Source organism: Chitinimonas arctica, from assembly GCF_007431345.1.
GTDB lineage: Bacteria > Pseudomonadota > Gammaproteobacteria > Burkholderiales > Chitinimonadaceae > Chitinimonas > Chitinimonas arctica.
The window spans coordinates 1,942,163-1,996,992 of record NZ_CP041730.1; the positions used below are offsets into that span (position 1 = coordinate 1,942,163).

The following is a 54,830-nucleotide window of genomic DNA, read 5'->3' on the forward strand; positions in this document are numbered from 1 at the left end:
TTTGTCTCGGGCAACCTTGCGCAGAAAGCCCAGTTGCCGCGAGAAGTCGCTGCAGTAGTGGCAAACAAGCAGATGCCACCGCAGGCCCAGGCGTTCGCGCCAGTTCAGCGGACGATCCATACCGGCGGAGACGAGATGCGTTGCCTCTTTACACTTCATTTGTCGCACTCTGTGGAAGCATTATCGGCCAAACCAGTTCTTTTCCAGGCATACGCGCAAGCTCATGCGGGCGCGATATAGCAGGACTGAGCAGTTGGTCGCGGTGATATCGAGGTTCTGACAGATTTCGTCGATTTCATAGGACATGGATTCGCGCATGGCGAAAACCAGCGCGGTACGCTTAGGCATGCGGGCGGCGCATTCCTCATAGACCCGCCAGAAATCGCGTTGCTCCAAGGCGGCATCCGGATGAGTCCAGGTGCGCGGTCCGTCGCTGCCCCAGTGGCCGGTCTTATCGAAAAGGCCGTCGAAATCGGCCAATTCACCCTCGTCCCCCAGACGCTCGTCCAGTTGAAAGGGGTCGCGGCACAGCTTGCGCTGCGCATCGATCAACTTGTGCTTGAGTATGCCGGTGAGCCAGGTCTTGACACTGGATTGGGCGGCGAAGCCCTGTTTGGCCTGCAGGGCGGCCAGCAGCGTATCTTGCACGGCTTCCTCGGCAACGGCTTCATCGCGTAGGCGAAAAAGCGCATAACGAAGCAGGTAGTCGCGATACTCGGCCAATTGCGAGTCGGTGATGGTCAAGGGTTGTCGGCTTCGATACGGTTACGTCCACTGACCCAGGCACGGCCCAAGGCCTTGTCGGCAGCGCCCAGCAGACTGGAAAAATCGACATGGCTGTCGTGTAGCTCGGCCGCGCCAATACTGACGGTAAACGTGACCAAGACCCCATTTTCCAGGGTTAGCGGCGCATTTTCAACCGCTTCGCGAATGCGTTCGGCCGCTTCGAGCGCACGGGCGCGGGGCGTTTCCAGCAAAAGGGCGGCGAACTCGGCTTCCTCCAGCCGCGCCGGCAGATCGCCCAGCCGCAGCGTGATGTCCAGCAAGCGGGCAAGACGCAGCAGTACCGCGTCACCTACCTCGTGTCCCAGCTGTTCCCGCAATAGCCGGGAATCGTCGAGGCCGATCTTCAACACGGACAGCGGCCGTTTGTGCCGCCTGGCCAATTCAAACGCCTCGTGCCCGCGTGCCAGGCAATGCGCCTTATCCGCCAGGCCGGTCAGCAAATCGCTGCCATGGCCAGGCGGGGCATCGCGGATCGCACCGGCGGAACGGGGCAGGGAAAGATCGTCATGATGCAGGGCAAGCCGATGCCTGTACTCGAACAGTGCGCGCGACTGCCGGTGGTTTTGCCACAACAGGAACAGCAGTCCAATAGCGAAGGGCAGCAGCAGATAGTCAGACATGGGAAACGTGGTAGTGGATTCGGTCCGGCAGACACTTGTATCGTAGTGCGCCTTGGAGCGGATCACTAGGAAGCGCTGAACAAGTTAGCCGAAGCCAAGGACGCGGCCGCCTGTCGGTTTAGCCGCATTGCCTTGCTTGAGTGGACATGCCGTCTAAAGGTTCCCCCAAGCCGTGCTTATTCACGCCTCAGCCCGTCAACCAGCCAGCCGCTTCGGTGCGCGCTTGATGGCACGTCAAAATGCGTTGGAAAACAGCCGGGTCCTTGCGCCAAGTCAGCTCCCCCGCTTGCGGCTTGTGCCAATCCCACAGGCGCGACACCCAGAACCGCAGCGCGGCGGCGCGCAGCATCAACGACCAGGCTTGCCGCTCGGCGGCATTCAATGCGCGTACCGATTGGTAACCGGCGCACAAGGCAGCGGCGCGTTCATCATCGATCTCGCCGTCGTCGCGGGCACACCAGTCGTTCAAGGTAACGGCCAGGTCGTAGATCAATACATCGTTGCAGGCGTAGTAGAAGTCGATGAAGCCGCCTATGCGTTCGCCTTGCATCAGGACGTTGTCGCGGAATAGATCGGCATGCACCACCCCGCTGGGCAGCTGGGTAAAGCGGTGGCGGGCCTGCTGTGCCACTTCCGCCCGCAGTTGCCGGCCATCCGCTTCGGGCATGAAAGCATAGAGCTCGGCGGCCGTTGCGCTCCACCAGGCCGGACCGCGAGGATTGGCCATATGGCCGGCATAACTGGCGCCGGCGCCATGCAAGCGGGCCAGCATCGCGCCCATGGCACGGCATTGGGCCGGGTTGGGCGACTCCACCGGCTCGCCCTGCAGCCAGCTCACCAGCACCGTGGGTTTGCCGGCCAGGCGGTCGATATAGGCGTCGCGCAGATTGGCGATCGGCGCGGCGCAGGCAATGCCATGATGGGCCAGATGCGCCATCAAGTTGACATAATAAGGTAGCTCATGTGCCTGCAAGGTTTCGAACAGGGTCAGTACGTATTTCCCCTGCGTGGTCGTCAGCGCGTAGTTGGTATTGGTGATGCCGGCGGCGATACCCTTGAGCTCGACCAGCTCGCCAATCGAGTAGCCTTTTAGCCAGACGGCCAGCTCGGCCGGTGTAACGGTGGTAAAAACGGACATGGATTTAACAGCCAGACACGAGACGTGGCGCACCGTAAGGGCGTGCCACCGGTTGAAGGTTGGCGAGCGCGGACGCCGACGACGGCTCCGCGCCGGCACTGACTAGAAGCGCTTGATCACCCACATGGGCGGGCGCAGCACCGGCTGGCCGTCGCGGCGCACCATCTTGCCGGTGCCGTCATCATCGCTCAGATAATATTCCGGCCCCACCCGTGGCGTGACCTTGATCATATACAGCCGCCCGCCGACCCGGTACTCGGTCACCGTTGCGTCGTCTTTTTGCACGATGGTGACCTCCGGTTCCATACCGGGGTCGTCGGCGGTGGCAGCCGGCAGGGGGGCGGCGGCGGTGGATTGGCCGGCTTGGGGTCTGCCGCCATGGCCGGCAGGGCAATGGCCAGGCTGATCAGGAACATCCATTTACGCATAGTGATTCTCCACGCCCGGCAACCGGCTGGGCGACAGCGATTAGAGGCTGAGCTGCATTTCCCGTTCGGCAGGGCTCAGGCCGAAGCCGCGGGTTTCATAGAAGGCAAAGATAGCATCCACCACCGCGCGCGGATCGTCGATGACCTGGATCAGATTCATATCGTCGGGATTGATCATGCGCTCGGACAACAGCGTGCCGCGGAACCAGTCCAGCAACCCGCTCCAAAATGCGCTGCCGACCAGGATAATCGGGATCTTGCGGCTTTTGCCGGTCTGGATCAGGGTCAGCGCCTCGCTTACTTCGTCCAGGGTGCCGAAACCGCCAGGCATCACCACATAGGCGGTGGCGTTCTTGACGAACATCACCTTGCGGGCGAAGAAATGCCGAAAGCTCTGGCTGACATCCTGGTAGGGATTGCCGTGCTGCTCGTGTTCCAGTTGGATATTGAGGCCGACCGAAGGCGATTTGCCGTGGAAAGCGCCTTTGTTGGCGGCTTCCATGATGCCGGGTCCGCCGCCGGAGATCACGCTGAAGCCGGCATCGCTAAGCAAGCGGCCGATTTCTTCGGTTAGCTGATAATAGGGATGGTCGCGCGAGGTCCGGGCCGAACCGAAAATCGACACGGCGGGTTGAATCGCTTGCAGCCGTTCGGTCGCTTCGACGAATTCGGACATAATCTCGAACACTCGCCACGCTTCCCGCGAACGGTAGGCCTGAGTGGCCGCAATGGTGGCGGGGTCGGAGTCGCTCGGCAATTTACTGTGGGCACTCATGTTTATCTCTTTATTTTTGACAGGGAGCACGCGCTCCCCAAGATGGATGGCACATGGCCGAGACTATAAAAACGCTGCTGCTGATCGACGGTTCTTCGTATCTGTATAGAGCGTTCCACGCCCTGCCGGACCTTCGCAGCCCAACCGGCGCGCCCACCGGCGCGCTGTACGGCATTATCTCCATGCTGAAACGACTGGTGAAGGAAGTGCCGGCCGATTATATCGGCTGTGTCTTCGACGCCAAGGGCAAGACCTTCCGAGACGACCTTTACCCGGACTACAAAGCTACCCGTCCCTCCATGCCGGATGACCTGCGTGTGCAGATCGAACCCATCCATGCTGCCATCAAGGCGATGGGTTTGCCTATCCTGATGGTGGACGGCGTGGAAGCGGATGACGTGATCGGCACACTTTGCAAGGCCGCCGAAGCCGCTTGCATCCATAGCGTGGTGTCCACCGGCGATAAGGACATGGCGCAACTGGTAAGCGGCATGGTGCGGCTGGTCAATACCATGAGCAACGAAACGCTGGATCCGGACGGTGTGCGGGCCAAGTTCGGCGTACCGCCCGAGCGTATTGTCGACTATCTCGCCCTGATGGGCGATACGGTGGACAATGTACCCGGCGTGCCCAAGTGCGGCCCCAAGACCGCGGTGAAATGGCTGACCGAATACGATAGCCTGGACGCCGTAATGGCCAATGCCGACAAGATCGGCGGCGTGGTCGGCCAGAACCTGCGCGACACGCTGGCCTGGCTGCCGCTGGGCCGCGAGCTGGTCACCATCAAATGCGACGTCGATCTGCACGCCGAGCTGCCCAGGGGACTGGAAACCCTCACGCCGATCGATGCCGACAAGGCCAAACTGGCCGAGCTGTTCGAAACCGCCGGCTTCAAGAGCTGGCTGCGCGAGCTGCGTGGCGATGCCGAAGTGGGCGACAAGATCGCCGCCTCGGGCAACCAGCAGGCGCTGCGCCCGTTTGCGCCGACCGAGGCCGGTGAACTGGCGGAACTGCCGCGCGACTACGCAACCATCGTCGATATGGCCCTGTTGGAATCCTGGCTGGCCAAACTGGACGCAACCGAACTGGTTGCTTTCGACACAGAGACCGACAGCCTGGACCCGCTGACTGCCCGGATTGTCGGCCTCAGCTTTGCCGTGGCAGAAGGCCAGGCCGCCTATCTGCCCCTGGCTCACCAGTATCCCGGCGTCCCGGACCAATTGGACCTCGCCACGGTGCTGGCCTTGCTCAAGCCCTGGCTGGAGAACGCCAGTCGCAAGAAGCTGGGGCAGAACCTCAAGTACGATCAACACGTGCTGGCCAATTACGGCATTGCTTTGGCAGGCGTGGCGGAAGACACCCTGTTGCAATCCTATGTGCTCGACTCCACCGAGCGCCATGGCATGGATGAGCTGGCCGCCAAGCATCTTGGCCTGAAAGCCATCGCCTACGAGGAAATCTGTGGCAAGGGCGCCAAGCAGATCGGTTTTGCCGCCGTCGATATCGATACCGCTACACGCTACTCCGGCGAAGACGCCGATATCACGCTGCGCCTGCATCACGCCTTCGCACCGAAACTCGGCGCGGAGAAGCGGCTCGACTATGTCTATCGCGAAATCGAACTGCCCAGCCGGGAAGTACTGTTCAAGATGGAGCGGCAAGGCGTGCTGCTCGACAGCAACTTGCTCAAGGGTCAAAGCCATGAACTGGGCCAGACCATGCTGCGCCTGGAGCAGGAGGCGTACGAGCTGGCAGGCCAACCCTTCAACCTGGGCTCGCCCAAGCAGATCGGCGAAATCCTGTTCGACAAGCTGCAGTTGCCGGTACGCAAGAAAACGCCCAAGGGCGCCCCCTCCACCGACGAGGACGTCCTGCAGGAACTGGCGCGCGACTATCCGCTGCCAGCCAAGCTGCTGCAACACCGTAGCCTGGCCAAGCTCAAGTCCACCTATACCGACAAGTTGCCCTTGATGATCAATCCGGCGACCGGCCGGGTACATACCAACTATTCGCAGGCCACCGCGGTGACGGGGCGCCTATCGTCCAATGACCCCAATCTGCAGAACATCCCCGTCCGCACGCACGAAGGCCGCCGCATCCGCGAGGCGTTTATCGCCCCACCGGGGCAGATGATCGTCAGCGCCGACTATTCGCAGATCGAATTGCGCATCATGGCGCACTTGAGCAGCGACCCCGGCATGCTGGCCGCCTTCGCCGCCGGTATCGATATTCACCGCGCCACCGCCGCCGAGGTTTTCGGGGCCACGCCCGAGACGGTCAGCAGCGAACAGCGCCGCTACGCCAAGGCGATCAATTTCGGCCTGATCTACGGCATGAGCACCTTTGGACTGGCCGCCCAGCTCGATATCGAGCGCTCCGCCGCGCAGAACTATATCGACCGCTACTTCGCCCGCTATACCGGCGTGGCCGCCTATATGCAGACCACGCGCGAGACGGCCCGCGAACACGGCTTCGTGGAAACCTGGTTTGGCCGCCGACTATGGCTGCCGGAAATCCGTTCTTCCAACCAGGGCCGGCGCCAGGGGGCCGAACGCGCCGCCATCAATGCGCCCATGCAGGGCACCGCCGCCGATCTGATCAAGCTTGCCATGGTGGCCGTGCAGGATTGGATCGAGCGGGAAGGCCTGCAGTCGCGGCTGATCATGCAGGTACACGATGAACTGGTCATGCAAGTCCCGGAGGCCGAACTGGAACTGATCAAGGTCAAGCTGCCCGAACTGATGGCCGGCGTGGCGGCACTGCAGGTGCCCTTGTTGGCGGAAGTCGGGGTGGGGGCGAACTGGGAGGCGGCGCATTGAAAGGGGGGCGGATCGGGCAGGCATTGCTCGATCCGTCACACAGCGGGATGGCAAAGTCTTGCTTGGACGAGGGCGAGTAGCGTGAAATCACTTTTAGCGGTGGCGATAGGAGGGGCGCTGGGCAGTGTCCTCCGCTACTTGCTGGCCAATGGCTTCAACTTGATATTCCCGGCCATTCCGCCCGGCACGCTGGCAGCCAATCTCATTGGCGCCTACCTGGTCGGTATTGCCCTCGCCTACTTCGGTGCTCACCAGGAACTCCCTCCGGAGTGGCGGCTGTTGGTCATCACCGGTTTTCTCGGCGGGCTGACCACCTTTTCCAGTTTCTCCGGCGAGGTGGTCCAGCTACTGAGGCAAGACCGGCTTGCCATGGCCTGCGCTTCGATCAGCCTGCACCTGGGTGGTTCCCTATTGCTGACCTTCGCGGGGATGGCAACGACATCTTTGCTGAAAAGTCGCTAAACACCCGGCCATATAGACCGGGCCTGCGCATTCGCCTACTGCCCGCTGGTGACCAGCTCCTCGGGTTCCAGCAATCGATTGGTGGGGAAGCGGATGCAGAAACAGCTCCCCTTGCCGGGTTCGCTGCTGATGTCCAGCCGGGCCTGGTGGCGCTGGGCAATATGCTTGACGATAGCCAGACCCAGCCCGGTTCCGCCGGTCGAGCGCGAACGGCCGCGATCCACCCGATAGAAGCGCTCGGTCAGGCGGGGGATATGCTGCGCTTCGATGCCCAGGCCGCTATCTTCCACCGAGAAGGCACCGCAACCGTCCTCCACCCGCCATTTCAAGCGGATTTCACCGCCATCCGGGGTATAGCGCACGGCATTGCTGACCAGATTACCGAAGGCGCTATGCAATTCGTCGTAATTGCCGCGCACCCCGCCCGCTCCTTCCTGCAACTCGATGCGCAGCGTGTGGCGGCCTTTGGATAAACCTCCCGCTTCCGTTGCCAGGACCTGCGCCAGGCTCCGCACATCCACCCGGTCCTCGCGTATTTCGATGCCATTCTCCAATCGCGACAGGGCAAGCAGGTCTTCCACCAGCCGCTGCATACGGCCGGTCTGCTCGAACATCAGCTTGAGCTGCGACTCACGGCTGGCCGGATCCATATCCGGCAAGTCCAGCAGCGTTTCCAGAAAGCCGCCCACCACGGTAAGCGGTGTGCGCAGCTCGTGCGAAACATTGGCGACGAAATCGCGGTGTACCGTCTGCACCCGCTCCAGTTGGGTGATATCGCGGGTAAGGAGCAATTTGCGGGTACTGTCGAAAGGTACCAATTGGACGCTGAGAACCGAGTCTCCCCCCGCCAGGTTGCGCAGGATGGCGGGCTGGCTATAGTCCTGCGCGGTCAGGTACTGCTGAAAGGCGGGCAGCCGCACCAGATAGGCGATGTGCTGACCCAGGTCCTTCTTGCGATCCAGTCCCAGATGCTGCATGGACTTGGGATTGCACCACTCGATCCGATCCTGGCTGTCGAGTACCACCACGCCCTCCGGCATGGCCTCGCCCGCCGCCACGAAACGATCCAGCGCGGCAGACAGCATGCGCTGGCTCTTGCCCTGGCTACGCACCAGCCGGTAGAGCTGGCCGTAGGCGGCTTCCCAGGCACCGTAGCTCTCGGGCACCGTTTCCGGCCCCGGATCGTTCAACCAGCGACCCAAGCGGTGCAGATTGCGCAGGTGGTAGGCCAACAGACCCAGCACTCCCACCAGCATCGTCGCCAGCGCGATCGTTCCGCCAAAGAAGGGCTGCAAGACCAAGGCGAGCAGGCCCATGGCGAGCAGCAACGCAAGCGATCTCCACCAAAACACCAAGGAATCCGTCTTCATGTATTTTTTCCTGCCCGACCGCTCCGCACGCTACTGGGCCGAAAGCCGGTAGCCGGTGCCGCGCACCGTCTGGATCAAGGCATCGTGGGCTGTCGCCTCCAGTGCCGAACGCAAGCGGCGGATATGGACATCCACGGTGCGCTCTTCGACAAACACATGGTCGCCCCAGACGTGGTCCAGCAATTGGGCGCGCGAATGCACCCGTTCGGGGTGGGTCATGAAGAAATGCAAAAGCCGGAATTCGGTCGGCCCCAGATCGATGGGTGCGCCATTACCGGCAACCCGGTGGGTGGCGGGATCGAGCGAAAGGCCTTTTACCTGGACCAGGTCGTCGGTCATTTGCGGTGCGCGGCGGCGCAATACCGCCTTGATCCGCGCCTGCAACTCGCGCGGGCTGAACGGCTTGGTGATGAAATCGTCCGCGCCGTTCTCCAGCCCGCTGATCTTGTCGCTCTCTTCCGAACGCGCGGTCAGCATGATGACCGGTACCTGGCGGGTGCGTTCATCGGCGCGGATCCGCTTGGCGAACTCGATGCCGGACATGCCAGGCAACATCCAATCGAGCAGGATCAAATCGGGCAGCGCATTCTTCACCACCATCATGCCGGCCTCGGCCGAGTCGGCCCGCACGACATGGTGGCCCGCTTGCTGCAGGTTGAACGCAATCAGTTCTTGGATGGCGGGTTCATCTTCGACGAGCAGGATATTGGCGGGCATGGGCGCTTTCACTAGGAATTTGTTGCGAGCTTAAGTAATTAGCATGACTGAAATATTACAAGTCGACAGCGCCGGATGCGACCACCGCCGCAGCCGGAGCGGATTTCCCCGACGGCGGGTGCAGCCGGCCCCCTGCTTCCCTGCCCATGCAACGGCTGGCAAACCTCCCTATCATTTTGCGCACGCGGTATCATTGAGGTCTTATAGTGCAACCCTTCATCGAATTGACACCGTAATGGCCGGTCTGCACCCGAACAGCCCCACCCCCACCGAATTGACCCTGCACGCCGCCAGCCGAGTGCTGGAACTGACGTTCGACAACGGCGCGCATTTTTCGCTGCCCTGCGAATATCTGCGCGTGTTCAGCCCCTCGGCCGAGGTACGCGGCCATGGCGGTCCGATGCGGACGATCGCGGGCAAACGGACCGTTGCCATCGTCGCGGTGGAGCCGGTCGGCCATTATGCGGTCAAGCTGGTATTCGACGACGGCCACGATAGCGGCCTGTACGGCTGGGATACGCTGTACGAACTGGGACGCGACCAGGAAGCCAACTGGAACGATTATTTGCAGAGACTGGCGGGCGCCGGTTTGTCACGAGACTATCCATGAGTGAAAACACCACCCATTTCGGCTACAAGACCGTCGCCGAATCGCAGAAAGCCCAGAAGGTCGCCGAAGTCTTCCATTCGGTCGCGCAGAAATACGATGTGATGAACGACTTGATGTCGGCGGGGCTGCACCGGCTATGGAAAACCTTCACCATCGCGCAGAGCGGCGTGCGTGAAGGCCATCGGGTGCTGGATATCGCCGGCGGTACCGGCGATCTGTCGCTGGCCTTTCTCAAGCGCGTCGGCAAGAGCGGCCAGGTCTGGCTGACCGATATCAATAGCTCCATGTTGACGGTCGGCCGCGACCGCCTGCTGGATAAGGGCTACCTCAACCCCGCGGTACAGTGCGACGGTGAAAAATTGCCTTTCCCCAGCAACTACTTCGATTGTGTCACCGTGGCCTTCGGCCTGCGCAATATGACGCATAAGGATGTCGCGCTGGCCGAGATGCAGCGCGTACTGAAGCCGGGCGGACGGTTGCTGGTACTGGAATTTTCCAAGGTGGCCAAGCCCCTGGCACCGTTGTACGATTTGTACTCCTTCAAGTTGCTGCCCAAGATGGGCGAACTGGTCGCCGGCGATGCCGCCAGCTACCAATACCTGGCCGAATCGATACGCATGCATCCAGGCCAGGAGGAACTCGCGCAGCTGATGCGCGATGTCGGTTTCAAGGTGGATTATTTCAATCTGACCGCCGGCGTGGTGGCGCTACACAAGGGATTCAAACTGTAATGGCACTCGCATGCCCCAACTGCAAAGCAGAAATGAAAGCCGAAAACCATGCGCGCAAGCAAGGTGGCGAGCTGGAATTGGATCTCTGCTACAGTTGCCAGCTGCTCTGGTTCGACCAGCATGAAAGTACCCAGCTGGCGCCGGGCGCCGTGGTGAACTTGTTCGAACAGATCCACTCTCACCGCACCGGAGCCGAAGCACTGGCGGAAAAATTGTCTTGCGTGCGTTGCAATGAGACATTGCGGCTGGCGCAAGATACGGTGCGCGGCACCCGCTTTGTCTATTATCGCTGCCTGAATGGCCATGGCCGTTTGATCAGCTTCTGGCACTTCCTGCGCGAAAAACAGTTCGTACGCGATCTTTCCGCCCAGGAACGCCAGCAGTTGGCACATACCGTCGCCCAGGTGAAGTGCGGTAGTTGCGGCGGACCCGTCGATATCCGCCATGACGCAGCCTGCACATATTGTCGTGCGCCCTTGGCGGTGCTCGACAGTGCGGCGGTGGAACAGGCACTGGCAAAATTCCGCCAGGAGGCAGCGCGGCCTGTGGAGGTGGTTGTCGTGGATAAATCGAGCAGGCGCATCAATCCGGGAAGCGAGCGCGGTGTCGTCATCGGCGATGCCGGCGCTGGCACGCTGGACACGGGTGTCGAGGTGCTCGATATGCTGGGCACCGGGATATCGGTACTTTGGGCCGTCATATCGGACTAAAGTTCGGTACGATGGTGGGAAACGGGCACGTCCCGTCGCAGTAAACGGCCGGAGGTGGAAGCTTGGCCGACATAAATATTATTAAATAATTGTTTATCAGGAAGTTCAAAAAATGAGCATTGGATTGTTCATCGACGGTGCATATGCCTACAAGGCTTTTGGCCGCGAAAAGATCAACTATCTCGAGCTGCGCAAGCTGATCGAGGAAGAACTGGGCGATAGCGTCGACGAAGGCTATTTCTTCAACGCCGACGACAATCAGGCCATGTCTTCGAAACTGCATAACGCCTTGTCCTTCCCCTACCCGAAGGGGCCGGGCCTGCGCGTGAAAAACTACTGGCTGCAGAAGAAGCAGCTGTACTGGCCAAACCATCTCGGCGGCGGTCCGGTGGTGCATCCGGAGCAGTCCCACGTCAACTACGAGATCACCACCCAGAAGGCTGTGGATGTCGGACTGGTCTACCATATGACCCGATCCTTCCATAAGCGCAAGTGGACCAAGTTGGCGCTGTTCGCCGGCGACGGCGATTTCCATGAGCCGGTGCAGAACCTGGTCGAGTATGAGAATGTCGATCTCTACCTGATCGGCTCGCTGAACAGTATCGCCGACGTGCTGCGCCCGTACGCCCGCCGCATCATCGAGGTGGATGTCGATCCGGTAAAGAGCAAGCTGCGCTTTGTCGATCGCTGGCGCGACGGCAATGAGCGCTATGGCGACGAGCAACCTGTCTGACGAGCATTGCCATGCTGCATGAGGCTGTCCTCAATCACCTGCTGAATCAGCGCGCGGATCTGCGCGCTGAATTGGCCGTTCACGCCGGTTCGACGGTGCGCCTGGGCGTACCGCCGTTCCGCTTTGATTTCCAGGTGGGTCAGGATGGCCTTATGCTACCGGGCAGGGCAGGGCCCGATGCCACCATCGATATCAATCCCTGGCTGCTGCCGCGCCTAGCCTTGCACGACCCGGCCGCCGAGCGTGAATTGCGCATCAGCGGCGATACCCAGCTGGCTGCCGCCGTAGGGCGTGTGCTGCAAGCACTGGATTGGGATATCGAAGCCGATATGGCCCGCGTATTGGGCGATATAAGCGCCCACCGGCTGGCAAGCCTGGGCCGCGACCTGGTTGGCGACCCGCGGCTGATCGCCCGCAATCTCGCCGAAACCGCAGCGGAATATCTACGGGAAGAAGCGCAATTGCTGGCCACGCGCCCTGCGGTCGAGCATTTCAACCGCGCCGTGGATCATCTGCGCGACGACGTTGCCAGGCTGGAAAAGCGAATTGGCCAGCGAGAAATGGTCGCGCCATAGCTTTTGCCGCTATATATCTAATGTTAGTTTTACCTATTGCGTGCTGACCGAGCCATGCTCGCCACGGCCGCGGTACCTGCCACCAGGCCCTACCAGCAAGGTTTACATGCTCATCCGCGCCGCCCGACGCACGTTTTCTGACCCGAGGCCATGCACCGCACTTGAGTTCCCCCCTTTCCGGTCGCACAATGCCAATGTAATAACCTTGGCATATCCCGCATCATGACTACGCAACCCTGTCCACTTTGTACCAGTCACGGCGGTGAATTGCTTTGGCAGTCGGCCCTCTATCGCGTGGTTATGGTGGACGAACCGGGCTATCCCGGTTTCTGCCGGGTGATCCTCAACCGCCATATTGCCGAAATGACCGAATTGCCCGGCGTGGAACGCGCCGCGCTGATGAATGCGGTATGGGCCATCGAGGAAGTCCTGCTGAGCGAACTCGGCCCGGACAAGATCAATCTCGCCAGCCTGGGCAATGTGGTACCGCACCTGCACTGGCATGTCATTCCGCGCTGGCGCGATGACCCGCATTTTCCGGCGCCGATCTGGGCCACACCGGCGCGTGACGTCAGCCCAAGACCGGCCGACCTGACCCGCCTGAAAGCTGCGCTGGCATCCAAGCTCCTGATGCTTGAGTCGCAAGGCTAGGAGTAGACCAGCATGCACGCACTTGAACTCCCTCCGTTCGATCCCACGCTTCCGATGGAATTCGCCGATGCGCGCGGTTTCAAGGACTGGCTCAAACTGGTACCAATGATCAATGTGCGCCAGGCGCACGGCGATATCCTCGACGCGCTTACCCGCCTCAATGTCAGCGCGGTCTTGCCGATCGAACGCTTGAAGATGCTGGAGCTGTTGCGCGAGCCGGTAGGCATGCTGCAGGAGGAAAACGCCAAGCGCTATTTCGGTAAACCATTCCCGCTGGCCATGACCGAGGATACGGTGTGGGTAGCCAATGTGCAGCTGTGGCTGGCCATGAGCATGGGCTACCGGCATTGCTGGCAGGCCGCCATCAATGCCGATGTAATGATCGCCGATCACAAGGCCCTGGCCGGCCAGCGCGCGCTTCGCTACGCCGCCCTGGCCATACGCGAACACCATATGGCCTATCGCGTGGTACCGGCTAGCCGCTGGGCCGATCTGTTCGCCTTGTATCAGATCTCGCTGGAAGCCGATATCGCCGGCAAGATCGTCAAGGACAGCCTGAATCGGCAGACGGAGCTCTCGTCCTGCCACGCCGCTTTCCTGCAAGCCCTGCTGCTGGCGGCAGCCAACCCCAGCGCCATGCCGGTGCGGCAGATCGCCTGGACCGACCGGCTGCTGGACCGTTGGTCCAACCAGGCCAATGTCAGCGATATCCGCCCGGAGGACACCGACAACGGCGTACTGGCCATCAATCTCGAAATGCCGGGCGAACTGAAACGCCATAATCCCATCCCCAGCGGGGCAAGCTGGCGCTTTCTCGATATCGAACCCATCGGCAAGAGCATCAAGAAACGCATCAAGTACCTGCGGGCCGGCGAATCGCCCTCGCAATTGGGGCTGGGCGAGGAATATGCGGCCGTGACGGTGGAGAACAATCTGATCGGGCTTTACCAGGAATGGTGCGACCTGCCGATCGAACGCGGCATGCCGCGCCGCCCGGTCCGGGACGACGCGCCGCTGGCCCAGGTCGGCCTGGGATTGGTCAGCACCCATTTTGCCATCGGCGGCCAATCGTTGACCCAACCGACGGGCCCCTCCGAGATCCGCGGCCGCTCCATCGCCGACTTCCAGCTCTTTGGCGGCCAGGCCCAGCACTTAAGCAGTAGCAATGCCGCCAGCAAGGAGGTGGAAGCCGCCCCCGAACTGGAGAATTGGCGCATCCACAATGAAAGCGCCTTGGGCTTCCGCCTGGAGCGCGCCGAGGCAGGTGGCCGCATTATCCACGGCCAACTGGTGGCCGTACGCCCCCGGCCCGGCCAAGGCTTTATGGTCGGCACGGTGCGTTGGCTACTGGAAGGTGGCAGCGGCGAGATTTCCATGGGCATGCGTGCGCTACCGGGCATGCCGCAGGCGGTGGCGGTACGCGCCACCGGCTTGAATACCTTCTCCAATCGCTTCACCCAGGCGCTGCTCCTGCCCGGCATGCCCGCATTGCAAGCCTTGCCCAGCCTGCTGCTGCCGCCCACCTGGTTCAAGGCGGGCCGGATCATCGAAGTCTATATGGACGGCCAGATCAAGAAGGTTCGCCTGGAGCAGATGCTGGAACGGGGCCAGGATTTCGAACGGGTATATTTCCAGGGCGAACTGGCGTAATTCACCACCGGGCGAGCGCGCCACCGAACGGCAGGTATCGATCAGCGCAGCGAGCCGCCGTCCCGTAACGCTTCCTTGACGAAGGGCAGCGTCAATGGCCGGCCGGCGGCCAGGGCGGCGCGGTCCAGCCTATCGAGCAAGCGGGTCAGCGCACCCAGGTCGCGGCTCTGGCGCGTGACCAGCCAACGGCAGACAGCTTCGTCCACTTCGCACCCCCGCGCCCGGGCACGGTGGCGCAGTAGCGCGGACTTGTCCTCGTCCGCCGGTTCGCCGATTTCGAAGACCAGGCCCCAGCCCAATCGGGTGGTGAGATCCTCGCGCAGCGGCAATTGCGCCGGCGGCAGGCTGCCGGCGGTCAAAATCACCCGGCCCGCTTCGCGCTGGGCATTGATCAATCCGAACAGGGCGATCTGGCCGACTTCGTCCAGGCCATCCACATGGTCGACGGCCAACAGCTCATAGCCATGCGCCGATTCGTCCAATGGCGTATTCGCCGCATCCCAGTAGTAGGCGTATAGGCCGGCCACCATGGCGCGCTGTGCGGTGGCACGCAAGAGATGGCTCTTGCCGGTGCCGCCCGCCCCCCACAGGTAAATGCATCCTTCGCCGGCGGTCCCATCCGCCAGGGATCGGACCGCCATATAGGCTTCCAGGTTCGGACCGATCAGGAAGTCGTCGAACCCGAATGGCTCGGGCAGTTGCAGATCGAGCGCCAGTTGCTTCATTTTCGGTACATCACGCTGGCGATGTAATGCCCCCGCACACGACGCAAACCGACCAGCAGGACGGCGGCCAGCGGCAGCGCCAGCAAAACGCCGACAAAGCCGAACAGTTGCCCGAATGCCATCAGGGCGAAAATGACCGCGACCGGATGCAGACCGATCCGCTCACCTACCAGCCTGGGCGTGACGTAAAAACCTTCCAGCATCTGCCCCAGCAGGAATACCACCCATACCGGCACCACACCGGCCAGATCGTGGAACTGTAGCCCGGCGGTCAAGGTGGCCAGCAGTACACCGACGATCACCCCCAGATAGGGTACGAATACCAGCAAGCCGGCGACCACGCCGATCGGCAAGGCCGACTTCAGGCCGGTCAGCCACAAACCCACGCTGTAGAACAGCGCCATGATCAGGATCACGGCCATCTGGCCGCGCAGGAATTGACCCAGCACCGCGTCCGCCTCGCCGGCCAGCTCGCCCACCGCGCGGTGCCAGCGGCGTGGGATAAGATCGTCGATCTGTGCCAGCAAGCCATGCCAATCGCGCAGGAAATAGAACAGGACGACCGGCAACAGCACGAGGTTGGCGAACATGGCCAGTACCGCCATGCCGCCGGAGGTAAGGGAAGGCAGCAAGGCGCGCAGGGCTTGGCCGATTTCGTTGCCATGGGACTGCAACCAGGTTTTCAGATGGTCGATATCAAAACGGAGGTCGGCGCCAAGTCGTTCCGCAACCCAGGGCGCGGCCTTATCGCGCAGCCACGCCAATAGTTCGGGCAGGTAGGCGTAGAGGCCCTGCAACTGCTGCAGGAACAAGGGCACGATCACCAGCACCAGCGCCACCAGCACGACCGCCGTGCCTGCCAGCGTCACGCTGACCGCCAGCGCGCGAGGCCAACCCCAGCGCACCAGCCGGTCAACCAGGGGCTCCAGGATGTAGGCCAGCACTGCCGCGGTCACGAAAGGCGCCAGTACCGGCGTGAGCAGATAGAGCAAGGCAAGGCCCGCCATACCGGCGACAAGAGGCCAGTAACGGATCCAGATGGGTTTGGGCGGGCGAGAGCGTCTCATTTCGGGTAAAATGCGCACCAATTCCGGTGCTTATGAATTGAGCTATCTAGCTAATTGACCTTGAGCGCCGCATTGTAACCGTACCGTCGGCGCAACCGCGCCGGTTTTCGTTCGCGAGACAGCCCCCATGAGTCAACAGCCCCAAAGCCTCTCCTACCGCGATGCCGGTGTCGATATCGATGCAGGCGACCAATTGGTCGAGAATATCAAACCTTTTGCCAAACGCACCATGCGCCCCGAGGTGCTGTCCGGCATTGGCGGCTTCGGTGGCCTGGTAGAGATCAGCAAGAAATTCAAGGAGCCGGTCCTGGTGTCCGGCACCGACGGCGTCGGCACCAAGCTCAAGCTGGCATTTGAATTGAATCGCCATGATACCGTCGGTATCGACCTGGTTGCCATGAGTGTCAACGACATCCTGGTGCAAGGCGCCGAGCCGCTGTTTTTCCTCGATTACTTCGCCTGCGGCAAGCTGGATGTCACCAGCGCCACCGAAGTGATCAAAGGCATCGCCGCCGGGTGTGAACAGGCAGGTTGCGCCTTGATCGGCGGCGAAACGGCCGAAATGCCAGGCATGTACCCCTTGGGTGAATACGACCTGGCCGGCTTCGCCGTGGGCGTGGTCGAGAAGGCCAACATCATCACTGGCGCCGATATCGGCGCCGGCGACGTGGTCCTGGGCCTGGCCTCGAACGGTGCCCATTCCAATGGCTATTCGCTGATCCGCAAGATCCTGCACCTCACCGAAGCCGACTACAACGCCGGCTTCGATAACGGCCGTTCGCTGGCCGACGTGGTGATGGCCCCCACCCGCATCTACGTCAAGCCGCTGCTCAAGCTGATGGCCGCCTTGCCGGTCAAGGGCATGGCGCATATTACCGGCGGCGGCATCACCGAGAATGTCCCGCGGGTCTTGCCCGACAATGTCGTCGCACAGATCGATGCCAAGGCCTGGGCACTTCCCAAGCTGTTCCAGTGGCTGCAGGCGCAGGGAAACGTCGATACGCAGGAAATGTATCGCACCTTCAACTGCGGTATCGGCATGGTGGTGATTGTATCGGCCGAGAACGCAGATGCCGCCGTCAAGCTGCTGAGCGACGAAGGCGAGACCGTCTACCGTATCGGCGCCGTGCGTACGCGCAACGGTGACGAGCACCAAACGCAGGTCGGTTGAAAATCTGAACGGCGCGGGCGCGGCGCGGTCTATTACCGACCGCGCCCCGTTTGTCGCCCAAGCCCATGAAAAATATCGTTATCCTCATTTCCGGCCGTGGCTCGAATATGCAAGCCATCGTCGATGCCGCCATACCCGGCGCCCATATCGCCGCCGTGATCGCCAACCGCGCCGATGCGCCGGGCCTTGCCTGGGCGTCGGAACGGGGTATCGCCACCCGTACGGTCGATCACAAGGCCTATGACAGCCGCGAAGCGTTCGATACCGCGCTGGCGGCGGTCATTGACCAGTTTTCGCCCCATTTGGTGGTACTGGCCGGTTTTATGCGCATTCTTACGGCGGATTTCACCCGCCACTATGCCGGCCGGATGTTGAATATCCATCCCTCCTTGTTACCTGCCTTTACCGGCCTGCATACCCACCGCCGCGCCATCGAAGCGGGCTGCAAACTGGCAGGCTGCACCGTGCACTTCGTCACGGCCGAGCTGGACCATGGCCCCATCGTGATGCAGGCGGCGGTACCGATATTGAACGAGGACACCGAGGACAGCTTGTCCGCCCGGGTACTGCGAGAAGAGCATCGCCTCTATCCCGAGGCTGTGCGGGCTTTTGTGGAAGATCGCCTGCGGATTCAGGATCTGCGTGTCTTTGTTGCCGAATAACGCCGTGCGGGCCTGGTTCTCGCCACTTTTTATCATCGCGCTGCTGATCTCCTTGCTGTTACATGGCGTCACGGCCGGCGGCGAAGTGCTGGTGCTTTGGTTGCAAAACGAGGAAATGGACGCCACGCCGGTTGTCAAAGCCACCCAGCGCAAGCTGCAGGGCCAGTCACTGGCAGCCGAGCCCGCCAGCCTTGCCCTATTGGCCGGTGTCACACCAGCCGGTAATTTCCAGGTATCGCTGGCCGGCCCCCGCGCCCCGATTGCTGCGCCAGCCGGCAAGCCGGCGCCTACCCTGCGCAAGAGCATCAAGCCGACGCCAGCACCGGTACCGGTGCGCCGTCCCGATCGCGAGGAGTTGCTGCCGGCACCAGTCGCCGATCCATCTTTGCCCACCCCGGTCGTGGCACAAGCTGAAACGACCGCACCGGTACCCGTACCGGCCTTGGCGCCTGCCGCGGCCAAACCCGTCGATGCCGCGCCCGCACAGCCAGGGAGCGGCTTCCCGCGCTCGGTCAATATCACTTATATGGTCAAGGGCCTGATCTCGGCCGACCACCGCTGGCGCATCGTGGGCAATCGCTACGAGATCACCACGCATGCCAGCTTTGCCGGCAAGGCCCGCGACTTCAGGAGCGAAGGTGAAATCAGCCCGGACGGCCTCAAACCGCACAGCTTTATCGAACATCGCGACCGTATTCCACAACCGAAATACCAGGTTGATTTCGATTGGCCAGCCAAGACCGTCCAGGTGGGCGAACCAGGCGAACGGAAGACCGTGCCGCTGGAAGACGGCGCCCAGGACGTGTTTTCCGCCGCCTATCAATTCGCGCTGCTGGGCGATCGGGTTCCCAGTTTCAACCTGCAGATCCTGAGCGGCCGCAAGAGTTACAAGATGGTTTTCGACGTCAAGGGTGAAGTGGACATGACCCTGTCGGGCAGGAAAGTGACGGCCTTGCTGGTAGCAGGCGCGCATGAAAAACGTCGCTTCGAATTTTACCTGGCGCCGGAATGGAATAACTTGCCCATCCGCATACGCTTCGATGATGACGGCTCGATCACCGACCTGGTGGCCACCCAAGTGGAGATAAACGGTCAAGTATTGTTGGCCAAGCCGGAGCGAAGCAGCCGCGACCGTTAGTCGCTCCGCTCTCCCCGGCTGCCTTATTCGGGTATACCCGGCCCGGTTCAGCCCAAGGTCAGTCGGCAGCCCTTAGGCTGCGGGCTATTATTCAAGCCGGAAACCGTCACCATGAAAATTGCCCGCCCACTCGCCGCCACCCTACTGAGCTGTACCGCACTGTTGAGCGTCGCGGCCGGCCTGCCCGCACGTGCCCAGATCAGTTACGAGGCGCGGCTGTCCGGACTGCCGGTTGGCGAAGCGACCCAGCGCTGGAGCCTGGAGAAGGATCACTACCAACTGGAGACGGAGATCGCGCCCATTTTCGGCCCCCGCATCCGCTACGTCAGCAGCGGCACGGTCGGTGAAGCCGGCATCAAGCCGGCCGAGTATGCCGAATTTCGCGGCGGCAGTACTCCGCGCCAGCAGGCGCGTTTCGACTGGACCAGCAAACAGGTCAGTTACGGCAACCCGGAATCGCCACAAAGCGCCAAATTGGAAGCCGGCGCCCAGGAACTCAACACCCTGCCCTTCCAGCTGTCTTGGTTGGGCACCAAGAACACCGCCACGATGCAGATCATGACGGGCCGCAAATTACGGCAGGACCGTTTCGCCATGAGCGACGGCGGCACGCTGAAGCTGATGGGTAAGAGCACGCCGGTCCGTGTCTGGCGCACGCCCGATGCCGAGGAAGGCACCGAGATCTGGCTGGCCGTCGAATTCGGCAACCTGCCGGTAAAAATTATCCGTCACGACGACAAGGGCGAATTGCAATTGATCGCCAAGACCATCGAATTTCAACAGGAATAGCTATGCCCCCACTCTCCCAGGAAGCCTTTCACGCCGCGTTGGATGCCTTGCGCGCAGCCCTTTCTTTCGGCGCCCCCGCCGATGCGGTCCTGTCGCGCTTCTTTCGCGAGAATCCCAAACTGGGTAGCCAGAATCGCGCCTTTATCGCCGAATCCGTTTTCGGTGTGATGCGCCAAAAATTCGTGCTGGATCGCATCTGCGAAGCCGATGCCTCACCGCGCCGTCTGCTGTTGGCCTTCCTGGCCCGCAGCGGCCGCAATCTGCGCGAGTTCGAACCCATCGTTTCGCGCGAGGATGAGCGGGTCTTCCTGGCCGGCGTCAAAGCCTTCAAGCTGGATACGCTGACTTTGGCCGAGCGGGCCGAATTGCCGGAATGGGTTGCCCAGGAACTGCTGGCCAGCGGCATGGCCGAGGAAAACCTGCTGGCCCTGGGCCGGGCCTTGGCACAAGCGGCGCCGCTGGATCTGCGCGTCAACACCCAGAAGATGAAGCGGGAGTCTGTACAGGCGGAATTGCAGGCGCTGGGCTATGAGTCCTCGCCGACGCCCTACTCGCCGTTTGGCTTGCGCGTGGTCGGCAAACCCGCCATCAACCGCCATACCCTGTTTACCGAAGGGGCAATCGAAGTGCAGGACGAAGGCAGCCAGCTGCTGGGCCTGCTGGTTGGTCCCAAGCGCGGCGAAATGGTCGCCGACTTCTGCGCCGGCGCGGGTGGCAAGACCTTGCTGCTGGGCATGCTGATGGCCTCCACCGGGCGACTGTACGCCTTCGATGTTTCGGAAAAGCGCCTGGCCAATCTCAAACCACGGCTGGCCCGTTCCGGTTTGTCCAATGTACAGCCCCAACTGATCAACAGCGAAAACGACAGCCGGATCAAGCGCCTGGCCGGCAAGCTGGACCGGGTGCTGGTGGACGCTCCCTGCTCCGGCATGGGAACGCTGCGCCGCAATCCCGACCTGAAGTTCCGTCAAAGCGCCGCCGGCGTGGACGAGTTGAATCAGAAGCAAGCGGCCATCCTTGCGTCGGCGGCTCGGCTGGTCAAGGTTGGCGGGCGACTGGTCTATGCCACTTGCAGTATTCTGCCGCGCGAGAACCAGGGGATAGTCGAAGCCTTTCTGGCCGCCAACCCGGGCTTCTCCCTGGTGCCTGCCGCTACCATCCTGGCCGAGCAACGCGTTGAACTGGATACCGGCGATTACCTGCAATTGCAACCGCAGACCCATGGCTGCGATGGCTTCTTTGCCGCGGTCATGCAACGCAAGGCTTGATTCACAGTTAGAAAAAGGCACTTCGGTGCCTTTTTTATTCAATGCGGCGTGAACACTTCATTGATGTCGTTAGCCAACAAAATTCGGTCACCCCAGCTTTGCAGCTGGTCGAGTGCTGCACCGCTCAGCCTCTCCTCTACCCAATCCGGTAGCGTGACGAACTTGAACTTGAGCTTGAGTTGACGGCGCAACATATTAGCTTCGCCCTTTACCTCCCCCTTTGCCTCACCCCTTGCCTCACCCTGTGCTTCGCCCTTGCGTATAAACTCTTCAGCCCAGAGGTCCATCTTGTTCGTCATCATCGCTTCGACTCCTTGCAAATCGCTTATCTCGTCCAATTGAGACGTCGGCCAGTCCAATTGCGGGAACTTGGAAGGGATCAATAACTTGGTGATCCAATCCTTCAAGGCTTGCCGCAGCGCTTCATGCGCAGGGGCTGCCAAATATCGCTTCAAACCGCGTATAACATTGAGCCCGGCTTCCGGAGTGTCGGCGTTTTCCAACCGAAACATGTCCGCCACCACATTCTCCAAGCCATGCAAATCTTGCTCCTGAAAGGCACCCTGGTCCAATAGCATATAACGCATATGAGGCCGGAAATCAGGTAGCTTGCCGGGCCCGGCTTCGATCAGTTCGTCCAGTTCCAGCGGCGCACTCCATCGCGGCGCGCCGTTGTACATAACGATGGGCAGGACGGGCGGTAACTTGCCGCTGGGCGTCAATGGCAGGCGCTTCGGATCCTTGCTCAGGTCCAGATACAACTGCAGCACATAGCTGGCCACCCTCAGCGCCATGGTGGGATCGATCCTGGATTGAAATTCCACCAGCAGGCAGATGTAGAGTTCCTGGTCGGCCAGCCGCACCTTCCATACCACATCGGTCATCTGCCGACGCCAGCGTTCGGTGACAAAGCTGCCGTTGATTTGCTCCAGAGTGGATAAATCCAGCTTTTCTATCCATTCCTCGTCGATAAACTCGCGTAGCAGATCCTCGACTGCGCGCGGAATGGAGAACATGCGTTTGTAGGCGGCATCGTGATCGAACATTCCACGAGATTGCCTGGGTCGCGCAGAGCGTGAAATACGGTCTTTGCCTTAATCGCATATACAACAAAGGGCACCCAGGTGCCCTTTGTCGCGTCCAGCACACGCCGGCATCCAAGCGCGTCTATTTAACGACGCGCAAATGCCCTCGCCCAGCAGGTGGCACAGGAGGTTTATCGTCGCCCTCGGTCGAATCCGCCGCCTTGGGCGCTTCCTGGCTGACTTCATCGGTGGCCGCTTCCACCGGTACGGCGGCAAGCGGATGCAGCGGTGTCACCCGTTCGCCATCCGTTTCGGTCACTTCTTCGAATTCCGGCTCCCAGGCCATGCCTTCGCCGGTCTCCCGGGCGAACAGCGACACCACCGCGCCGGTCGGCACGACGATCTCGCGGGAGACGCCATTGAAACGGGCCGAGAAATGGACGAAATCGTCGGTCAGTTGCAGATTGCGGGTCGCGTTGTAACTGACGTTCAAAGTGAGTTCGCCATTCTTGACGAACTCCATCGGCACTTGCATCTTGCCGCGCACGGAGACCACCAGGTAGGGCGTGTAACCGTGGTCCGAACACCACTCATGAATGGCGCGCATCAGATAAGGCTTGATTGGAACAGGTTTCATGGTTGCCAGATGATAAATGGAAGAAGAGCTGGCCACGACCCCGCTCCGATCCCCTGGAGCGCGGCCGTTAAGCATGCCGGTGAGATATTACTTGCGCATGGCTTTTTCGTTTGGCGTCATCGACTCGATAAAGGCCTGGCGACCGAACAGGCGTTCGGCGTACTTGAGAATAGGCGCCATGGGCTTGGACACTTCCACGCCATAATGTTCCAGACGCCACAGCAGCGGCGCGATGGCCACGTCCAGCATGGAGAACTCTTCGCCCAGCATGTGCTTTTGCTTGGCGAACAGCGGTGCGATCTGACCCAGGTTGTCACGAATGGTGGTGCGTGCTTTTTCCAGATCCTTCTTGCTCGAAGCACTGCTTTCCAGGGTACGGACATGCACGAACAGCTCGCGTTCAAAATTGAACAGCATCAGGCGGGCGCGGCCACGCATGATGGGGTCGGCTGGCATCAATTGCGGGTGCGGGAAACGCTCATCGATATATTCGTTGATGATATTGGACTCATACAACACCAGATCGCGCTCAACCAATACCGGCACTTCGTTGTAGGGGTTCATTACCGCCAGGTCTTCGGGCTTGTTGTGGATGTCCACGTCCACGATCTGGAAATCCATGCCCTTCTCGAACAGAACGATGCGGCAGCGATGGCTGAACGGGCAGGAAGTACCGGAGTACAAGGTCATCATAAAAGGGATATCTCCATCAACATGCGATTGTCGAAAACGAATGATTTTAGCATTTTGCCCGGGTAAATAGCCAGGAAATGCTTGTAAGTCAATGAATAATAAAGAAAAAACGGAAGGCGGCGCCTTCCGTTTTTTCTGGCTGGAACGACTTAATGCACGTCGCGCCAGTATTCCTTCTTCAACAGGTAAGTCATGGGCACCAGGATAAAGATCAGGAACAGCAGCACGCCGTAACCGACACGCTCACGGGTGACCTGGGCAGGCTCGCCCATGAAGACCAGGTAGTTGGTCAGGTCGGCTACCTGGCTGTCGAAATCCAGGGTATTGGCCTTGCCATCGGTCAGTCGGGTCAAATCTCCCGGCCGGGTCAGCACCAACTGGTGGGTCTCGATCTTTTCCTTGCCATCGACATGCTCGACCGTCTCCCAGGAACGTACCACCGGGCCCTTGGCCTCTACCCGCCCTGGCACCACGTTCAAGGCCAGGTCACCCTGCTGTTGCCACAACACGTGCGGCATGCCGACCTTGTCGAATACCGCGTTGTTCCAGCCGGTGGGCCGGCTAGGGTCGCGGTAGAAGCTACGCAGATAGGTGTAGAGCCAATCCGCGCCGCGCGAACGGGCCACCAGGCTCAGGTCGGGCGGCGTAGCGCCGAACCAGACCTTGCCGTCCTTGGCCTGCATGGCTACCCGCATCGGTTCGCCGATCTTGTCGGTGGCGAACATCAGGTTGTCCTTGATCTGCTGCTCGGTCAGGCCGATATCCTGCAGACGGTTATAGCGCATCACGCTTGCGCCATGGCAGGACAAACAGTAGTTGGTGAACAACTTGGCGCCGCGCTGCAGCGATTCGGCATTGCGCACATCGATAGGCGCACGATCGAGCGCCACTTCGGTACTGGCGTGGGCTACCGTCGCCAGTAGCAAAGCGGAGGCGGCGAATATCTGGGCAATCTTGTTTTTCATCTTGTCCGTCTCCCTGGATCAAACCAGCTTGGCGAATACGAAGGAACCCAGAATGGCGATGCCCACGTACATCATGAATGCCAGCTGACGCTGGGTGTTGGTCTCGGTCACGCGCGACGGTACCGGCACACTGCCTACGTCATTCTTGGTATAGAAAGGCATGGCGATAAAGAAGCCGAAGTAGATAAAGCTGAACACTTGGGCAATCACGGTACGAAGGTCGGTGGATGGCTTGGCGCCGAGGATGCCGAGGCCGATAAAGGCGATCAGGAACAGCACCAGGGCCACCTTGAACTTGGTGCCGCGATAGCGGATCGACTTGATCGGGCTACGATCGAGCCAAGGCAGGAAGGCAATGATCACCACTGCGCCGCCCATGCCCAGCACGCCCCAGACCTGGGTACCCAGGAAGGAAGGAATGGCGCGCAAGATGGCGTAGAAGGGGGTGAAATACCAGACCGGCGCAATATGTGACGGGGTCTTGAGCGGATCGGCCGGATCGAAGTTCGGATGCTCCAGGAAGAAGCCACCCATCTCCGGGGCAAAGAACAGCACATAGCTGAAAATCGCCAGGAACACCGCCACACCGAAGATATCCTTGATGGTGTAGTACGGATGCATGGCAATGCCATCCAGCGGGATACCGGTCTTTGGATCCTTGTTCTTCTTGATTTCGACACCGTCAGGATTGTTCGAACCCACTTCATGCAATGCAACCAGGTGGGCCACCACCAGGGCCAGCAGTACCAGCGGCACCGCAATCACGTGGAGGGCGAAGAATCGATTCAGGGTGGCGTCCGAAACAACGAAGTCACCACGGATCCACACCGACAAATCGGGACCGATGACCGGGATGGAGGCGAACAGGTTGACGATCACCTGCGCGCCCCAGAACGACATCTGGCCCCACGGCAGCAGATAGCCCAGGAAGGCTTCGGCCATCAGGCACAGGAAGATCAGCATGCCGAAGATCCAGATCAGTTCGCGCGGCTGCTTATAGGAGCCATACACGAGACCGCGGAACATATGCAGATAGACCACCACGAAGAACATCGAGGCGCCGGTCGAGTGCATGTAGCGGATGATCCAGCCCCCCGCCACGTCACGCATGATGTATTCGACCGAAGTGAAAGCGACCGAGACATTGGTGCCGGGAACCAGCGAACCATCGGGCTTGTAATTCATCGTCAGGAAGATGCCGGTGACGATCTGGATCACCAGCACCAACAGCGCCAGCGAACCGAAGTAATACCAGAAATTGAAATTTTTCGGCGCATAGTACTCGGACATATGCGCTTTCCACGATGCGGTGACTGGGAATCGATCATCGACCCAGGTCGTCACGGAATTCGTCAAGGCTTGCAGCTTGCTCATCTCAGACCTTCCCTATTAGTTGTCTTCGCCAACCCGCACCGTGGTAGCGGTGAGGTACTTGTAGGGCGGAATAACGAGATTCGTCGGAGCCGGCACGCCGGAGTAGACTCGACCAGCCAAGTCGAACTTGGAACCGTGGCAAGGGCAATAGAAGCCGCCGACCCAGTCGGCGCCCAAATCGGCAGGCGCCAGGTCGGGACGGAAGGACGGCGAGCAACCCAGGTGGGTACATACCCCGAGCGCGATCCAGATATTGGCGTGATCGGCCCGCGAGCGCAGCTTGTTATTGGCGTATTCGGGCTGCTCGCTTTTGGCCGAGGCCGGATCGACCAACTTGCCTTCGATCTTGGCCATGTTGTCGATCATTTCCTTGGTGCGATTAACCACCCAAACCGGTTTGCCACGCCACTCGACGTCGATCTTCTGACCGGGTTCGAGCTTGCTGATGTCCACTTCCACCGGTGCGCCGGCTGCCTTGGCGCGCTCTGAGGGGAAGAAGCTTGCAATGAACGGCGTGGCGACCCCGACCACGGCGACGCCACCCACAGCGCCGGTCGCGAGCGTCAGGAAGCGCCGCTTGCTGTTGTCCACTTGATTCGTCATACCCAGTCCCTGACTTTCTGACTTTTAAGATTGGTGAAACCCCATTGGATGCTGCCGGCAATGCGATCGAGAGGCCGACAGAACCGAAACTCGTCGATTTTAACCGATTCCCCCAGCTTGGATAAGCCTTTGCCGCAAAGGGGGTATTCAGATCGGGTTCGGCAAATCAAAGTATTGCCAATCCAGATCGAACTGCATCGCGAGATGGCCTGCCAGTGCCTGCACGCCATACCGTTCGGTGGCGTGATGGCCCGCTGCGACAAAAGCCACACCTTGCTCCAAAGCCGCATGGTAGTTGGACTCGGAAGCCTCTCCGGTCAGGTAGACATCGCAGCCGGCGGCGATGGCGTCGCCGAAGTATCCCTGCGCGCCGCCGGTGCACCATCCCACCCGCCGCACCAGGGCATCGCCGTCGCCGATTACCATCGGCTTGCGCCCCAGGGCGGACTCCACTCGCGTGGCGAATTCGCTCAGCGTCAGCGATTTATCCGGCGCGCCCAGGCAGCCCAGGGACTGATCGCCAAAGCGGCCATCCGCCACCAAACCCAGCCGCAACCCCAATTGGGCGTTGTTGCCCAACTCGGGATGGGCATCCAGCGGCAGGTGATAGGCCAGCAGGCTGATATCATGGCCCAGTAATTTGGCCAGGCGGCGCTTTTTGCTGCCTATCACCCGGGCGTCCTCGTTTTTCCAGAAATAGCCGTGGTGCACCACGATGGCGTCCGCCTGCCAAGCTATGGCAGCATCGATCAAGGCCTCGCTGGCGGTCACGCCGCATAGCAGGCGCCGCACCTCGGGCCGGCCTTCGACTTGCAGGCCGTTGGGCGCATAGTCCTTGAACCGGTCAAGCTGCAGCAGTTGTCCGGTATAATTTTCCAACTCTCGCAATAACATAGCGGCGGCCGTTCGCAGATAACATGAAAAAACTCTGGCTGATTTTCGCACAAACCACCACGGCGGGCCTGGCGGTCTGGTTTTTGTTGACGTTGCTCAACCCCGCCTGGCTACCCAGGCAGGTGGCCGAAGTCGTGACGCTACAGCAAGCCACCACGCCGACGGCGGCCTCGGTGGCGGCCAGTGGCGGTTATCGCGAGGCGGTGCGCCATGCCATGCCCAGCGTGGTGAATATCTATACCAGCAAGGCGGTCAAGCAAAGACGCCACCCCTTGTTGAACGACCCGCTGTTCCGCCGCTTTTTCGGCGACCGCTTCGAAAACGGCGAAAACCAGCGCACCTCCAGCCTCGGTTCCGGCGTCATCGTGTCGGAACAGGGCTATATCGTGACCAACAACCACGTGGTCGCTTCCGCCGACGAGATCCAGGTGGCCTTGTCCGACGGCCGCACCGCCGAAGCCACCGTGGTCGGCACCGACCCGGAAACCGACCTGGCCGTCATCAAGGTCGGCCTGACCAAGCTACCCACCACGACCTTCGGTCAGGTAGAAAAAATCAATGTCGGCGACGTGGTACTGGCGATCGGCAACCCCTTCGGCGTCGGCCAGACCGTGACCATGGGCATTGTTTCCGCCCTGGGCCGCACCAATCTCGGCATCAATCCCTTCGAGAACTTCATCCAGACCGACGCGGCCATCAACCCCGGCAATTCCGGCGGCGCCCTGGTCGATGCGGAAGGCAACCTGGTAGGCATCAACAGCGCCATCTACTCGCAAAGCGGCGGCAGCATGGGCATAGGCTTCGCCATCCCGGCCAGCACGGTCAAGAGCGTGATGGAACAGATCATCAAGGACGGCGCGGTGACCCGTGGCTGGATCGGGGTGGATACCCAGGATCTGACACCGGAGCTGGCCGCCAGTTTCAACCTGCCCAATGTGGATGGCGTGCTGATCAACGGCGTGGTGCGCGGCGGCCCGGCCGAGCGGGCCGGGGTCAAGCCCGGCGACGTACTGATCGCGGTAAACAATGAACCCGTGCTGGACTTTACCAGCATGCTCAACCTGGTCGCTGCCGAGGCGCCCGGCAAGGAGGCGCGCATCAAGGTGCTACGGAGCGGCAAATCGGTGGAGATCAAGATCAAGGTCGGCAAGCGACCGCATTTCGAGATGCCGCAGGAAGAGGAATGACGCAATGACGGTGCCGCAAGGCACCGTCTCGACTATTCGGCCACGACAGGCTTGGGCGTAACCAGCCAGGCCGACAACAGCACACCCAATTCGTACAGCAGCCACAGCGGTACCGCCAGCATCACCTGCGACAAGACGTCCGGCGGAGTAACGATGGCGGCTATGACAAAGGCCGCGACGATCACGTAAGGGCGTATCTCGCGTAGCTTCGCCACCGTAACCAGTCCCATCCGCACCAGCACGATCACCACCACCGGTGTTTCGAAGGTCACGCCGAAGGCGAGAAACATCCCGATCACAAAGCTCAGGTATTTATCGATATCGGTCATCATCGCCACGCCCTGGGGGGTGGCTGCCGTCATAAAGCCGAACACCACCGGAAACACCAGGAAATAAGCAAAGGCCATCCCGACGGCAAACAGTATGCAGCTGGAGCCGATCAAGGGCAGCACCAGCTTCTTTTCGTGCTGGTAGAGGCCGGGGGCGACAAAGGCCCAGGCCTGGTAGAGGGTGTGCGGGAGGGCGATCAGGAAGGCGGCCATGCCGGTGACCTTGAGCGGCACGAAAAAAGTCGAAGTGACATCCGTGGCGATCATCTGGCTGCCTTCGCCCATTGCCTTGAGCATGGGCAGGGCCAGCAGATGGTAGATATCGCCGGACCAATGGAACAGGATCAGGAATACCACCACCATCAGGGCCACGGCCCGTACCAGGCGGGTGCGCAGCTCGATCAGGTGTTCGATCAGGGGTTGCAGGTCTTCTTGCATGGGTGGAGAGGCTCTGAAAGTTGTTGCGGCTCAACTCACCGACTGCGCCCGGATCGGTGCGGTCAGGGGGAGTTCGCTAGCGCCGGTCGCGTTCCGGCGGCGGACGATGGTCTGGGGAGTACTCGGGCGGATGGTCGTACGCCTGGCCGGCGTTGAACAGATCGAACTGCTTGTCATCGTGCGGCTGTGCCGCAACCGAACCGGAATGGGTAGGGGGCTCGGAGAGGGCATCATGTGTCGCGGCCGCGGTTTCGCGCAAGCTGTCCTTCACCGGTTCGACCCCATTCATCATGTCGTCGCGCAGCTTGCGACCGGCCTCGTTCATCTCGGCTTCCAGGCGCTTGAGATTATCCAGCTCCACTTCGCGCTGGATATCGGCCTTTACCCCCGCGACATAGCGCTGCAGGCGCCCAACCATCGCGCCTACCGTGCGCGCGACGGTGGGCAGGCGCTCTGGACCGATAACGATCAGCGCAACCGTACCCACCACCACCAATTCACCCAAACTGAAATCGAACACGGTTTAGCGCTTGTCCTTGGTCGCATCGTTTTCGAATACGCGGCTGCCCTCGACCGGCTTCTCGGTCACCTTGGCCTGCTCGTCCTCGCTTTTCATGCCGTCCTTGAAACCCTTCACCGCCGAACCCAGATCCTTGCCGACATTGCCGAGCTTCTTGGTACCAAATACCAGCACGATGATGACCAGCACGATAAGCCAGTGCCAAATGCTGAACGAACCCATTGTAACCACTCCCGCATTGATAAAATTAAGCCGCGAATACCCCGGCAGGGCTCTCCCGGCAAAGCGGGGAGAATATGCTTGCGCAGTCTACTGGATCAGCTGCGCCATCATGCTTTCGGCCTTGCCGCCACCGCCGAACACGTGCAGATGCAGGTGAAAGACCGACTGGCCACCCTTGGCGCCGGTATTGATCATGGTGCGAAACCCTTCGCCGAGCCCATGCTCACCCGCCAGCTTCGGTGCCAGCAGCAGTAATTTACCCAGCAAAGCCTGGTCCGCCGCCACGGCGGCTTGCAACGATTCGATATGGCGCTTGGGCACCACCAGGAAATGCACATTGGCAATCGGATGGATGTCGTGAAAAGCCATCACATCCTCATCTTCGTAAATCTTCGTGGCCGGAATCTGACCGGCGGCGATCTTGCAGAAGATGCAGTTGTCGCTCATCTCTTTGCTCCTGCGCGATGTCACGTCCGCGGACCGGCGGCATCGCTTCTTGTTGAATTCAAAGACCTGCCCGGCTTACCGGCACTAGCCGCGCGCGTTTTTCTCGTCTATGCCCGAGATGCCTTCACGCCGCGCCAACTCGGCCAGCACGTCATTTGGCCCCAAACCCTGGTGCGACAGCAAGACCAATGTGTGAAACCACAGATCGGCCACCTCGCGGACCAGGTGCAGTTTGTCGCCATCCTTGGCCGCCAGCACCGTCTCCACCGCTTCTTCGCCGACCTTTTTCAATATGGCGTCCAGGCCTTTGTGCATCAGGCTGGCCGTATAGGACGAAGCGGGATCGGCGCCTTGACGGGCAGCCAGGGTCTCGGCAAGTCGGTTCAGGATATCGGGATTGACCATGTCGGCACTCGAAAAGGCAGGATTATAGGCAGCGGAAAAGACAGTGGGGTGACAAGCCGGCCGCGTCAGCGACCGCCACCCTGGCGATAGATAGTAGCCGGATCCTGCAACACGGTATCGGTGATCTGCCACTCATCGTCCACCAGCTTACGGAACAGGCAACTTTCGCGCCCGGTGTGGCACGCGATACCGCCCGCCTGCTCGATCTGCAACAGGATCACATCGCCGTCGCAATCCAGCCGCAATTCGCTGACGGCCTGCTGATGGCCGGATTCCTCACCTTTGCGCCACAGCTTCCTCCGCGAGCGCGACCAGTAATGCGCAATACCGGTGGCCGCGGTCAGGGCCAAGGCCTCGCGATCCATATGCGCCACCATCAGCACCCGTTGACTGCGCGCATCCTGGGCAATGGCGGTAACCAGGCCTTTTTCGTCCCAGCGAACTTCGTCCAGCCAGCTCACAAGCGCACCTCTATGCCTTGGTCCCGCATCAATTGCTTGGCTTCGCCGACGGTGTGCTCGCCAAAGTGGAAAATACTGGCCGCCAACACCGCGTCGGCGCGCCCCAGCAGGATCCCATCGGCCAGATCCTGCAGCTTGCCGACACCACCCGAAGCAATCACCGGGATCGTGACGGCATCGCTGACCGCCCGGGTCAGTTCCAGGTCGAAGCCGGAACGGGTGCCGTCCCGGTCCATGCTGGTCAGCAGCAGCTCACCCGCACCGCGCGTCTGCATGGCCAGCGCCCAGGCCAGCACATCCAGGCCGGTGGCGGTGCGGCCGCCATGGGTATAGACCTCCCAGCGCGGCGCTTCACCGGGCTGGCTGACCCGCTTGGCATCGATGGCCACCACGATGGCTTGCGAGCCGAAGTAGCCGGCGGCTTCTTCCACCACCTGCGGATGGGTCACCGCCGTGGTATTGATGCCGACCTTGTCCGCCCCGGCGTGCAGCAGCCGCCGCACGTCCTCGACCTTGCGCACGCCGCCGCCCACCGTCAGCGGGATAAACACCTGTTCCGCCACCGCTTCGATAATGGGCAGGATCAGATCGCGATTGTCGGAGCTGGCGGTGATATCGAGAAAGGTCAGTTCGTCGGCGCCCTGCCTGTCATAGCGGCGGGCGATCTCGACCGGATCGCCGGCATCGCGCAGTCCGACGAAGTTGACGCCCTTGACCACGCGGCCGGCGGTCACGTCGAGGCAAGGAATGATACGTTTGGCGAGTGACATGGCGAGGCTATTTGGCAGAGGGAATGGGTGGCTTAGCCATGAAAGTCATCGGCCAATTGCTGCGCAGCGACGAAATCCAGCGTGCCTTCATAGATCGAGCGCCCGGCGATCACGCCGGCAATGCCTTCGCTCTCGACCTCGCAAAGACGCTTCACATCGTCGAGATTGGTCAGCCCGCCGGAGGCGATGACCGGGATGGTCAAATGCTGGGCCAGCCGGACCGTGGCTTCCATATTCAGTCCGGACAGCATGCCGTCGCGGCCGATATCGGTATAGATCACCGATTCGACGCCATAGTCCTCGAAGCGCTTGGCCAGATCGACGACATCATGGCCGGTGATCTTGCTCCAACCGTCGATGGCGACCTTGCCGTCCTTGGCATCGAGGCCGACGATGACCGAGCCCGGGAAGGCGTCGCAGGCTTCGTGCAGGAAACCCGGCGTCTTGACGGCCGCCGTCCCGATAATGACGTAGCGCAAGCCGGCTTCCAGGTATTTCTCTATCGTTTCAAGGTCACGGATACCGCCACCCAATTGAACCGGCACCTCGGTGCCCACCACATCGAGAATCGCCCGCACGGCAGCCAGGTTCTTGGGTTTGCCGGCGAACGCGCCATTCAGGTCGACCAGATGGAGACGGCGTGCGCCGGCTTCCAGCCAACGGGCGGCCATTTCAGCCGGGTCGCCGAATACGTCGGCGGAATCCATTTCACCTTGTTTGAGGCGGACGCACTGACCATCTTTCAGGTCGATGGCAGGAATGATAAGCATGGTGAATTCGGTAAGTTGGTGAAGAGGAGAAAATTCAAGCGGCGCCATCCCAGGCGACGAAGTTGGCCAGTAATCTTAGACCGGCAGCGTGACTTTTTTCAGGATGAAACTGGGTGGCAAAGATATTAGCGCGAGCCACCGCCACCGTGAAGCCAAATGGGTAGTCGCTTTCACCCACGGTCAAGCCCTTGTCCACCGGTTGCATATAGTAGCTATGGACAAAGTAGAAACGTTCGCCGTCGGCAATGCCGTCCCAAAGCGGATGAGACCGGCTTTGCCTGACCTCGTTCCACCCCATGTGCGGAACCTTGAGGCGCGTATCGCCCTGCTGCATGCGCGCCTGCGGAAAGCGCAGCACCTCGCCCGCAAACACGCCTAGTGCCTGGCTGCGGCCACCCTCCTCGCTGATTTCAAACAATAATTGGGCGCCCACGCAAATGCCGAGGAAAGGCTTTTCTCGGGCGCTGGCCAGCACGGCTTCGCGTAGGCCACGGTTATCGAGCTCGCGCATACAGTCGCGCATCGCGCCCTGGCCGGGAAAGACCACTTTGTCGGCGGCGGCGATCACGGCCGGATCGCCGCTGAGGATGATCTGATGCTCGGGCGCAACATGTTCCAAGGCGTGGGTGACGGAACGCAGATTACCCATGCCATAGTCGATGACGGCGATCTTCATGTATTTCCCCCGGCTCAGGCCGTCAATGTACCCTTGGTGGAAGGCATCACCCCCGCCATCCGTTCATCCATTTCCACCGCCATGCGCAGTGCCCGGCCGAATGCCTTGAAGATGGTCTCGGCCTGGTGGTGGGCGTTGCTGCCCTTGAGATTGTCGATATGCAGGGTCAGCATGCCGTGGTTGACGAAGCCATGGAAGAACTCGCTGAACAGATCGACGTCGAACTGGCCGATGCTGGCGCGCGTATAGGTCACGCCATAGCTCAAGCCGGGGCGGCCGGACAAATCGATCACGACCCGGCTGAGGGCTTCATCCAGCGGCACATAGGCATGGCCATAACGGCGGATGCCTTGCTTGTCGCCAATCGCCCGGGCCAGGGCTTGGCCCAGGGTGATGCCGATATCCTCGACGGTATGGTGGGCGTCGATATGCAGATCGCCGCGGGCGACGATCTCCAGGTCGATCAGACCGTGCCTGGCCACTTGGTCGAGCATATGTTCCAGAAAGGGCACGCCGGTATCGAAACGGCTCTTGCCGCTGCCGTCCAGGTTGAGCGTGACGGTGATCTGGGTTTCCAGCGTGTTACGGCTAAGACTGACTTGGCGCATATTCGACTCACAGACAGGTAGGCAGGACGCTCAGCACGCGCTCGTTTTCCTGCGGGGTGCCGACGGTGACACGCAGGCAGTTCAGCAGCAGCGGATGCGCGCCATGTAGATTCTTGATCAAAATACCGGCATTGCGCAGCTTGGCGAATGTCCCCTCCGCATCCGCCACGCGCAGCAGCAGGAAATTGGCCTCGGAAGGGAACACCGTCACGCCGGGCAAGGCGGCCAGCGCCAGGGCCAAACGCGCGCGTTCCCGCCGCAGGATGGCGGTCTGCGCGTCGAATTCCGCCAGGTGCGCCAAGGCGAAGGCAGCGGCGACCTGACTCAGCACATTGATATTGTAGGGCGGCCGCACCTTGTCCAGCTGCGCCATCCAATCGGCCGGGCCGGCGGCATAGCCCAGCCGTATTCCCGCCAAGCCCAGCTTGGACAGCGTACGCAATACCAACAGGCGGGGATGCGAACCTGCCATGTCCATCAAGCTATCGTCGGCGAACGCGGAATAGGCCTCGTCCACCACCACCAGCCCAGGCGCGGCGTCCAGGATCGCTTCTACCTCGGCGCGAGCGTAGCGCGGCCCCGTGGGGTTGTTCGGATAGGCGACAAAGACCACCGCCGGGCGATGTTGCGCGATTGCTGCCAGCATGGCCGGCAAGTCCAGGGAAAAATCCGGCCGCAGCGGCACGCCGACATATTCCAGGCGGCTGAAAACGGCATTCATCCGGTACATGACAAACGAGGGCTCGGCCGCCAGCAAGCAGGCTCCGGGGCGGGCAAGCGCCTGGCAGACCAGGGTGATCAGCTCATCCGACCCATTGCCCAGCAGGATGTCGGCGGCAGCAGGAATCCGGAAAGCCGTGCGCAGCGCCTCCTTGAGCCCGCCGCCATGGGGATCGGGATAGCGGTTCAGCGCCGCCGCCGCCAGGCGTTGGCCCAATTCGGCGCGCAGGCCTTCGGGCAAGGGATAGGGATTTTCCATGGCGTCGAGCTTGATCAAGCCGGTCGCATCGGCAACCCGGTAGGCGCTCAGCTCGGCAATCTCGGGACGTATCCAGTCCGCGGCGGTCATTGGTTTTCCTCCAGGCGGTAAGCCGCCGATAGGGCGTGCGCCGGCAAGCCTTCGCCCTGCGCCAGTGTCGTGGCGATGCGTCCCAGGCTTTGCGCCCCGGCCTGCGAGACATAGATCAGGCTGGAACGCTTCTGGAAGTCGTAGACACCCAGTGGACTGGCGAATCGGGCCGTGCGCGAGGTCGGCAAGACATGATTGGGGCCGGCGCAGTAGTCGCCCAGCGCTTCCGAGGCGTAGCGCCCAAGAAAGATGGCGCCGGCATGGCGTATCGCCGCTTGCAGGGGCCAGGGATCGGCCACCGACAATTCAAGATGCTCCGGCGCGATCTGGTTGGCCAGCTGGCAGGCCTCGGCCAGGTCGCGCACCTGGATAAGCGCGCCGCGATTGGCCAGGCTGGCGGCGATGATGTCGCGCCGCGGCATCTCCGGCAGCAGCCGGGCGATGCTGGCAGCCACCCGTTCCAAATATTCGGCGTCGGGGCAGAGCAGGATGGACTGGGCAATTTCATCGTGCTCGGCCTGGCTGAACAGATCCATCGCGATCCAGTCCGGATCGGTACCGCCGTCGCAGATGATCAGGATCTCCGATGGACCGGCCACCATATCGATACCGACTAGGCCGAATACGGCCCGCTTGGCCGCGGCGACATACTGGTTGCCCGGTCCGGTGATCTTGTCCACCTGGGGAATGGTCGCCGTACCATACGCCAGCGCCGCGACCGCCTGGGCGCCGCCGATGGTGATCACGCGATCCACGCCGGCGATATGGGCGGCGGCCAGCACCAGGTCGTTGCGTTCGCCGCGTGGTGTCGGTACCACCAGGATGATTTCGCCCACCCCGGCCACCTTGGCAGGAATGGCATTCATCAGGACCGAACTGGGATAGCTTGCCTTGCCGCCGGGCACATACAGGCCGACGCGGTCCAGCGGCGTGATCGCCTGCCCCAGCACCGTACCGTCATCCTCGCGGTACTGCCAGGCCGGCTGCACCTGCCGCTCGTGATAACGCCGCACACGGGCAGCCGCTGCTTCCAGTGCCTCGCGCTGCGCCGCAGGCAAACGCTGATACGCGGCTTGCAAGGTAGCGGGCGACAAAGTCAGCTCCGCCATGGATGCGGCCGCGACGCCATCGAAGCGCTGGGTATATTCCAGCACCGCCGCATCGCCGCGCTGCTTTACATCGGCCAGGATGGCGGCAACCGTCGCATCGACGGCCGGGTTCTGGGCCGTTTCGAAAGCAAGCAGGGACTGCAGTTGGCTGGAAAATGCCTGATCGGTGCTATTAAGACGCTGCATGGGTTCACCTCACTGGTCGGGCCACGCCCGACGTTGCAAAACGTTTCGGGCGGGCTCGCTGGCGACCCGCTTCAATCGTGGTGGTGGGCACTCGCCGAAGCGAATGCATCAATGATGGGTTGGACGCCGGCGCGCTTGAGCTTGAGCGAGGCCTGATTGACCACCAGCCGGGAACTGACGTCCTGCACGTGTTCCACCGCCTCCAGCTGATTGGCCAGCAAGGTCCCGCCGGTGCTGACCAGATCGACGATGGCGTCGGCCAGCCCCACCAGCGGCGCCAACTCCATCGAACCGTATAGCTTGATCAGATCGACGTGGACGCCCTTCTTGGCGAAATGTTCGCGGGCCGACTCCACATATTTGGTGGCAACCCGCAAGCGTGCCCCTTGCTTGACCGCCGCGAAATAATCGAAGCCTTCGCGTACTGCCACCATCAGGCGACATTTGGCGATGGCCAGATCCAGCGGCTGGTACAAGCCCACCCCACCGTGCTCCAACAACACATCGTAGCCGGCGATACCGAGATCGGCCGCGCCATATTGCACATAGGTGGGTACATCGGTGGCGCGTACGATCACCAGCCGCACATCCTCCCGATTGGTGGCGAGGATCAGCTTGCGCGAGGATTCCGGATCTTCGCTCGGCACAATGCCGGCCGCGGCCAGCAGGGGCACGGTTTCTTCGAAGATGCGGCCTTTGGAGAGGGCGATGGTGATCATAGCGAGGCAAGAAACGACAGAAGAGGGATTATGCCGACCTCTCGCGCCGCTGACGAGAGAAAGTTGTCTACTTCATTTAGAAGCATATCTTTCTTGACTATCATGCGCTTACGTAAATTTGATATTAAGTTGTCTAGTCAAATTCGGCTCAAAATCCACCCAATGGTGATCTGCATCCACTTGATCAAAAAAAACCGCCATACCGGCGAGACCAGTATGGCGATTATCTTTGTGGACTTCTATTCGAAATCGTACCGACTAGACCGTCCGTTCGATCTGCGCCCCCACCCCGCCCAGCTTGGCTTCGATATGCTCGTAGCCGCGATCCAGATGGTAGATGCGATCGACGATGGTCTCCCCGTCCGCAGCCAGGCCGGCGATGACCAAGGAGGCGGAAGCGCGCAGGTCCGTTGCCATCACGCAGGCGCCGGATAGCTTGTTCACGCCCTGCACCACGGCGGTATGGCCATCGACATGGATATCGGCGCCCATGCGGGCCAGTTCGGAAACGTGCATGAAACGATTTTCGAAGATCGTTTCGGTCAGCACGCTGGTGCCGCTGGCCAGGGTATTCATGGCCATGAACTGCGCCTGCATATCGGTCGGGAAAGCCGGGTAGGGCAAGGTACGCAGGCTGACGGCACGGGGCCGCTCGCGCATCTCTATGCTGATCCAGCCATCGCCGGCTTCCAGATAGGCGCCGGCTTCGCGCAGCTTGTCCAACACGCTTTCCATGATATTGGCGCGGGTATTGCGCAGCACCACCTTGCCGCGCGCCAGCATGACCGCGCACAGGAAGGTCCCGGTCTCGATACGGTCGGGCATCACGGCGTGGCTGGCGCCATGCAGGCGTTCGACACCTTCGATGGTGATGGTGTCGGTGCCGTGCCCGCTGATCTTGGCGCCCATTTTGATCAGGCACTCGGCCAGGTCGACCACTTCGGGTTCGCGGGCGGCATTCTCGATCGTACTGACACCGTCGGCCAAGGCCGCCGCCATCAGCAGGTTTTCCGTGCCGGTCACCGTCACCATATCGGTAACGATGCGGGCGCCCTTCAGGCGCTTGGCACGGGCGTGGATATAGCCGTGCTCGATATTGATCTCGGCACCCATGGCCTGCATGCCCTTGATGTGCTGCTCGACGGGCCGGCTACCGATGGCGCAACCGCCGGGCAAGGACACCCGGGCTTCGCCGAAGCGGGCCAGCAACGGACCCAGCACCAGGATGGACGCGCGCATGGTCTTCACCAGCTCATAGGGCGCTTCCAGCGTGTCGACGCTGGCACCGGTCATCTCGAACTCGTGCACATTGTCGGTCATGACCCGCATGCCCATGCCTTGCAATAGCTTCTGCGTGGTCAAGACATCGCGCAACTGCGGCACATTGGTCAGCCGCAGCGTATCGGCCGTCAGCAGCGAGGCGCATAGAATGGGCAGGGCGGCGTTCTTGGCACCCGAAATGGTGATTTCGCCTTCCAGCGCATTACCACCGGTGATCTTCAGTTTGTCCATGTGCAGCTCGATATTGGGTTGGCGTGCCGGCAGCTAGCAAAATAGCCACCACAGCACTAGCAGTACGAATACCCAGGGCAGATTCACCAGGAACAGGCCCAGCTTGTCGCTGTGGCCCGGCTTGTCCCGCCCCGTCTTTTTCAGGCCCGGTTTTTCCATTCGTGCGGACTATAGGTCTTCATCGACAGCGCGTGGATTTCCTCACGCATGCGCTCACCCAGCGCTTGGTACACCAGCTGGTGCTGACGCACGCGTGGCAGGCCGTCAAAGGCGCGGGCCACGATGGTCGCTTCAAAATGATGGCCGTCGCCGGACACTTCGAGCACTTCGCAGGCCAGGCCGGTAGCGATGTATTGTTTGACTTGTTCTGGGGTAACCATGACGTTTCTAATCAGTTTGCCGAGCGGTTGTGGCCGCCAGCGTAATCAATGCTTGAGCTTGTAGCCCGTACGGAGCAAATGCAAGGTGAATGCGGCCAATAACAGAAAGGTGCCGAATACGACCGTAAAGCTCAGCCAGGGCGACACGTCGCTGGCGCCGAAAAAGCCGAACCGGAAGCCGTCGATCGCATAGAACACCGGGTTGAGGTGCGACACACCCAGCCAGAACGCCGGCAGGGAATGGATGGAATAGAAAACCCCGCTCAGGAAGGTCAGCGGCACGATGATAAAGTTCTGAAAAGCCGCCAGTTGGTCGAACTTCTCGGCCCAGATCCCGGCGATCAGGCCCAGCACCGCCATCACGCCCGAACCCAGCAGGGCGAAGACAACGATCCACAGGGGATATTTGAAATCCGGCCAGGCGAAGAGCAGCGTCACCAGCAATACGCCCGCACCCACCATTACCCCCCTCACCACGGCCGCCAGCACATAGGCGGAGAAAAACTCCAGGTGGCTGAGCGGCGGCAGCAGGATATAGATGATATTGCCGGTGATCTTCGACTGGATCAGGCTGCTGGACGTATTGGCGAAGGCATTTTGCAACATCGACATCATGGCCAGGCCCGGAATCAGGAAGGCGGTGTAGCGCACGCCGGGATAGGCTTCGACATGCGATTCGAGCACATGCGAAAAGATCAGCAGATAAAGTACGGCCGTGAGTACCGGCGCGGCGACGGTCTGGAAGCTGACCTTCCAGAAACGCAGCAATTCCTTATAGAACAGGGTATAGAAGCCTTGCATATCGTGTTGGCTTGGCAAGGGAACGGGGTGGACGGCCGGGCCGCCACCTTCGCGCCTAGGCCGTGCGCTTCCTTCCCATCACGTCGAGAAACACCGATTCGAGATCGGGCTTGAGGATTTCGATATCGCGCACCGTTACGCCGGCTTCGCGCAGGCAGGCCAACAACGCTTCCAGGGTCGTGCAATCATCCAGCTTCAGATGATAGCTATCCTCGCGCTGCATGACCAAAAACGGCTGCAGTGCCGCCGGCAATACGTCCGGCGACAGCTTGAGCGCCAAGGTACGGGCCGAATGCGATGCCATCAGCGCGGCCTTGTCATCCAGCGCGACCAACTCGCCTTGCTTGAGCATGGCAATGCGGTTACACAGCGTTTCCGCCTCTTCCAGATAATGGGTGGTCAGCACAATGGTGTGGCCTTCGCCATTGAGCCGCTGGATAAACGCCCATAAGGTCTGCCGCAACTCCACATCCACGCCTGCTGTCGGCTCGTCCAGCACGATCACGGGCGGTTTGTGCACCAAGGCCTGCGCCACCATCACGCGGCGCTTCATGCCGCCGGACAGCGAGCGCATATTGGCATTGGCCTTATTGCCGAGGCCCAGGTGCGCAAGCAGTTCGTCAATCCAGGCATCGTTGCGGCGCATGCCGAAATAGCCTGACTGGAACTGCAGCGTTTCACGCACGGTGAAGAAAGGATCGAAGGTCAGTTCCTGCGGCACGATGCCGACCTTGCGTCGCGCCGCCCGGTAATCGCTCTGCACATCGCTGCCCAGGACCTGCACCGAACCGCTGTCGGCGCGGGTCAATCCGCCGAGGATGGAGATAAGCGTGGTCTTGCCGGCACCATTCGGCCCCAGCAAGGCGAAGAATTCGCCTTCGCGCACTTCGAAATCGACGCCCTTGAGGGCCTCGAGTTCGCCGAAGCGCTTTTTGACTGAAGAAAAACGGATGGCGACGTTCATGGGCGTAGGCGAGCGGAAAGCGTGGATTCTACCCGACTTGGGCAACGAGAAAATGAAACAGCGACCGAGTGGTCGCATGTTTACATCACTGCGGCGGAGGATCGGACAGTATGGCGGTTGCCGGCGGCTCGACAGCGGGCGCAGGCGCCGCGACAGGATTGGCCGCGGGCGGCTCCGCGGCAACCGGCGCCGGCGCTTCGGGCGCACCGGCACCCGATGCCTCGGCAGCCGGTTTCGGTGTGGTGGAGAAGTCGAGATCCTTGACGTCTATCTCCTCCTCGTCGCCGTCACCCAAGGGCAGCGGCTTGGGCGGATTGCCGTTCCAAACCATGTTGTAGCGACGCTGCAGATAGCTATCGCGGACAAATCCGTATTCGTCGCCGAAACTGGCCGCCTGGACTACCGAGTCGGCCGCCAGCAATTCCGTGCGAAGGTTGACCATGCGCAGCAGGTTCAAGCCCGTCGCGGCCTGATCGTCCTGAATTGCCCGCACCGGGTCCAAGGCATAGCTGCCGGCCCAGTCGGCGGTGTCGCGCAAGGTCTTGGGGCCGAGGAAAGGCACGACCAGATAGGGGCCGCTGCCCATGCCCCAATGACCCAGTACCTGGCCGAAATCCTCATCGTGCTTTTCCAGGCCGGCCTGGCTGGCGATATCGATCAGGCCGAGCAAACCGAAGGTCGAATTGAACACCACCCGGGTACCATCGCTGGCTGCATCGCGCCAATTGCCTTGCAGCAGATTGGCGGCGCCGATGTAGACATCCTGCAGGTTGCCGAAGAAATTGGCGACGCCGGCACGGATCGGCTTGGGCGTGATGGCGACATAACCTTTGGCCACCGGCTTGAGCACGGCCTTATCCAAGGCGCTATTGAATGCATAGACCTTGCGGTTGATCGGTTCGAGCGGATCGTAATGGTTGGTCGGCGTGGCACATGCCGCCAGCAACAGCGGGCTCAACAACAGAGGGAGCCGGTGGCGCATCGAAGCACTCCGCGTGGATATGACTTCAAGCATAGCGCACGCTCATGCCTGGATATGCGGCAGGAATTCCTCGACGCCATAAAGCGCGGCAAGGCTGGTGAGGTTGGCCGGCGGCCGCTGCAGCGTAAGCTGGCGGCCGGCGGCCACGGCGTCGCGTTGCCAATGCAGCAACAGGCTGACCGCGGTCGAATCGATCTCGCTCACTTCGGACAGATCCAGCACCAAGGCCGGCGCAGTCAGCTTGTCGGCAACCTCGCGCTGGACCCGGCAAATCGAATCGAGCGTGAGGGCGCCGCTGAGTTTGACAGATTCGCTCATGATCCACTTACTTTGACGGCGTCTTGGCCGGTTGTGCCGCGTTACGGTCGGCCAGGGCCTTGATCAGGCCGTCGATGCCGTCCTTCTGGATAGTCTGGTTGAAGCTGGTGCGGTAGTTGGTCACCAGGCTCACGCCTTCCACGGCGATATCGTATACCTTCCAGTCGCTACCGACCTTGATCAGGCGGTAGTCGATGGGGAAAGGCTGGCCGGTGGAAGCCGACACTTCGGTACGGACCGTCACGTCGGTATCGGACTCGGCCATCTTGACCGGCTTGACGTCGATATTCTGCAGCTTGTTGGCGCCCACCGCGGTGGAGTAGGTCCGCACCAGCAAGGTACGGAATTCGCGCACCAGCGAACCCTGTTGGTCAGGTGTAGCCTGCTTCCAATAACGGCCCACCGCCAGTGCGGTCAGGCGATTGAAGTCGAAGCTGGGCAGCACCTTGGCCTCGACCAACTCACGGAAACGCTTGTCGGCGGGCGTGAGGTTGTCCTTCTTGATGGCTTCCAGCACGTCCTTGCTGGTGTTGCGGACCAGCTGCTCGGGGGCAGGAACGTCTGCCGCGGTGGCGGTCAAACCGGCGACCAGCATGATGAAGGCAAAGAGTTTACGCATGATTCTTCCTGTTATGGTGCAGTAGTCGGCTGAGCGGGATTCTCCGCTGCTTTGCTGAACATGAACTGACTGATTAACTTTTCCAGCACGACGGCCGAAGAAGTGAGCGTGATTCGATCGCCATTCTTTAACATGGTTTCATCCGCGCCAGGTTCAACCCCTATGTACTGATCGCCGAGGATGCCGGAGGTAAGGATCTCGGCCGACGAGTCGCGGCTGAAGTGGTAACCCTGCTCGATATCCAGGGCAACCATGGCCCGATAGGTCACCGGATCCAGGCTGATCCCCGCCACCCGGCCCACCAGCACGCCGGCGCTCTTGATCGGCGCACGCGCCTTCAAGCCACCGATATTGTCGAAGGCCGCGGTCACCCGGTACGTGGCCTTGCTGCCGCCATTGGATACATTGCTGACCCGCAAGGCCAGGAATGCCAGCGAAGCCAGCCCCAGCATCACAAACACACCGACCCAGAAGTCGTAAACGCGGCGATTCATCAGACACCTCTAAACATGAAAGCGGTCAGGATGAAATCCAGAACCAGAATAACGAGCGAAGACGTCACCACCGTGCGCGTGGTCGCGCCCGAGACGCCTTCCGCGGTGGGCGGCGCATCGAAACCTTCGAACACCGCGATAATGGATACAGCGACACCGAATACGACACTTTTCACCAAGCCGTTGCCGATATCGTTGTAAAGATCGACCTGGGCCTGCATCTGCGCCCAGAAGGAACCGGCATCCACCCCGATCAGCACGACGCCGACCACGTAACCGCCCAAAATGCCCATGGCGGAAAACAGCGCGGCCAGGATGGGCATCGAGATGACGCCGGCCCAGAAGCGGGGCGCCACCACGCGGGCGACCGGATTGACCGCCATCATTTCCATGGCGGCCAGTTGCTCGGTGGCCTTCATCAGGCCGATCTCGGCGGTAATGGCGGAACCGGCCCGGCTGGCGAACAGCAAGCCGGCCACCACCGGACCCAATTCGCGCAGCAGGCTCAGCGCAACCAGTACGCCCAGCGCTTCGGAAGCGCCGAAGCGCTGCAAGGTATCGTAGCCCTGCAAGCCCAGCACCATGCCGACGAACAGGCCGGACACCATGATGATCAGCAGCGACAAGACCCCGGTGAAATAGATTTCACGCACCACCAGGCTGAAACGGCGCAAGGCCGTCGCGGAATGCCACAGCACGGCCATCAGGAAGCGGAAGCCGAAGCCGAGTTTTTCCAGCGCATCCACCACCGGCTCGCCGAGGGTGCGCATCAACTTATCCAACCAATTAAGCACGGCGCACTCCCATCAATTCTTCCGCATAGGGCTTGGCCGGATACTGGAATGGCACCGGACCGTCGGGCAGGCCGCCGACGAACTGGTGCACGAAAGGTTCTTCGGACGCCCGGATCTCCTCCGGGGTTCCCTCGGCCACGATCGCGCCTTCCGACACGAAATAGACGTAATCCACGATGCTCAGCGATTCCGCCACCGAGTGGGTCACCATCACCGTGGTGGCGCCCAGCGCATCATTCAAGTCGCGTATCAATTTGCCGACCACGCCCAGCGAGATCGGATCGAGACCGGCGAAGGGCTCGTCATACATCATCAGCATGGGATCGAGGGCGATGGCGCGGGCCAACGCGACCCGGCGGGCCATGCCGCCGGACAATTCGGAGGGCATCAGCTTGGCCGCGCCACGCAAGCCCACCGCATTGAGTTTCATCATGACCAGGTCGCGTATCATCGACTCGGGCAGCTCGGTGTGCTCGCGCATCTGGAACGCCACGTTGTCGAAAACCGACATATCCGTGAACAGCGCGCCGAATTGGAACAGCATGCCCATCTTGCGGCGCAGCAGATAAAGGCCTTCGGAATCGAGGTCGTGCACGACCTGTCCGGCAACCTTGACCTCGCCGCGCGAAGGCTTGATCTGGCCGCCTATCAGGCGCAGCAGCGTCGTCTTGCCGCAGCCGGAACCGCCCATGATGGCGACCACCTTCCCTTTCGGGATGGACAGGCTGATGCCTTTAAGGATGGCGCGACGGCCATATGAGAATGTGACGTTGTCGATATCGACAAGCGGATCGGCGGGCACGGCGTGGGCGCTCAGGGGCATTGGGGGTCGTAATTCTAATGTAAGCAGCGATGTGACAACAACAAATCATGCCAGTTTCATGCTGCAATGCAACAGCGGGAATGCATTCTCCCATCCAAAGCCCGGTGCTAGGATGGGGATACCTTCGGCGCACAGATCATTATGGATACTGCAAAGCCCGGCCTTTTGCTTGTCGATGACGACCCCCTGATCCGCGATACGCTGAGCTTCGTGCTTGCCGACGATTTTGATATCCGCAGCGCCGCCAACCGGCCCGAAGCCGTTGCCTGGGCCAGTTCGGTGGAATTCCGGCCGGCGCTCGCCCTGGTCGACCTGGGCCTGCCGCCCAATCCGCACCAACCCGATGAAGGCTTCCGCCTGATCGTCGAACTGGCCGCGCTGGTGCCGACGATCAAGACCTTGGCCTTGACCGGCCAAACCAGTGAACACAACGCCCGCCATGCCCGTACCTTGGGGGCCATCGATTTTATCGCCAAGCCGGTAAGCGCCGCTGCGCTGCGCGAAATTCTCAAGCGCGCCCTCAACTGGCGCGAGGTGGATGCGGATATCGCACCGCAACTGGATGTCGCCGGCCTGGTCGGGCACAGCCCGGCCATGGAGCGGCTAAAACGCCAGGTGCATCAGTTCGCCGGCTCGCCCTTCCCGGTCCTGATCACCGGTGAATCCGGATCAGGCAAGGAGGCGGTGGCCAAAGCGCTGCATGCCGCTTCGCCGCGCGCTCGGCAGCCCTTCCTGGCCCTCAACTGCGCGGCGCTGACCGAGAGCCTGATCGAAGCCACCCTGTTCGGCCATGCCAAGGGGGCGTTCACCGGTGCGATCGCAGCCAAATCCGGTTATTTCGACGAAGTGGGCGAAGGCACCCTGTTCCTGGACGAAATCGGCGAATTGCCGCTGGGCCTGCAAGCCAAGCTGCTGCGGGTACTGGAGAACGGTGAATTCCAGCGCCTGGGCGAAACCCAGACCCGTACCAGCCGGGCGCGGGTGGTGGCCGCCACCAATCGCGATCTGCGCCGGCTGGCACGCAGCGGTGAATTTCGCGCCGATCTCTACCACCGTCTATCCGTGCTGGCGCTTGAAACGCCCCCCCTGCGCGATCTGCACGAGGATCGCCGGGTACTGCTGGCACATTTCCTGCAGCTCTACGCCCGGCAACTGGGGGTAACCCCCTTTCACTTCGACGATACGGCCTGGCAACGCTGGGACAATTATCCCTTTCCCGGCAATGTGCGCGAACTTCGCAACATCATTATCCGTCTATTGGCCAAATACCCCGGGGCGGGCATCGACGCCACGCTGCTGGTGGACGAGTTCGATAGCGATTTGCTGCCCGCCACCAGCCGCTTCGAGCAGGCGGACCTGGAGGCCGCGACCCGCTTGTTGCGGGAAAGCCGTGACTTCAATCTCGACCAGTGGCTGGCGAGCTGGGAAAAAAACTGCATCGAAGCCGCCCTGGCCATGGCCGACGGCCATATGAGCCAAGCCGCCCGCCTGTTGGGCGTAAACCGTACTACGCTGTATAGCCGGCTCGACAGCCTGCATGATCGCCATCGCAAAGAGAGATAGCGCTGTGTACCTCGACCACTACGGATTGGCGGAGCCCCCCTTCCGCATCACGCCGCACACCGAGTTCTTCTACCGTGGCGCCAATCGCGGCGCCACGCTGGAAGCGCTGCAGTACGCGATCCTGCATGGCGAAGGCCTGGTCAAGGTCACCGGCGAGGTCGGTGCGGGCAAGACGATGCTGTGCCGGGTGTTGATGGAAGGCTTGCCCGCCGATATCGACACGGTCTACCTGGCCAACCCCAGCATGAGCAAGGAGGAAATCCTGCTGGCCATCGCCGAGGATTTGAAGCTGGACCTGCCCGGCGCCCGCTCCAGCGTGCTGATCCGGGCCCTGCAGGATGCCCTGATCGAGCGCTATGCGGCCGGCAGGCAGGTCGTGGTGCTGATCGATGAGGCCCACGCAATGCCGGAAGAGAGCCTGGAGGAAGTCAGGCTCCTTTCAAATCTCGAACACGGCCATCACAAGCTGCTGCAGATCGTGCTGTTCGGCCAGCCCGAGCTGGATGAGAAACTGGCGCCGCAAGCCATGCGCCAGCTGCGCGAACGCATTACCCACAGCTTCGAACTGGCCCCGTTGCGACAGGCCGATGTCGGCGAATACCTGATATTCCGCTTGCGCACGGCAGGCTACAAGGGACCGGACCCCTTTACCCGCCACGCGGTGCGGCGCATCGCCGCCGAGTCGGAAGGCCTCACCCGCCGCATCAATATCCTGGCCGATAAATCGCTGATCGCCTCGTTCGCCGCCGATCGCCACCAGGTCAACGACACCGACGCGCGCGCCGCCTGCCGCGACAGTGCCTTTCGCGGCCGCAGGTTGCGGCGGCATGCCTGGCCACTGGCCGGGGCGGGCTTGCTTGCACTGGGCATTTTGCTGGGTACCTTGGGCGGGCATTGGCTGACGCCGCCTGCGAGCGGTTTGGCCAAGGCCCCCAGCGGACTTGCAAGCCCTGTACGCACCAGCGCAAACACGCACCAGCCAGTTGTCACCCCAAGCGCGCCGACCGCCAAGACGCCTGCTGCCCTGCCCGGCACCGAATCCACGCCAACCGATCTACTCAGCCGGCGCCTGAGCCAAAGCCAGGCCATGCTCGATAGCGAGGCGGACGGACGCTATACCGTGCAGTTCTCCATCACCCCGCGCCAGGCCCGCCAGGAACTGGCCAAGATGCTCGCCAGCACGGCCCGGCAATTGTCCGCCGAACAACTCTATGTCTACCCGCTTACCAGCCGGCAGGGCGTGCCCTATATGGCACTCAGCTATGGATTGTTCATGGACCGTGCGGCCGCCTTGCAGGCACAGGCCGGTTTGCCGGCCAATCTGCAGCGCAATCAACCGATATTGCGCACGGTGGGTAGTATCAAACAGGAACTGCGTGAAAACGCCGAGCAGATAGCCAAAAGGGCGTCACCTGGACCGCAAGGTGATGGGTAGCACGGGAGTACCAATTCAATAAACACATAAAATCAATAATTTCGGGGCTATATTTCAAGTGTCTTAATAGATATCCAATCCCACCCAAGTCGAGTTATGAGCCGCTGCCACCTTCTGCTACTCGCCCCCGTACTCGCCGCCGGCTGCGCTACCCAGCCCGCCAAGGTGGAACCTGGCCGCCATATCGCCCTCCCGCCCGCTCGCCTGGCGGACCTGCCCAAGCTGGTGGAACGGCCGGTTTTCCTTCCCAAACCCAGCGCCCAGGCCAAGACCGACACCTATAGCGTGGTGGTCAACAATGTGCCGGTACGCGACCTGATGTTTGCCCTGGCACGCGACGCCAAGCTCAATGTGGATGTACATCCGCTGATCCGGGGAACAGTGACGGTCAACGCCTTGAACCAGACCCTGCCGCAAATTCTCGACCGCATCAGCAATCAGGTCGATATGCGCTACACCCTGGACAAAGGCGTCCTGACCATTGTGCCGGACCGGCCCTATATCAAGAATTACGCCCTGGATTACGTCAACATTGCCCGCACCACCAAGAGCAATGTCACCATCTCGACTTCGGTGGCCGCTGCCGGCGGCTCGGTCCAAAGCGGTGGCGGCGGCGGTGGCGGCGGTTCGGGAAACGGCTCCATCACCGAGGTGAGCAATCTGGCCGAAAACAAGTTCTGGGAACGGCTGGAGGGCAATATCCGCACCTTGCTGGCCTCTTCTCGCCGCGTCAGCGCCGAGGAAAAGACCGAACGCGAAGCCATGGAAGCGAAGGACGATGCGCAGCGCCATGCCGACATGGCCGAACAGAAGGCCGAAAACACCAAGCGCCAGGAAGACCGCCTCAAGGTAGCCCAGACGGTAGCGCAGGCCGGTGCAGGCGCGCCCGCGCTGTTCTCCATGCTGGACAGCGGCGGCAAGGCCGCCGCCCCGGCCGCCGCGGGCAGCAATGACGATATCTTCGTCCACCCCGAAACCGGCGTCCTGAGCATCAACGCCACCAGCCGCGAACATGCCAAGATCCAGGACTACCTCGACCGCGTCAGTGCCAGTGCACGCCGCCAGGTATTGATCGAGGCCACCATCGTGGAGGTGGCCCTGAACGATCACTACCAGACAGGGATCGATTGGCGGCTGTTCAAGAACGACGAAAACGGCACGGCGCAGGACAACCGTCTCAATATCAACCAATCCACCATGGGCGACAACCTGGCCCAACTGCCCTTTACCCTGCTCAGCTATACCAAGCGCGCCAGCAGCCTGTTCAACGGCGCCGATTTCACCGCCACCATCAAGGCACTGGAGCAGTTCGGCAAAACCAAGGTGCTGTCCAGCCCCAAGATCATGGCGCTCAACAACCAGACCGCGCTGCTCAAGGTGGTGGACGAAAAGGTCTATTTCACCATTACCGTGGACGTCGAATCCGCCACCACCACCACCCCGGAAAAGCGCACTTACACCAGCGAGCTGCACACGATCCCCATCGGCATGGTGATGAGCGTCACCCCGCAGATCAGCGACAACGACAATGTCTCGCTGAATATCCGTCCCACCATCAGCCGCATTACCGGCTACAAGGCCGACCCCGCCGTGGCGCTGGTGCAAGCCAACAGCACCACGGAAAAAATCCAGAGCCTGGTGCCGGAGATCCAGGTCCGCGAGGTCGAATCGACCCTGCGGTTGGCCAGCGGCCAGGCCGCCATCCTGGGCGGCCTGATCCAGGACCAGGTACAGAATCAACGCGACGGATTGCCCACGCTATCGCGCCTGCCCTGGGGCGTGGGCGATTTGTTCAGCTACCGTGACGACAGGGCACAGAAGACCGAACTTGTCGTTTTCCTGCGCCCGGTGGTTATCCGGGAAGCCAGCTTGAACGGCGATCTGGCCGATTTCCGCCAGTTTGTCCCCACCGATAATTTCTTCAGCAGCCCGAAAGATGAACTTTCGGTCTTCAAGAGCGGTCTGCCGGCGCGCTGAGAGGACAGCATGAGTTTATTGCTCGATGCGTTGAAAAAAGCCGAGGAAGCCAAGCGGCGCAAGGCCGAGGCCGGGGCCGGCGGATCCGTACCGGCCTTCAAAACCGCCGCCGCGACAGGGCCGGAACCCGCTCTCGACGCAAGCGTGGCGCACCCGCCGGCCGAGCCTCCACAGTCTGCGTTTGCCGCGCATCATGGCGTACCGGGCGAGAGCAGCTTGAGCCTGGTCTCCGACGAGACCGCGCTGCCGGTGCTGGACGATAGCGACAACGCTACTCCATCGGCGCCGGGTCCGGCGCCCGCGAGCGATGAACCGCCTACCCTAAGCCATATGGAAGCCGATGGGTCCGGCGCGGCGGTGGCAGCCGAGGTCGTCGACGAGACGGTGACTCCGCCCGCCCCCGTCGCCGCGACGACCCACCACGCCCCGCCACCCGCAGCGCCCCCGCCTCCCCGGCCAGTCGAGGTGCCTTTGTCGACGCCGCAGCAGGAAGCACCACGTACGGCCAGCCCGCCCGCACCTCCCGCACAGGAACGCGCCCCCGCAGCCACCAGCATCCCGCCCTTGGCGGAGCGGCCGCCCGCAAAGCTTTCGGCCGACGCCACCAGGCAGCTGATTGACGGAAAGGGCAAACGCCCCCGTCCGGCACCAACGGCAAAACAGCGCATGCAGCTAATTGGCGGAGTACTGTTGGTCGGCTTGCTGGCAGCGGGCGGATGGTTATGGTGGCAGATGCAGCCACCCACCACGCTATTGGCCGGCAACGCGCCCGCAGCGGCGGAGGAAGTGGCGCCACCGACCGACGCGCCGGCGGGGCAAGTGGCGATAGCGGATGCCCCAGCGCCCAAAGTAATCGCCTCGCCGCCGGCGGCGACCGCCAAGCCGCCCGTTTCGCCCAAACGGGGCGACCGGGCCAGCGTGGTCGAAGTACCCAAGGAAATGGCCGCCACCGACGTGCATTTCCGCCGCGATGAAGTGCAAACCGGTGTGCCGCGCAATGTGCAACAGGGCTACCAGGCCTTTCAACAGGGTGACTACGCCCGTGCCGCCGAACTGTATCGCCAGCAATTGCAGCAGGACGACAAGAATCGGGATGCCCTGCTGGGCATGGCCGCCACGGCAGTCAAGCGCCAGCAATTGGATGAAGCCCGCATGTGGTACGGCCGGGTACTGGCCAATAACCCCAAGGATGAACTGGCCGGCAGCGCCTTGGTCAGCCTGGCCGGCGACGGCGATGCGGACCAGGCCGAAGGCAGGCTGAAGCGCCTGCTGGAAAATCGCCCCAATGCCGAAACCGCTACCGCCCTGGCCAGCCTGATGGCCAGGCAGGGCCGCTGGCGCGAAGCGCAAGGCTATTACTTCCAGGCGCATGCGGCGGCACCCGGCGAGGCCGATTACGCCTACAACCTGGCGGTAGCGCTGGATGCGCTGGGCGAGCAGCGGCTGGCGGCCGACTTCTATGGCAAAGCCTTGCTGCTGGCCACCGGTAAAACCGCCGGCTTCGATTCCGGCGTCGTGCGTAAACGTCTCGCTGCACTGGGAGCGAACTAGTGGCAGAAGCGCGCAAGAAACTGCCGCTGGGAGAGCTGCTGGTCCAGAAAGGGGTGATCAGCTCCGATCAGCTGCGTATCGCGCTGACCGAGCAGAAAAAGACCGGCACGCCACTGGGCAAGGAGCTGGTGCGGCTGGGCTTTGTTTCGGATGCCACCCTGCGCGAGGCCTTGTCCGAGAACCTGGGCCAGGATTCGGTCGATCTCGCCACCATCATTCCCGCCGCCACCGCGATTGCGCAATTGCCCAAGGATATGGCCAAGCGCAACCTGATGTTGCCGCTATCGCTGGATGCCGAAAACCGCAAATTCACCGTGGCAATGGCCAATCCCAATAATCTGGTGGCACTGGACCAGGTCAGGGCACTGCTGCGTAACGCGTACGAGATCGAACCCGTCCTGGCGGCGGAAGCGGACATCATCCGGGCCATCGATCAATACTACGGTTTCGAGCTGTCCATCGATGGCATCCTGCACGAAATCGAGACCGGCCAGATCGACTACGCCAGCCTGTCCAGCTCCGATGCCGAGTACAGCCAACCGGTGGTACGGCTGATCGACGCCCTGCTGGCCGATGCGGTACACCGGAACGCGTCGGATGTGCACTTCGAACCGGAACCGCAGTTCGTCCGCATCCGCTATCGCATCGACGGCGTGCTGCGCCAGATCCGTAGCCTGCACAAGACCTACTGGCCGGCCATGGTGGTGCGGCTGAAGGTGATGAGCTATATGAATATCGCCGAGACGCGCGCGCCGCAGGACGGCCGCATCTCGCTGACCATCTCCGGCCGCCAGCTGGACTTCCGTGTCGCCGCCCAGCCCACCGTCTATGGCGAAAACGTGGTGCTGCGCATACTCGACAAGCAGAAGGGGCTGGTACCGCTGGACCAGCTCGGCTTGCCCGAGGACAACCTCAACCTGCTCAAGCTGATGATCGCCCGCCCCGAAGGCATCATCCTGGTGACCGGACCCACCGGCTCGGGCAAAACCACCACGCTGTATTCCATCCTCAGCCATATCAATGACGAGGGGGTCAATATCATGACCCTGGAGGACCCGGTGGAGTACCCCTTGCCCATGATCCGGCAGACCACGGTCACCGAAAAAATCGACTTCGCCTCCGGCATCCGCTCCATGATGCGGCAGGACCCCGACGTCATCCTGGTGGGCGAAATCCGCGACAAGGACACCGCCGAGATGGCTTTCCGCGCCGCCATGACCGGCCACCAGGTGTATTCCACCCTGCACACCAACTCCGCCGTCGGCGCCATCCCCCGCTTGCTCGATATCGGGGTACTGCCGGACATCATGGCCGGCAATATCATCGGCATCATTGCCCAGCGCCTGGTGCGCAAACTCTGCCCTCACTGCAAGGAAGGCTATCCGCCCGACGCCTTCGAACGCCTGGTACTGGGTCTTGGGGAGGGCGGTCCGCCGCTGTTGTATCGGGCCAGCGGCTGCGATCGCTGCGACCATCGCGGTTACAAGGGCCGTATCTCGGTACTGGAAATCCTCAAGATGGATGGCGATATGGATGAATTGATCGCCCACCGCGCCACCGCCCGCGAATTGCGCATGCTGGCGCTGGAAAAGGGCTTTCGACCGCTGGCGGAGGACGCCATCCGGCGCGTCGTCGAGGGCATTACTTCGCTCGACGAAATCTCTCGGGTGGTGGACCTGACCGATCGAATTTAGCTGCGTTCACCCATAGGTAACCATGCAATTCAAATACCGCGCGATCGACCAGAGTGGCCGCCTGCACAAAGGCAGCATGGACGCCAGCAATGCGGTCGATCTGGAAGCACGGCTGGGTCGATTGGGCATGGACCTGATCGAGTCGCGCGCCTACGAAACCCGGCCCGGCCTCTTTGCCCGCACCCGTATCGGCCGTGGCGAACTGATCACCTTCTGCTTCCATATGGAACAGATGACCCGCGCCAGCGTGCCGCTGCTGGAAGGTTTGACCGACCTGCGCGACACCATGGACCACCCCCGCTTCCGGGCCATTATCGCCAACGTGATCGAGGATATCGAAGGGGGTTTGCAGTTATCGCAGGCGTTGGCCAACCACCCGCTGGTGTTCCCTACCGTATTCGTCAATCTGATCCAGGCGGGCGAAGCCACCGGCCGTCTGCCGGACGTCTTCCTCAACCTGGTCGAGACGCTGAAATGGCAGGACGAGTTGGCGGCCCAGGCCAAGAAACTGATGATGTATCCACTCTTCGTCGGTTCGGTGGTGATGTGCGTGGTGATCTTCCTGCTGGTCTGGCTGGTCCCCAAGCTGGTCGGCTTTATCCAGACCATGCAGCAGGAACTGCCGTGGAACACCCGGCTGCTGATTGCCCTATCCGATTTCGCGGTGCAGCGGTGGTATGTGGTGCTGCTGGTCATTGCCGCCGGATTCGGCGGCTGGTGGGCCTGGAAAATCAGCGACCCACGCTATCAGTTCAAGGTGGACCGGCTCAAGCTGCGCCTGCCGTATATCGGGCCGATACTGGAAAAAATCGTCCTGGCCCGTTTCGCCAGCTATTTCGCGCTGATGTACGACGCCGGCATCGCCATTCTCGACAGCATCCGCATACTCGAAGGAGTGGTCGGCAATCAGATGTTGGCCAAGGGCATGCAGGAAGTGCGGGCGCAGATCGCCGAGGGGCAAGGTGTCGCGGCCAGTTTCGAGCGGGTGCGGCTATTCCCGCCGCTGGTCATCCGCATGTTGCGGGTGGGCGAGAACACCGGCGCGCTGGATAAATCACTGCAAAACGTCGCATATTTCTACAACCGCGAAGTAAAGGAATCGATCGAAAGGGTACAAGCCCTGATCGAACCGATGATGACGGTATTCCTTGGTTTTATCATCGGCTTTGTCATGCTGTCGGTACTGGGCCCGATCTATGACCTGCTGACCAAGATCAAATT

The 54,830-nt window shown here is 61.5% G+C and carries 61 protein-coding genes (2 of these 61 running past the window's edge); 21 read left to right on the forward strand and 40 right to left on the reverse strand.

From position 1 onward, the window contains the following. From FNU76_RS08795 to FNU76_RS08820, 6 genes are all read right to left on the reverse strand, one after another. Window positions 1–159: the 5' portion of a zf-HC2 domain-containing protein gene (locus FNU76_RS08795; protein ID WP_144277848.1), read on the reverse strand. The gene continues 12 nt to the left of window position 1, outside the view; the window shows 159 of its 171 coding nt (coding positions 1–159); its start codon is at window positions 157–159; the stop codon falls past the left edge of the window. A gap of 21 nt (window positions 160–180) precedes the next feature. Continuing rightward, window positions 181–744, reverse strand: a complete 564-nt coding sequence (locus FNU76_RS08800) for a sigma-70 family RNA polymerase sigma factor (protein ID WP_223879272.1) — start codon at window positions 742–744, stop codon at window positions 181–183. Beyond that, the gene (locus tag FNU76_RS08805) at window positions 741–1,406 is read right to left on the reverse strand and encodes a diguanylate cyclase (protein WP_144277849.1); all 666 of its coding nucleotides are present in this window, start codon (window positions 1,404–1,406) and stop codon (window positions 741–743) included. Before FNU76_RS08805 ends, FNU76_RS08800 begins: the two co-directional genes overlap by 4 nt. Window positions 1,407–1,593: 187 nt before the next feature. Then, on the reverse strand, window positions 1,594–2,544 hold the full coding sequence (locus tag FNU76_RS08810) for a homoserine kinase (RefSeq protein WP_144277850.1): 951 nt from the start codon (window positions 2,542–2,544) through the stop codon (window positions 1,594–1,596). Between the two features lie 102 nt (window positions 2,545–2,646). Then, a complete protein-coding gene (locus FNU76_RS08815; RefSeq protein WP_223879273.1) occupies window positions 2,647–2,964 on the reverse strand; it encodes a DUF2782 domain-containing protein in 318 nt (105 codons plus the stop codon). Between the two features lie 48 nt (window positions 2,965–3,012). Next, on the reverse strand, window positions 3,013–3,747 hold the full coding sequence (locus FNU76_RS08820; RefSeq protein WP_144277851.1) for an LOG family protein: 735 nt from the start codon (window positions 3,745–3,747) through the stop codon (window positions 3,013–3,015). A gap of 53 nt (window positions 3,748–3,800) precedes the next feature. Between FNU76_RS08820 and polA the strand changes: the two genes are divergently transcribed. Further along, complete coding sequence (gene polA / locus FNU76_RS08825; protein ID WP_144277852.1) at window positions 3,801–6,566, forward strand: DNA polymerase I; 2,766 nt, start codon at window positions 3,801–3,803, stop codon at window positions 6,564–6,566. Between the two features lie 81 nt (window positions 6,567–6,647). Further along, window positions 6,648–7,028, forward strand: a complete 381-nt coding sequence (gene crcB / locus FNU76_RS08830) for a fluoride efflux transporter CrcB (RefSeq protein ID WP_144277853.1) — start codon at window positions 6,648–6,650, stop codon at window positions 7,026–7,028. A gap of 35 nt (window positions 7,029–7,063) precedes the next feature. On the opposite strand, the gene phoR is transcribed toward crcB, so the two are convergent. Both phoR and phoB read right to left on the reverse strand, forming a co-directional pair. Further along, window positions 7,064–8,398 (reverse strand): phosphate regulon sensor histidine kinase PhoR, encoded by a 1,335-nt coding sequence (gene phoR / locus FNU76_RS08835; protein WP_144277854.1) that lies wholly within the window; start codon window positions 8,396–8,398, stop codon window positions 7,064–7,066. A 30-nt stretch (window positions 8,399–8,428) separates the two neighbouring features. Next, window positions 8,429–9,115, reverse strand: coding sequence for a phosphate regulon transcriptional regulator PhoB (phoB, locus tag FNU76_RS08840; RefSeq protein WP_144277855.1), 687 nt, complete (start codon window positions 9,113–9,115; stop codon window positions 8,429–8,431). A gap of 235 nt (window positions 9,116–9,350) precedes the next feature. Here phoB and FNU76_RS08845 point away from each other — a divergent pair, with 235 nt between their 5' ends. From FNU76_RS08845 to FNU76_RS08875, 7 genes are all read left to right on the forward strand, one after another. Continuing rightward, window positions 9,351–9,725: a gamma-butyrobetaine hydroxylase family protein gene (locus FNU76_RS08845; protein WP_144277856.1), complete on the forward strand. Its 375-nt coding sequence runs from the start codon at window positions 9,351–9,353 to the stop codon at window positions 9,723–9,725. Continuing rightward, window positions 9,722–10,456 (forward strand): bifunctional demethylmenaquinone methyltransferase/2-methoxy-6-polyprenyl-1,4-benzoquinol methylase UbiE, encoded by a 735-nt coding sequence (gene ubiE, locus FNU76_RS08850; RefSeq protein ID WP_144277857.1) that lies wholly within the window; start codon window positions 9,722–9,724, stop codon window positions 10,454–10,456. The genes FNU76_RS08845 and ubiE overlap by 4 nt, the downstream gene beginning before the upstream one ends. A gap of 32 nt (window positions 10,457–10,488) precedes the next feature. Next, complete coding sequence (locus tag FNU76_RS08855) at window positions 10,489–11,166, forward strand: hypothetical protein (RefSeq protein WP_179958404.1); 678 nt, start codon at window positions 10,489–10,491, stop codon at window positions 11,164–11,166. A 112-nt stretch (window positions 11,167–11,278) separates the two neighbouring features. Further along, complete coding sequence (locus tag FNU76_RS08860; RefSeq protein ID WP_144277859.1) at window positions 11,279–11,899, forward strand: NYN domain-containing protein; 621 nt, start codon at window positions 11,279–11,281, stop codon at window positions 11,897–11,899. 11 nt (window positions 11,900–11,910) lie between these two features. Continuing rightward, window positions 11,911–12,474 (forward strand): ubiquinone biosynthesis accessory factor UbiJ, encoded by a 564-nt coding sequence (locus FNU76_RS08865; RefSeq protein WP_144277860.1) that lies wholly within the window; start codon window positions 11,911–11,913, stop codon window positions 12,472–12,474. A 222-nt stretch (window positions 12,475–12,696) separates the two neighbouring features. After that, on the forward strand, window positions 12,697–13,125 hold the full coding sequence (locus tag FNU76_RS08870) for an HIT family protein (RefSeq protein WP_144277861.1): 429 nt from the start codon (window positions 12,697–12,699) through the stop codon (window positions 13,123–13,125). Between the two features lie 12 nt (window positions 13,126–13,137). Beyond that, window positions 13,138–14,775 carry a cyclic-di-GMP receptor FimW-related protein gene (locus FNU76_RS08875; protein ID WP_144277862.1) on the forward strand — a complete coding sequence of 546 codons (1,638 nt, stop codon included), beginning with the start codon at window positions 13,138–13,140 and terminating at the stop codon, window positions 14,773–14,775. A 41-nt stretch (window positions 14,776–14,816) separates the two neighbouring features. Here the strand turns inward: FNU76_RS08875 and hda are convergent, their stop codons facing one another. Beyond that, complete coding sequence (hda, locus tag FNU76_RS08880) at window positions 14,817–15,500, reverse strand: DnaA regulatory inactivator Hda (protein WP_144277863.1); 684 nt, start codon at window positions 15,498–15,500, stop codon at window positions 14,817–14,819. Further along, on the reverse strand, window positions 15,497–16,567 hold the full coding sequence (locus tag FNU76_RS08885) for an AI-2E family transporter (RefSeq protein WP_144277864.1): 1,071 nt from the start codon (window positions 16,565–16,567) through the stop codon (window positions 15,497–15,499). The genes hda and FNU76_RS08885 overlap by 4 nt, the downstream gene beginning before the upstream one ends. Before the next feature lie 127 nt (window positions 16,568–16,694). Here FNU76_RS08885 and purM point away from each other — a divergent pair, with 127 nt between their 5' ends. The 5 genes from purM (at window position 16,695) to FNU76_RS08910 (ending at window position 21,595) form a co-directional block, all read left to right on the forward strand. Then, a complete protein-coding gene (gene purM, locus FNU76_RS08890; protein WP_144277865.1) occupies window positions 16,695–17,738 on the forward strand; it encodes a phosphoribosylformylglycinamidine cyclo-ligase in 1,044 nt (347 codons plus the stop codon). A 65-nt stretch (window positions 17,739–17,803) separates the two neighbouring features. Next, a complete protein-coding gene (gene purN, locus FNU76_RS08895) occupies window positions 17,804–18,400 on the forward strand; it encodes a phosphoribosylglycinamide formyltransferase (protein WP_144277866.1) in 597 nt (198 codons plus the stop codon). Beyond that, complete coding sequence (locus FNU76_RS08900; protein ID WP_144277867.1) at window positions 18,381–19,538, forward strand: DUF3108 domain-containing protein; 1,158 nt, start codon at window positions 18,381–18,383, stop codon at window positions 19,536–19,538. The genes purN and FNU76_RS08900 overlap by 20 nt, the downstream gene beginning before the upstream one ends. A 111-nt stretch (window positions 19,539–19,649) precedes the next feature. Further along, a complete protein-coding gene (locus FNU76_RS08905; RefSeq protein WP_144277868.1) occupies window positions 19,650–20,327 on the forward strand; it encodes a DUF3108 domain-containing protein in 678 nt (225 codons plus the stop codon). 2 nt (window positions 20,328–20,329) lie between these two features. Continuing rightward, window positions 20,330–21,595: an RsmB/NOP family class I SAM-dependent RNA methyltransferase gene (locus tag FNU76_RS08910; RefSeq protein WP_144277869.1), complete on the forward strand. Its 1,266-nt coding sequence runs from the start codon at window positions 20,330–20,332 to the stop codon at window positions 21,593–21,595. Between the two features lie 38 nt (window positions 21,596–21,633). Here the strand turns inward: FNU76_RS08910 and FNU76_RS08915 are convergent, their stop codons facing one another. The 7 genes from FNU76_RS08915 to FNU76_RS08945 form a co-directional block, all read right to left on the reverse strand. Further along, window positions 21,634–22,641, reverse strand: a complete 1,008-nt coding sequence (locus FNU76_RS08915; protein ID WP_144277870.1) for an Rpn family recombination-promoting nuclease/putative transposase — start codon at window positions 22,639–22,641, stop codon at window positions 21,634–21,636. 121 nt (window positions 22,642–22,762) lie between these two features. Continuing rightward, on the reverse strand, window positions 22,763–23,257 hold the full coding sequence (locus FNU76_RS08920) for a ClpXP protease specificity-enhancing factor (RefSeq protein ID WP_144277871.1): 495 nt from the start codon (window positions 23,255–23,257) through the stop codon (window positions 22,763–22,765). Between the two features lie 87 nt (window positions 23,258–23,344). Beyond that, window positions 23,345–23,950 (reverse strand): glutathione S-transferase N-terminal domain-containing protein, encoded by a 606-nt coding sequence (locus tag FNU76_RS08925; protein ID WP_144277872.1) that lies wholly within the window; start codon window positions 23,948–23,950, stop codon window positions 23,345–23,347. Between the two features lie 149 nt (window positions 23,951–24,099). Then, entirely contained in the window at window positions 24,100–24,915 is an 816-nt protein-coding gene (locus FNU76_RS08930; protein WP_144277873.1) for a cytochrome c1, read from the reverse strand. A gap of 18 nt (window positions 24,916–24,933) precedes the next feature. Continuing rightward, window positions 24,934–26,289, reverse strand: a complete 1,356-nt coding sequence (locus FNU76_RS08935; RefSeq protein WP_144277874.1) for a cytochrome b — start codon at window positions 26,287–26,289, stop codon at window positions 24,934–24,936. Between the two features lie 15 nt (window positions 26,290–26,304). Then, complete coding sequence (petA, locus tag FNU76_RS08940) at window positions 26,305–26,892, reverse strand: ubiquinol-cytochrome c reductase iron-sulfur subunit (RefSeq protein ID WP_144277875.1); 588 nt, start codon at window positions 26,890–26,892, stop codon at window positions 26,305–26,307. A gap of 147 nt (window positions 26,893–27,039) precedes the next feature. Next, complete coding sequence (locus FNU76_RS08945; RefSeq protein WP_144277876.1) at window positions 27,040–27,786, reverse strand: Nif3-like dinuclear metal center hexameric protein; 747 nt, start codon at window positions 27,784–27,786, stop codon at window positions 27,040–27,042. 23 nt (window positions 27,787–27,809) lie between these two features. Between FNU76_RS08945 and FNU76_RS08950 the strand changes: the two genes are divergently transcribed. Next, window positions 27,810–28,973, forward strand: coding sequence for a Do family serine endopeptidase (locus tag FNU76_RS08950; RefSeq protein ID WP_144277877.1), 1,164 nt, complete (start codon window positions 27,810–27,812; stop codon window positions 28,971–28,973). Window positions 28,974–29,005: 32 nt separating this feature from the next. On the opposite strand, the gene tatC is transcribed toward FNU76_RS08950, so the two are convergent. The 23 genes from tatC to FNU76_RS09065 form a co-directional block, all read right to left on the reverse strand. Further along, window positions 29,006–29,740 (reverse strand): twin-arginine translocase subunit TatC, encoded by a 735-nt coding sequence (gene tatC / locus FNU76_RS08955; protein WP_144277878.1) that lies wholly within the window; start codon window positions 29,738–29,740, stop codon window positions 29,006–29,008. Window positions 29,741–29,816: 76 nt separating this feature from the next. Further along, window positions 29,817–30,260, reverse strand: coding sequence for a Sec-independent protein translocase protein TatB (gene tatB, locus FNU76_RS08960; RefSeq protein WP_144277879.1), 444 nt, complete (start codon window positions 30,258–30,260; stop codon window positions 29,817–29,819). A gap of 3 nt (window positions 30,261–30,263) precedes the next feature. Further along, window positions 30,264–30,482, reverse strand: coding sequence for a Sec-independent protein translocase subunit TatA (gene tatA / locus FNU76_RS08965; protein ID WP_144277880.1), 219 nt, complete (start codon window positions 30,480–30,482; stop codon window positions 30,264–30,266). 87 nt (window positions 30,483–30,569) lie between these two features. After that, window positions 30,570–30,929 carry a histidine triad nucleotide-binding protein gene (locus tag FNU76_RS08970; RefSeq protein WP_144277881.1) on the reverse strand — a complete coding sequence of 120 codons (360 nt, stop codon included), beginning with the start codon at window positions 30,927–30,929 and terminating at the stop codon, window positions 30,570–30,572. 84 nt (window positions 30,930–31,013) lie between these two features. Next, complete coding sequence (locus FNU76_RS08975; RefSeq protein ID WP_144277882.1) at window positions 31,014–31,334, reverse strand: phosphoribosyl-ATP diphosphatase; 321 nt, start codon at window positions 31,332–31,334, stop codon at window positions 31,014–31,016. 65 nt (window positions 31,335–31,399) lie between these two features. Then, on the reverse strand, window positions 31,400–31,795 hold the full coding sequence (gene hisI / locus FNU76_RS08980) for a phosphoribosyl-AMP cyclohydrolase (protein ID WP_144277883.1): 396 nt from the start codon (window positions 31,793–31,795) through the stop codon (window positions 31,400–31,402). Then, entirely contained in the window at window positions 31,792–32,565 is a 774-nt protein-coding gene (gene hisF / locus FNU76_RS08985) for an imidazole glycerol phosphate synthase subunit HisF (protein WP_144277884.1), read from the reverse strand. The genes hisI and hisF overlap by 4 nt, the downstream gene beginning before the upstream one ends. Window positions 32,566–32,597: 32 nt before the next feature. Further along, a complete protein-coding gene (gene hisA, locus FNU76_RS08990) occupies window positions 32,598–33,335 on the reverse strand; it encodes a 1-(5-phosphoribosyl)-5-[(5-phosphoribosylamino)methylideneamino]imidazole-4-carboxamide isomerase (protein WP_144277885.1) in 738 nt (245 codons plus the stop codon). Window positions 33,336–33,369: 34 nt separating this feature from the next. Continuing rightward, a complete protein-coding gene (gene hisH, locus FNU76_RS08995) occupies window positions 33,370–34,011 on the reverse strand; it encodes an imidazole glycerol phosphate synthase subunit HisH (protein WP_144277886.1) in 642 nt (213 codons plus the stop codon). A gap of 14 nt (window positions 34,012–34,025) precedes the next feature. Continuing rightward, complete coding sequence (hisB, locus tag FNU76_RS09000; protein WP_144277887.1) at window positions 34,026–34,619, reverse strand: imidazoleglycerol-phosphate dehydratase HisB; 594 nt, start codon at window positions 34,617–34,619, stop codon at window positions 34,026–34,028. A 7-nt stretch (window positions 34,620–34,626) separates the two neighbouring features. Then, the gene (gene hisC / locus FNU76_RS09005) at window positions 34,627–35,688 is read right to left on the reverse strand and encodes a histidinol-phosphate transaminase (RefSeq protein WP_144277888.1); all 1,062 of its coding nucleotides are present in this window, start codon (window positions 35,686–35,688) and stop codon (window positions 34,627–34,629) included. Beyond that, the gene (hisD, locus tag FNU76_RS09010) at window positions 35,685–36,983 is read right to left on the reverse strand and encodes a histidinol dehydrogenase (protein ID WP_144277889.1); all 1,299 of its coding nucleotides are present in this window, start codon (window positions 36,981–36,983) and stop codon (window positions 35,685–35,687) included. Before hisD ends, hisC begins: the two co-directional genes overlap by 4 nt. Before the next feature lie 71 nt (window positions 36,984–37,054). Further along, a complete protein-coding gene (gene hisG / locus FNU76_RS09015) occupies window positions 37,055–37,702 on the reverse strand; it encodes an ATP phosphoribosyltransferase (RefSeq protein ID WP_144277890.1) in 648 nt (215 codons plus the stop codon). A 258-nt stretch (window positions 37,703–37,960) separates the two neighbouring features. Beyond that, a complete protein-coding gene (murA, locus tag FNU76_RS09020) occupies window positions 37,961–39,214 on the reverse strand; it encodes a UDP-N-acetylglucosamine 1-carboxyvinyltransferase (protein WP_144277891.1) in 1,254 nt (417 codons plus the stop codon). 140 nt (window positions 39,215–39,354) lie between these two features. Beyond that, complete coding sequence (locus FNU76_RS09025) at window positions 39,355–39,594, reverse strand: BolA family protein (RefSeq protein WP_144277892.1); 240 nt, start codon at window positions 39,592–39,594, stop codon at window positions 39,355–39,357. Between the two features lie 45 nt (window positions 39,595–39,639). Then, a complete protein-coding gene (locus FNU76_RS09030) occupies window positions 39,640–40,395 on the reverse strand; it encodes an ABC transporter permease (protein ID WP_144277893.1) in 756 nt (251 codons plus the stop codon). 55 nt (window positions 40,396–40,450) lie between these two features. Next, window positions 40,451–41,359 (reverse strand): ABC transporter ATP-binding protein, encoded by a 909-nt coding sequence (locus tag FNU76_RS09035; protein ID WP_144277894.1) that lies wholly within the window; start codon window positions 41,357–41,359, stop codon window positions 40,451–40,453. Window positions 41,360–41,444: 85 nt separating this feature from the next. Then, window positions 41,445–42,341, reverse strand: coding sequence for an MlaA family lipoprotein (locus FNU76_RS09040; RefSeq protein WP_144277895.1), 897 nt, complete (start codon window positions 42,339–42,341; stop codon window positions 41,445–41,447). A 42-nt stretch (window positions 42,342–42,383) separates the two neighbouring features. Next, complete coding sequence (locus tag FNU76_RS09045) at window positions 42,384–42,659, reverse strand: STAS domain-containing protein (RefSeq protein WP_144277896.1); 276 nt, start codon at window positions 42,657–42,659, stop codon at window positions 42,384–42,386. 7 nt (window positions 42,660–42,666) lie between these two features. Further along, window positions 42,667–43,278: an MlaC/ttg2D family ABC transporter substrate-binding protein gene (locus tag FNU76_RS09050; protein ID WP_144277897.1), complete on the reverse strand. Its 612-nt coding sequence runs from the start codon at window positions 43,276–43,278 to the stop codon at window positions 42,667–42,669. Between the two features lie 11 nt (window positions 43,279–43,289). Continuing rightward, window positions 43,290–43,772 (reverse strand): outer membrane lipid asymmetry maintenance protein MlaD, encoded by a 483-nt coding sequence (gene mlaD / locus FNU76_RS09055; protein WP_179958405.1) that lies wholly within the window; start codon window positions 43,770–43,772, stop codon window positions 43,290–43,292. Beyond that, complete coding sequence (mlaE, locus tag FNU76_RS09060; protein ID WP_144277899.1) at window positions 43,772–44,542, reverse strand: lipid asymmetry maintenance ABC transporter permease subunit MlaE; 771 nt, start codon at window positions 44,540–44,542, stop codon at window positions 43,772–43,774. Before mlaE ends, mlaD begins: the two co-directional genes overlap by 1 nt. 16 nt (window positions 44,543–44,558) lie before the next feature. Next, window positions 44,559–45,389 (reverse strand): ABC transporter ATP-binding protein, encoded by an 831-nt coding sequence (locus FNU76_RS09065; protein WP_144277900.1) that lies wholly within the window; start codon window positions 45,387–45,389, stop codon window positions 44,559–44,561. A gap of 141 nt (window positions 45,390–45,530) precedes the next feature. Between FNU76_RS09065 and FNU76_RS09070 the strand changes: the two genes are divergently transcribed. The 6 genes from FNU76_RS09070 to FNU76_RS09095 form a co-directional block, all read left to right on the forward strand. After that, entirely contained in the window at window positions 45,531–46,952 is a 1,422-nt protein-coding gene (locus FNU76_RS09070) for a sigma-54-dependent transcriptional regulator (protein ID WP_144277901.1), read from the forward strand. Continuing rightward, window positions 46,927–48,387 (forward strand): AAA family ATPase, encoded by a 1,461-nt coding sequence (locus FNU76_RS09075; RefSeq protein WP_144277902.1) that lies wholly within the window; start codon window positions 46,927–46,929, stop codon window positions 48,385–48,387. Before FNU76_RS09070 ends, FNU76_RS09075 begins: the two co-directional genes overlap by 26 nt. 96 nt (window positions 48,388–48,483) lie before the next feature. Then, on the forward strand, window positions 48,484–50,364 hold the full coding sequence (gene mshL, locus FNU76_RS09080) for a pilus (MSHA type) biogenesis protein MshL (protein ID WP_144277903.1): 1,881 nt from the start codon (window positions 48,484–48,486) through the stop codon (window positions 50,362–50,364). A 9-nt stretch (window positions 50,365–50,373) separates the two neighbouring features. After that, window positions 50,374–51,915 carry a tetratricopeptide repeat protein gene (locus tag FNU76_RS09085; protein ID WP_144277904.1) on the forward strand — a complete coding sequence of 514 codons (1,542 nt, stop codon included), beginning with the start codon at window positions 50,374–50,376 and terminating at the stop codon, window positions 51,913–51,915. After that, window positions 51,915–53,609, forward strand: a complete 1,695-nt coding sequence (locus FNU76_RS09090; RefSeq protein WP_144277905.1) for a GspE/PulE family protein — start codon at window positions 51,915–51,917, stop codon at window positions 53,607–53,609. Before FNU76_RS09085 ends, FNU76_RS09090 begins: the two co-directional genes overlap by 1 nt. 22 nt (window positions 53,610–53,631) lie before the next feature. Beyond that, window positions 53,632–54,830, forward strand: partial view of a type II secretion system F family protein gene (locus FNU76_RS09095; RefSeq protein ID WP_144277906.1) — the 5' portion only. 4 nt of this gene lie beyond the right edge of the window; the window shows 1,199 of its 1,203 coding nt (coding positions 1–1,199); it begins with the start codon at window positions 53,632–53,634; its stop codon lies off the right edge, out of view.

Excerpts from the sequence above, each read along its gene's own strand:
- FNU76_RS09045 (WP_144277896.1), bottom strand. The coding sequence starts at position 42,659 with ATGAGCGAATCTGTCAAACTCAGCGGCGCCCTCACGCTCGATTCGATT.
- FNU76_RS09085 (WP_144277904.1), top strand. The coding sequence starts at position 50,374 with ATGAGTTTATTGCTCGATGCGTTGAAAAAAGCCGAGGAAGCCAAGCGG.
- petA (WP_144277875.1), bottom strand. The coding sequence starts at position 26,892 with ATGACGAATCAAGTGGACAACAGCAAGCGGCGCTTCCTGACGCTCGCG.
- FNU76_RS08870 (WP_144277861.1), top strand. The coding sequence starts at position 12,697 with ATGACTACGCAACCCTGTCCACTTTGTACCAGTCACGGCGGTGAATTG.
- FNU76_RS08845 (WP_144277856.1), top strand. The coding sequence starts at position 9,351 with ATGGCCGGTCTGCACCCGAACAGCCCCACCCCCACCGAATTGACCCTG.
- FNU76_RS08905 (WP_144277868.1), top strand. The coding sequence starts at position 19,650 with ATGAAAATTGCCCGCCCACTCGCCGCCACCCTACTGAGCTGTACCGCA.
- FNU76_RS08910 (WP_144277869.1), top strand. The coding sequence starts at position 20,330 with ATGCCCCCACTCTCCCAGGAAGCCTTTCACGCCGCGTTGGATGCCTTG.
- FNU76_RS08930 (WP_144277873.1), bottom strand. The coding sequence starts at position 24,915 with ATGAAAAACAAGATTGCCCAGATATTCGCCGCCTCCGCTTTGCTACTG.
- mlaD (WP_179958405.1), bottom strand. The coding sequence starts at position 43,772 with ATGAATCGCCGCGTTTACGACTTCTGGGTCGGTGTGTTTGTGATGCTG.
- hda (WP_144277863.1), bottom strand. The coding sequence starts at position 15,500 with ATGAAGCAACTGGCGCTCGATCTGCAACTGCCCGAGCCATTCGGGTTC.
- purN (WP_144277866.1), top strand. The coding sequence starts at position 17,804 with ATGAAAAATATCGTTATCCTCATTTCCGGCCGTGGCTCGAATATGCAA.
- hisA (WP_144277885.1), bottom strand. The coding sequence starts at position 33,335 with ATGCTTATCATTCCTGCCATCGACCTGAAAGATGGTCAGTGCGTCCGC.
- hisG (WP_144277890.1), bottom strand. The coding sequence starts at position 37,702 with ATGATCACCATCGCCCTCTCCAAAGGCCGCATCTTCGAAGAAACCGTG.
- FNU76_RS09040 (WP_144277895.1), bottom strand. The coding sequence starts at position 42,341 with ATGCGCCACCGGCTCCCTCTGTTGTTGAGCCCGCTGTTGCTGGCGGCA.
- ubiE (WP_144277857.1), top strand. The coding sequence starts at position 9,722 with ATGAGTGAAAACACCACCCATTTCGGCTACAAGACCGTCGCCGAATCG.
- mlaE (WP_144277899.1), bottom strand. The coding sequence starts at position 44,542 with ATGCGCACCCTCGGCGAGCCGGTGGTGGATGCGCTGGAAAAACTCGGC.
- FNU76_RS08865 (WP_144277860.1), top strand. The coding sequence starts at position 11,911 with ATGCTGCATGAGGCTGTCCTCAATCACCTGCTGAATCAGCGCGCGGAT.
- mshL (WP_144277903.1), top strand. The coding sequence starts at position 48,484 with ATGAGCCGCTGCCACCTTCTGCTACTCGCCCCCGTACTCGCCGCCGGC.
- FNU76_RS08925 (WP_144277872.1), bottom strand. The coding sequence starts at position 23,950 with ATGATGACCTTGTACTCCGGTACTTCCTGCCCGTTCAGCCATCGCTGC.
- phoB (WP_144277855.1), bottom strand. The coding sequence starts at position 9,115 with ATGCCCGCCAATATCCTGCTCGTCGAAGATGAACCCGCCATCCAAGAA.
- FNU76_RS08820 (WP_144277851.1), bottom strand. The coding sequence starts at position 3,747 with ATGAGTGCCCACAGTAAATTGCCGAGCGACTCCGACCCCGCCACCATT.
- FNU76_RS08950 (WP_144277877.1), top strand. The coding sequence starts at position 27,810 with ATGAAAAAACTCTGGCTGATTTTCGCACAAACCACCACGGCGGGCCTG.
- hisF (WP_144277884.1), bottom strand. The coding sequence starts at position 32,565 with ATGTCACTCGCCAAACGTATCATTCCTTGCCTCGACGTGACCGCCGGC.
- FNU76_RS08815 (WP_223879273.1), bottom strand. The coding sequence starts at position 2,964 with ATGGATGTTCCTGATCAGCCTGGCCATTGCCCTGCCGGCCATGGCGGC.
- FNU76_RS08915 (WP_144277870.1), bottom strand. The coding sequence starts at position 22,641 with ATGTTCGATCACGATGCCGCCTACAAACGCATGTTCTCCATTCCGCGC.
- FNU76_RS09070 (WP_144277901.1), top strand. The coding sequence starts at position 45,531 with ATGGATACTGCAAAGCCCGGCCTTTTGCTTGTCGATGACGACCCCCTG.
- FNU76_RS09025 (WP_144277892.1), bottom strand. The coding sequence starts at position 39,594 with ATGGTTACCCCAGAACAAGTCAAACAATACATCGCTACCGGCCTGGCC.
- hisB (WP_144277887.1), bottom strand. The coding sequence starts at position 34,619 with ATGCGCCAAGTCAGTCTTAGCCGTAACACGCTGGAAACCCAGATCACC.
- FNU76_RS08970 (WP_144277881.1), bottom strand. The coding sequence starts at position 30,929 with ATGAGCGACAACTGCATCTTCTGCAAGATCGCCGCCGGTCAGATTCCG.
- FNU76_RS08860 (WP_144277859.1), top strand. The coding sequence starts at position 11,279 with ATGAGCATTGGATTGTTCATCGACGGTGCATATGCCTACAAGGCTTTT.
- tatA (WP_144277880.1), bottom strand. The coding sequence starts at position 30,482 with ATGGGTTCGTTCAGCATTTGGCACTGGCTTATCGTGCTGGTCATCATC.
- FNU76_RS08975 (WP_144277882.1), bottom strand. The coding sequence starts at position 31,334 with ATGGTCAATCCCGATATCCTGAACCGACTTGCCGAGACCCTGGCTGCC.
- FNU76_RS08855 (WP_179958404.1), top strand. The coding sequence starts at position 10,489 with ATGAAAGCCGAAAACCATGCGCGCAAGCAAGGTGGCGAGCTGGAATTG.
- tatC (WP_144277878.1), bottom strand. The coding sequence starts at position 29,740 with ATGCAAGAAGACCTGCAACCCCTGATCGAACACCTGATCGAGCTGCGC.
- purM (WP_144277865.1), top strand. The coding sequence starts at position 16,695 with ATGAGTCAACAGCCCCAAAGCCTCTCCTACCGCGATGCCGGTGTCGAT.
- FNU76_RS08920 (WP_144277871.1), bottom strand. The coding sequence starts at position 23,257 with ATGAAACCTGTTCCAATCAAGCCTTATCTGATGCGCGCCATTCATGAG.
- hisC (WP_144277888.1), bottom strand. The coding sequence starts at position 35,688 with ATGACCGCCGCGGACTGGATACGTCCCGAGATTGCCGAGCTGAGCGCC.
- hisH (WP_144277886.1), bottom strand. The coding sequence starts at position 34,011 with ATGAAGATCGCCGTCATCGACTATGGCATGGGTAATCTGCGTTCCGTC.
- FNU76_RS09050 (WP_144277897.1), bottom strand. The coding sequence starts at position 43,278 with ATGCGTAAACTCTTTGCCTTCATCATGCTGGTCGCCGGTTTGACCGCC.
- FNU76_RS09030 (WP_144277893.1), bottom strand. The coding sequence starts at position 40,395 with ATGCAAGGCTTCTATACCCTGTTCTATAAGGAATTGCTGCGTTTCTGG.
- FNU76_RS08885 (WP_144277864.1), bottom strand. The coding sequence starts at position 16,567 with ATGAGACGCTCTCGCCCGCCCAAACCCATCTGGATCCGTTACTGGCCT.
- hisD (WP_144277889.1), bottom strand. The coding sequence starts at position 36,983 with ATGCAGCGTCTTAATAGCACCGATCAGGCATTTTCCAGCCAACTGCAG.
- FNU76_RS08875 (WP_144277862.1), top strand. The coding sequence starts at position 13,138 with ATGCACGCACTTGAACTCCCTCCGTTCGATCCCACGCTTCCGATGGAA.
- FNU76_RS08945 (WP_144277876.1), bottom strand. The coding sequence starts at position 27,786 with ATGTTATTGCGAGAGTTGGAAAATTATACCGGACAACTGCTGCAGCTT.
- FNU76_RS09065 (WP_144277900.1), bottom strand. The coding sequence starts at position 45,389 with ATGCCCCTGAGCGCCCACGCCGTGCCCGCCGATCCGCTTGTCGATATC.
- polA (WP_144277852.1), top strand. The coding sequence starts at position 3,801 with ATGGCCGAGACTATAAAAACGCTGCTGCTGATCGACGGTTCTTCGTAT.
- FNU76_RS08810 (WP_144277850.1), bottom strand. The coding sequence starts at position 2,544 with ATGTCCGTTTTTACCACCGTTACACCGGCCGAGCTGGCCGTCTGGCTA.
- FNU76_RS09035 (WP_144277894.1), bottom strand. The coding sequence starts at position 41,359 with ATGAACGTCGCCATCCGTTTTTCTTCAGTCAAAAAGCGCTTCGGCGAA.
- murA (WP_144277891.1), bottom strand. The coding sequence starts at position 39,214 with ATGGACAAACTGAAGATCACCGGTGGTAATGCGCTGGAAGGCGAAATC.
- FNU76_RS08805 (WP_144277849.1), bottom strand. The coding sequence starts at position 1,406 with ATGTCTGACTATCTGCTGCTGCCCTTCGCTATTGGACTGCTGTTCCTG.
- FNU76_RS08935 (WP_144277874.1), bottom strand. The coding sequence starts at position 26,289 with ATGAGCAAGCTGCAAGCCTTGACGAATTCCGTGACGACCTGGGTCGAT.
- FNU76_RS09075 (WP_144277902.1), top strand. The coding sequence starts at position 46,927 with ATGATCGCCATCGCAAAGAGAGATAGCGCTGTGTACCTCGACCACTAC.
- phoR (WP_144277854.1), bottom strand. The coding sequence starts at position 8,398 with ATGAAGACGGATTCCTTGGTGTTTTGGTGGAGATCGCTTGCGTTGCTG.